Annotated in this window: 52 protein-coding genes and 1 riboswitch (2 of these 53 cut by a window edge); of the genes, 31 read left to right on the top strand and 21 right to left on the bottom strand. The window is 73.2% G+C overall.

Annotated features, from left to right (window positions below; all coding sequences use genetic code 11):
- Positions 1 to 314 carry the 5' portion of a nuclear transport factor 2 family protein gene (locus IEY98_RS23165; RefSeq protein WP_189212724.1) on the bottom strand. The gene continues 61 nt to the left of window position 1, outside the view, so only the first 314 of its 375 coding nucleotides appear in the window; it begins with the start codon at positions 312 to 314; its stop codon lies off the left edge, out of view.
- Positions 315 to 556: 242 nt separating this feature from the next.
- On the opposite strand from IEY98_RS23165, the gene IEY98_RS23170 reads away from it, so the two are divergent.
- Entirely contained in the window at positions 557 to 1246 is a 690-nt protein-coding gene (locus IEY98_RS23170) for a hypothetical protein (RefSeq protein WP_189212725.1), read from the top strand.
- Positions 1247 to 1262: 16 nt separating this feature from the next.
- Positions 1263 to 2513: a hypothetical protein gene (locus tag IEY98_RS23175; protein ID WP_189212726.1), complete on the top strand. Its 1251-nt coding sequence runs from the start codon at positions 1263 to 1265 to the stop codon at positions 2511 to 2513.
- A 3-nt stretch (positions 2514 to 2516) separates the two neighbouring features.
- Here the strand turns inward: IEY98_RS23175 and IEY98_RS23180 are convergent, their stop codons facing one another.
- From IEY98_RS23180 to IEY98_RS23195, 4 genes are all read right to left on the bottom strand, one after another.
- Positions 2517 to 3518, bottom strand: a complete 1002-nt coding sequence (locus tag IEY98_RS23180; RefSeq protein WP_189212727.1) for a GNAT family N-acetyltransferase — start codon at positions 3516 to 3518, stop codon at positions 2517 to 2519.
- A complete protein-coding gene (locus IEY98_RS23185; protein WP_189212728.1) occupies positions 3515 to 4564 on the bottom strand; it encodes a GNAT family N-acetyltransferase in 1050 nt (349 codons plus the stop codon). The genes IEY98_RS23180 and IEY98_RS23185 overlap by 4 nt, the downstream gene beginning before the upstream one ends.
- Entirely contained in the window at positions 4561 to 5343 is a 783-nt protein-coding gene (locus IEY98_RS23190) for a hypothetical protein (protein WP_308425920.1), read from the bottom strand. Before IEY98_RS23190 ends, IEY98_RS23185 begins: the two co-directional genes overlap by 4 nt.
- Before the next feature lie 151 nt (positions 5344 to 5494).
- Positions 5495 to 6634 (bottom strand): hypothetical protein, encoded by a 1140-nt coding sequence (locus IEY98_RS23195; RefSeq protein ID WP_189212729.1) that lies wholly within the window; start codon positions 6632 to 6634, stop codon positions 5495 to 5497.
- Between the two features lie 116 nt (positions 6635 to 6750).
- Between IEY98_RS23195 and IEY98_RS23200 the strand changes: the two genes are divergently transcribed.
- The 4 genes from IEY98_RS23200 (at position 6751) to IEY98_RS23215 (ending at position 11528) form a co-directional block, all read left to right on the top strand.
- Positions 6751 to 9522 carry an AfsR/SARP family transcriptional regulator gene (locus IEY98_RS23200; RefSeq protein WP_189212730.1) on the top strand — a complete coding sequence of 924 codons (2772 nt, stop codon included), beginning with the start codon at positions 6751 to 6753 and terminating at the stop codon, positions 9520 to 9522.
- 88 nt (positions 9523 to 9610) lie between these two features.
- On the top strand, positions 9611 to 10045 hold the full coding sequence (locus IEY98_RS23205) for a hypothetical protein (protein WP_189212731.1): 435 nt from the start codon (positions 9611 to 9613) through the stop codon (positions 10043 to 10045).
- The gene (locus IEY98_RS23210) at positions 10045 to 11100 is read left to right on the top strand and encodes an NlpC/P60 family protein (protein WP_189212732.1); all 1056 of its coding nucleotides are present in this window, start codon (positions 10045 to 10047) and stop codon (positions 11098 to 11100) included. The genes IEY98_RS23205 and IEY98_RS23210 overlap by 1 nt, the downstream gene beginning before the upstream one ends.
- Positions 11101 to 11120: 20 nt before the next feature.
- On the top strand, positions 11121 to 11528 hold the full coding sequence (locus tag IEY98_RS23215) for a hypothetical protein (RefSeq protein ID WP_189212733.1): 408 nt from the start codon (positions 11121 to 11123) through the stop codon (positions 11526 to 11528).
- On the opposite strand, the gene IEY98_RS23220 is transcribed toward IEY98_RS23215, so the two are convergent.
- Together IEY98_RS23220 and IEY98_RS23225 are read right to left on the bottom strand one after the other, a co-directional pair.
- Positions 11529 to 12050, bottom strand: a complete 522-nt coding sequence (locus IEY98_RS23220) for a hypothetical protein (protein WP_189212734.1) — start codon at positions 12048 to 12050, stop codon at positions 11529 to 11531.
- Between the two features lie 42 nt (positions 12051 to 12092).
- Positions 12093 to 13064 (bottom strand): DMT family transporter, encoded by a 972-nt coding sequence (locus IEY98_RS23225; protein WP_189212735.1) that lies wholly within the window; start codon positions 13062 to 13064, stop codon positions 12093 to 12095.
- A gap of 101 nt (positions 13065 to 13165) precedes the next feature.
- On the opposite strand from IEY98_RS23225, the gene IEY98_RS23230 reads away from it, so the two are divergent.
- The 5 genes from IEY98_RS23230 (at position 13166) to IEY98_RS23250 (ending at position 19133) form a co-directional block, all read left to right on the top strand.
- Positions 13166 to 13624: an Lrp/AsnC family transcriptional regulator gene (locus IEY98_RS23230; RefSeq protein WP_189212736.1), complete on the top strand. Its 459-nt coding sequence runs from the start codon at positions 13166 to 13168 to the stop codon at positions 13622 to 13624.
- A gap of 164 nt (positions 13625 to 13788) precedes the next feature.
- Positions 13789 to 14274: a GNAT family N-acetyltransferase gene (locus IEY98_RS23235; RefSeq protein WP_229787259.1), complete on the top strand. Its 486-nt coding sequence runs from the start codon at positions 13789 to 13791 to the stop codon at positions 14272 to 14274.
- A gap of 130 nt (positions 14275 to 14404) precedes the next feature.
- Positions 14405 to 15352, top strand: coding sequence for a hypothetical protein (locus IEY98_RS23240; protein ID WP_189212737.1), 948 nt, complete (start codon positions 14405 to 14407; stop codon positions 15350 to 15352).
- A gap of 177 nt (positions 15353 to 15529) precedes the next feature.
- The gene (locus IEY98_RS23245; RefSeq protein WP_189212738.1) at positions 15530 to 18136 is read left to right on the top strand and encodes an ATP-binding protein; all 2607 of its coding nucleotides are present in this window, start codon (positions 15530 to 15532) and stop codon (positions 18134 to 18136) included.
- Between the two features lie 79 nt (positions 18137 to 18215).
- Positions 18216 to 19133, top strand: a complete 918-nt coding sequence (locus IEY98_RS23250; protein WP_229787261.1) for an RNA polymerase sigma-70 factor — start codon at positions 18216 to 18218, stop codon at positions 19131 to 19133.
- A 3-nt stretch (positions 19134 to 19136) separates the two neighbouring features.
- Here the strand turns inward: IEY98_RS23250 and IEY98_RS23255 are convergent, their stop codons facing one another.
- On the bottom strand, positions 19137 to 19574 hold the full coding sequence (locus tag IEY98_RS23255; protein WP_229787263.1) for a MarR family winged helix-turn-helix transcriptional regulator: 438 nt from the start codon (positions 19572 to 19574) through the stop codon (positions 19137 to 19139).
- Between the two features lie 71 nt (positions 19575 to 19645).
- Here IEY98_RS23255 and IEY98_RS23260 point away from each other — a divergent pair, with 71 nt between their 5' ends.
- From IEY98_RS23260 to IEY98_RS23285, 6 genes are all read left to right on the top strand, one after another.
- The gene (locus IEY98_RS23260) at positions 19646 to 19969 is read left to right on the top strand and encodes a hypothetical protein (protein ID WP_229787265.1); all 324 of its coding nucleotides are present in this window, start codon (positions 19646 to 19648) and stop codon (positions 19967 to 19969) included.
- A gap of 115 nt (positions 19970 to 20084) precedes the next feature.
- Positions 20085 to 20165, top strand: a riboswitch (ZMP/ZTP riboswitch).
- Between the two features lie 24 nt (positions 20166 to 20189).
- Entirely contained in the window at positions 20190 to 21029 is an 840-nt protein-coding gene (locus IEY98_RS23265) for a bifunctional 5,10-methylenetetrahydrofolate dehydrogenase/5,10-methenyltetrahydrofolate cyclohydrolase (protein ID WP_189212739.1), read from the top strand.
- Positions 21030 to 21238: 209 nt separating this feature from the next.
- Positions 21239 to 21814, top strand: coding sequence for a toll/interleukin-1 receptor domain-containing protein (locus IEY98_RS23270; RefSeq protein WP_268244607.1), 576 nt, complete (start codon positions 21239 to 21241; stop codon positions 21812 to 21814).
- Positions 21811 to 23436 carry a KGGVGR-motif variant AAA ATPase gene (locus IEY98_RS23275; protein ID WP_189212741.1) on the top strand — a complete coding sequence of 542 codons (1626 nt, stop codon included), beginning with the start codon at positions 21811 to 21813 and terminating at the stop codon, positions 23434 to 23436. The genes IEY98_RS23270 and IEY98_RS23275 overlap by 4 nt, the downstream gene beginning before the upstream one ends.
- A gap of 10 nt (positions 23437 to 23446) precedes the next feature.
- Complete coding sequence (locus tag IEY98_RS23280; RefSeq protein ID WP_189212742.1) at positions 23447 to 24052, top strand: hypothetical protein; 606 nt, start codon at positions 23447 to 23449, stop codon at positions 24050 to 24052.
- On the top strand, positions 24049 to 27120 hold the full coding sequence (locus IEY98_RS23285; protein ID WP_189212743.1) for an ATP-binding protein: 3072 nt from the start codon (positions 24049 to 24051) through the stop codon (positions 27118 to 27120). Before IEY98_RS23280 ends, IEY98_RS23285 begins: the two co-directional genes overlap by 4 nt.
- A gap of 53 nt (positions 27121 to 27173) precedes the next feature.
- Here IEY98_RS23285 and IEY98_RS23290 read toward each other — a convergent pair whose 3' ends face one another.
- Positions 27174 to 28061 carry a TIR domain-containing protein gene (locus IEY98_RS23290; RefSeq protein WP_189212744.1) on the bottom strand — a complete coding sequence of 296 codons (888 nt, stop codon included), beginning with the start codon at positions 28059 to 28061 and terminating at the stop codon, positions 27174 to 27176.
- 239 nt (positions 28062 to 28300) lie between these two features.
- Between IEY98_RS23290 and IEY98_RS23295 the strand changes: the two genes are divergently transcribed.
- Positions 28301 to 28471, top strand: coding sequence for a hypothetical protein (locus IEY98_RS23295; RefSeq protein WP_189212745.1), 171 nt, complete (start codon positions 28301 to 28303; stop codon positions 28469 to 28471).
- A gap of 113 nt (positions 28472 to 28584) precedes the next feature.
- The gene (locus IEY98_RS23300) at positions 28585 to 29784 is read left to right on the top strand and encodes a helix-turn-helix domain-containing protein (protein WP_189212746.1); all 1200 of its coding nucleotides are present in this window, start codon (positions 28585 to 28587) and stop codon (positions 29782 to 29784) included.
- A gap of 125 nt (positions 29785 to 29909) precedes the next feature.
- Here the strand turns inward: IEY98_RS23300 and IEY98_RS23305 are convergent, their stop codons facing one another.
- A complete protein-coding gene (locus tag IEY98_RS23305; protein ID WP_229787269.1) occupies positions 29910 to 32840 on the bottom strand; it encodes an AfsR/SARP family transcriptional regulator in 2931 nt (976 codons plus the stop codon).
- 152 nt (positions 32841 to 32992) lie between these two features.
- On the opposite strand from IEY98_RS23305, the gene IEY98_RS23310 reads away from it, so the two are divergent.
- From IEY98_RS23310 to IEY98_RS23325, 4 genes are all read left to right on the top strand, one after another.
- A complete protein-coding gene (locus IEY98_RS23310) occupies positions 32993 to 33574 on the top strand; it encodes a vWA domain-containing protein (RefSeq protein WP_189212747.1) in 582 nt (193 codons plus the stop codon).
- A gap of 87 nt (positions 33575 to 33661) precedes the next feature.
- Positions 33662 to 34591: a hypothetical protein gene (locus tag IEY98_RS23315; RefSeq protein ID WP_229787271.1), complete on the top strand. Its 930-nt coding sequence runs from the start codon at positions 33662 to 33664 to the stop codon at positions 34589 to 34591.
- A gap of 39 nt (positions 34592 to 34630) precedes the next feature.
- Entirely contained in the window at positions 34631 to 35260 is a 630-nt protein-coding gene (locus tag IEY98_RS23320) for a GntR family transcriptional regulator (RefSeq protein WP_189212748.1), read from the top strand.
- 19 nt (positions 35261 to 35279) lie between these two features.
- Positions 35280 to 36458, top strand: a complete 1179-nt coding sequence (locus IEY98_RS23325) for an amidohydrolase (protein WP_189212749.1) — start codon at positions 35280 to 35282, stop codon at positions 36456 to 36458.
- Here IEY98_RS23325 and IEY98_RS23330 read toward each other — a convergent pair.
- Entirely contained in the window at positions 36455 to 37138 is a 684-nt protein-coding gene (locus IEY98_RS23330; protein WP_189212750.1) for a substrate-binding domain-containing protein, read from the bottom strand. The genes IEY98_RS23325 and IEY98_RS23330 overlap by 4 nt on opposite strands.
- Before the next feature lie 47 nt (positions 37139 to 37185).
- Between IEY98_RS23330 and IEY98_RS23335 the strand changes: the two genes are divergently transcribed.
- On the top strand, positions 37186 to 37569 hold the full coding sequence (locus IEY98_RS23335) for a DUF5997 family protein (RefSeq protein WP_189212751.1): 384 nt from the start codon (positions 37186 to 37188) through the stop codon (positions 37567 to 37569).
- A complete protein-coding gene (locus tag IEY98_RS23340) occupies positions 37569 to 38345 on the top strand; it encodes a class I SAM-dependent methyltransferase (protein ID WP_189212752.1) in 777 nt (258 codons plus the stop codon). The genes IEY98_RS23335 and IEY98_RS23340 overlap by 1 nt, the downstream gene beginning before the upstream one ends.
- A gap of 15 nt (positions 38346 to 38360) precedes the next feature.
- On the opposite strand, the gene IEY98_RS23345 is transcribed toward IEY98_RS23340, so the two are convergent.
- Genes IEY98_RS23345 through IEY98_RS23355 form a run of 3 tightly spaced genes read right to left on the bottom strand, consistent with a single transcriptional unit; the run spans position 38361 to position 41232 of the window.
- Positions 38361 to 39011: a response regulator gene (locus tag IEY98_RS23345; protein WP_189212753.1), complete on the bottom strand. Its 651-nt coding sequence runs from the start codon at positions 39009 to 39011 to the stop codon at positions 38361 to 38363.
- Positions 38999 to 40123, bottom strand: coding sequence for a hypothetical protein (locus IEY98_RS23350; protein WP_189212754.1), 1125 nt, complete (start codon positions 40121 to 40123; stop codon positions 38999 to 39001). Before IEY98_RS23350 ends, IEY98_RS23345 begins: the two co-directional genes overlap by 13 nt.
- On the bottom strand, positions 40120 to 41232 hold the full coding sequence (locus IEY98_RS23355; protein WP_189212755.1) for a sensor histidine kinase: 1113 nt from the start codon (positions 41230 to 41232) through the stop codon (positions 40120 to 40122). Before IEY98_RS23355 ends, IEY98_RS23350 begins: the two co-directional genes overlap by 4 nt.
- 138 nt (positions 41233 to 41370) lie before the next feature.
- On the opposite strand from IEY98_RS23355, the gene IEY98_RS23360 reads away from it, so the two are divergent.
- The 3 genes from IEY98_RS23360 to IEY98_RS23370 all read left to right on the top strand — a co-directional run bounded on the left by IEY98_RS23360 (position 41371) and on the right by IEY98_RS23370 (position 44488).
- Positions 41371 to 41937: a YbaB/EbfC family nucleoid-associated protein gene (locus IEY98_RS23360; RefSeq protein ID WP_189212756.1), complete on the top strand. Its 567-nt coding sequence runs from the start codon at positions 41371 to 41373 to the stop codon at positions 41935 to 41937.
- Between the two features lie 26 nt (positions 41938 to 41963).
- Positions 41964 to 43097, top strand: a complete 1134-nt coding sequence (locus IEY98_RS23365) for a type VII secretion target (RefSeq protein WP_189212757.1) — start codon at positions 41964 to 41966, stop codon at positions 43095 to 43097.
- Positions 43098 to 43600: 503 nt separating this feature from the next.
- Positions 43601 to 44488: an AfsR/SARP family transcriptional regulator gene (locus tag IEY98_RS23370; RefSeq protein WP_189212758.1), complete on the top strand. Its 888-nt coding sequence runs from the start codon at positions 43601 to 43603 to the stop codon at positions 44486 to 44488.
- Here IEY98_RS23370 and IEY98_RS23375 read toward each other — a convergent pair.
- From IEY98_RS23375 to IEY98_RS23390, 4 genes are all read right to left on the bottom strand, one after another.
- Positions 44485 to 44985 (bottom strand): flavin reductase family protein, encoded by a 501-nt coding sequence (locus tag IEY98_RS23375; RefSeq protein WP_189212759.1) that lies wholly within the window; start codon positions 44983 to 44985, stop codon positions 44485 to 44487. The two genes, IEY98_RS23370 and IEY98_RS23375, sit on opposite strands and share 4 nt — an antisense overlap.
- A complete protein-coding gene (locus tag IEY98_RS23380; protein ID WP_189212760.1) occupies positions 44982 to 47075 on the bottom strand; it encodes a tetratricopeptide repeat protein in 2094 nt (697 codons plus the stop codon). Before IEY98_RS23380 ends, IEY98_RS23375 begins: the two co-directional genes overlap by 4 nt.
- 10 nt (positions 47076 to 47085) lie before the next feature.
- Positions 47086 to 48309 (bottom strand): hypothetical protein, encoded by a 1224-nt coding sequence (locus IEY98_RS23385; RefSeq protein ID WP_189212761.1) that lies wholly within the window; start codon positions 48307 to 48309, stop codon positions 47086 to 47088.
- 315 nt (positions 48310 to 48624) lie between these two features.
- Entirely contained in the window at positions 48625 to 49092 is a 468-nt protein-coding gene (locus IEY98_RS23390; RefSeq protein WP_189212762.1) for a DUF4440 domain-containing protein, read from the bottom strand.
- A gap of 114 nt (positions 49093 to 49206) precedes the next feature.
- On the opposite strand from IEY98_RS23390, the gene IEY98_RS23395 reads away from it, so the two are divergent.
- From IEY98_RS23395 to IEY98_RS23405, 3 genes are all read left to right on the top strand, one after another.
- Positions 49207 to 51822, top strand: coding sequence for an AfsR/SARP family transcriptional regulator (locus IEY98_RS23395; RefSeq protein WP_189212763.1), 2616 nt, complete (start codon positions 49207 to 49209; stop codon positions 51820 to 51822).
- Between the two features lie 51 nt (positions 51823 to 51873).
- Positions 51874 to 52683 (top strand): hypothetical protein, encoded by an 810-nt coding sequence (locus tag IEY98_RS23400; RefSeq protein ID WP_189212764.1) that lies wholly within the window; start codon positions 51874 to 51876, stop codon positions 52681 to 52683.
- Positions 52684 to 52760: 77 nt separating this feature from the next.
- Complete coding sequence (locus IEY98_RS23405) at positions 52761 to 53426, top strand: hypothetical protein (protein WP_189212765.1); 666 nt, start codon at positions 52761 to 52763, stop codon at positions 53424 to 53426.
- A gap of 151 nt (positions 53427 to 53577) precedes the next feature.
- On the opposite strand, the gene IEY98_RS23410 is transcribed toward IEY98_RS23405, so the two are convergent.
- The 3 genes from IEY98_RS23410 to IEY98_RS23420 all read right to left on the bottom strand — a co-directional run.
- The gene (locus tag IEY98_RS23410) at positions 53578 to 53850 is read right to left on the bottom strand and encodes a WGxxGxxG family protein (RefSeq protein ID WP_189212766.1); all 273 of its coding nucleotides are present in this window, start codon (positions 53848 to 53850) and stop codon (positions 53578 to 53580) included.
- Between the two features lie 98 nt (positions 53851 to 53948).
- Positions 53949 to 54743, bottom strand: coding sequence for an AfsR/SARP family transcriptional regulator (locus tag IEY98_RS23415; protein WP_229787273.1), 795 nt, complete (start codon positions 54741 to 54743; stop codon positions 53949 to 53951).
- A gap of 176 nt (positions 54744 to 54919) precedes the next feature.
- Positions 54920 to 56518 carry the 3' portion of a class I adenylate-forming enzyme family protein gene (locus IEY98_RS23420; protein ID WP_189212768.1) on the bottom strand. Its footprint extends 6 nt past the window's final position, so only the last 1599 of its 1605 coding nucleotides appear in the window; its start codon lies off the right edge, out of view; the stop codon is at positions 54920 to 54922.

A 56518-nucleotide genomic window follows, 5' to 3' on the forward strand; every position in this document is an offset into this window, starting at 1 on the left:
GTGAACGTCAGGCCCATGACGAACCGGGACGGCTCCGCGCCCGGGTGGTCGACGTAGGTCACCTCGACCACGCGCACCGCGGAGACCGCCGTGGTGACGCTGTGCCTGGTGACCGTCCGGTAGGTCCACGCGGTCTCGGCGAACCACTCCGCGTGGAAGGCCGCGACCTCGGCGGCCCCGGTCATGACCCGCCCGCTGGGGACGACCACCGTGACGTCCGGGTGCAGGGTCGCCGAGTACGCGGCGAGATCGCGCTCGACGATCGCGGTCAGATGCGCCTCGATGGCCGCCTGCGGGTCGGATTCGGCGCCCACCGCCACGTCCCTTCGATTTTTCGACGAATTCGCGCCCGGGGTCGGGCGTGCGGACGCTACCCGCCATTTCGCTCGTTATCAACGCGTCGATCGGGCCAGTTTTCGCCGGATTTCGCCGCGACCGCTGGGAACCGCCGCCGAACGGACGTGGCCATTAGGCCGGTTCGCCGAACCCCCTTCCCATCCCGACGCCGGTGGCTACGATGCCCCGACACGGATGGGCAGAGGATTCTGGAGCGTTCATGACCGTCGAGCAGTCCGGCTTGCGGACACATCGGACCTTCGTCGTCCTGACGGTGGCGGCGTTCGCCGCCGCGGCGGCGGTCTACTTCGGCTTCCCCCACGAGAAGGAGATCCCCAACGTCTGGGTGCTCCTGGTCAAGCTCCTCCCGTTCGTGCTCGCCGTCGAGGCGATCGCCGCGATGAACCTGAGCGCGGCCGTGCGCAGGGGCATCGCGCTGGCCGCGGTCCCGGTGTGCTTCCTGGTGTACTTCACCTACTTCGTGCCGAAGATCTTCTTCGGCGAGGGCGTCTACTACCTGGTCCTCATGCTGACGCCGTTCCTGATCCTGGCCTTCGTGCTGGCCTTCCGCCTCGGCGGCGGCTCGGGCGGGACGGCGCGGCGGCTCGGCTACGCCTGCATCCTGCTGCAGCTGTCCGGCCTGGAGGACCTGGCGTACCTGACGATCAACCCGCACACCGACCCGAAGTGGACGCCGATCCCGGAGGTGTGGTCGTGGGCCGACCACATGACCGTCCGGGTCGGACACGAGCTGACCAAGAACGAGGCGTTCGTCTTCATCGGCGTGCACGTCGTCCTGGCGGTCCTGGTGCTGACGCTGCCGGACCGGTTCTGGCGCAGGCTGGTCGGGCGGCGCGCCCCGGCCGCGCCCGAGCGCGCCGAGCCGGAGCCGGTCAAGGCGGGCGGCTGACCCCCGCCGTGCGGCCGTGACCGCGCGCTCGACCCTCGGCGGCGCCCTGCGGGTCATCGCGGGGCGCGGGACCGCGCGGGCGTGCATCTCGCTGTCCGCGGTCGTGCTGCTCCCGGCGTGGGGCGCCGAGCGGTTCGGCCAGTACGTCGCCGCCACCGGGACCTTCGTGTTCCTGGTGTTCCTGGTGATGGGCGCGGAGAAGACGCTGCTCACCTCGGTCCCGAGGACGACGCGGCTGGCGCACCAGTCGACCCGCGCGCTGCTGGCGCGCGCCGCCGCTCCCGTCGCGGTGTGCGTCGTGGTCGCCGCCGCCCTGGCCCCGGTCGGCGGTCAGCCTGCCCTCTACGGGCTGGGCGCGGTCTACCTGTCCGGCCAGGGTCTGCTGTCCGCGCTGGCCTCGACGCACCGCCTGCTCGGGTACCCGGCCCGCGACGGCTTGGCGTTCACCGTTCTGGCAGGCCATGTCCTCCTCGCCACGGCCTTGGCGGTCGCGGGGTATCTGGAGCCGTACGCCTATCTGCTCGTGCTGGTGGCCGGGGTGCTCGCGGTGTGCGGGGTGCTCGCCGCGCTGGTGCCCGCCGTCCGGGTCCGCCCGGCGCGGCCGAGGGCCGGTCTGGGCCGGTTGCTCACCCGCAGGGCCCTGCTCGCCTCGGTGACCGACGTGGCCGACTCCGCGTCCATCTCGGTGACCTATGTGGCGCTCGCCGCGCTGGTCGCCCCGGCCGAGGTGGCGATGGTCTACCTGGCGCTGCTGGCCTCCGCGACGCTCGGCGGGCTCGCGCTGCTGGTGCTGCGGATCGCGCAGCCCGCCACGTCCCTGCGCCTGCGCGGCACGGCGGGCCGCACCGGCCGGGCCCGGGCCCGCAGGATCAGCGGGGCGGCCGTCGCGGTCACGGCGGTCGCGCTCGGCGTCGTCCTGGGCGTCGCGGCGCTGGCGTGGGCGGACGGTGGTGTCGCCGCGGTGCGCGCGCTCGGCGCGGACCCGTTCGTCCTGGCCGGGGTGACGCTGGTGGAGATGACGGTGTTCTGCGCCGTGGTCTACGCGGTGTACCTGCTGGAGAACACGACGGGGGCGGCGTTGCGGACCACCGGGTCGGCCGCGGTCGCCGGGCTCGCCGCGACGGCGGTGACGGCGGTGGCCTTGGTGCCCGTGCTCGGCGCGGTCGGGGCGATGACGGCGCTGGTGGTCGGCTTGGCGACCAAGGCGGCGTGGCTGCGCGCCCGGCTGCGCGGCCCGGCGCCCGTGGCCGCGCCGGTGCCGGTCTGAGGCTCAGGCCAGCAGGGCGGCGTACTGCTCGGTCGCGGTGGCCCCCACGGACGACTTCAACCGGCCCTTCCCCTTGCCCAGCACCAGCGTGGCGCGGCGGTTGGCGGTCACCCACTCGATGAGCCGGGTGATGTGCAGGAAATACAGGTCCCGCACGCCGCCGTCGTCGACCGGGACCATCGCCCAGGTCCGCCACACCGGGGTTTTGGGGTGGTCCAGCGCGATCCCCACGCCGACGAGCCTGCCGGTGTCCGGGTCGGTGTACCGGAACGTCACGGTGTCCGGCTGCGCCGTCAGCTCCTCGATGTAGCCGGTGAGCTGCGGCACCGGGTTGTGCATCGGGCCCTTGTACTTGGCGTTGTTGCCGCGCAGCAGCTCGGTCACCTCCGCCGCCTGGCTGACGGCCTCGCCGGAGGTGATGGTGACCGTGACGCGGTCGGCGAGCTTGCGACCGATCACCCGGAGGTTGCTGCGGCGCTTCTTGTCCAACCGGCGCAGCCAGTCGTCCACACCGGACATCCCGGCGGTGTCGACCGACCAGATCGGCTCGGTCAGCCGGGACAGCAGGACCCGCCCGCCGAGCGCGGACAGCTCGGCGGGGACGGCCTGGCGCAGCACCGTGGCCAGGCAGCCGGGGCCGAGCCGGGCGCGCATCGCCCGCTGGTACCCGATCAGCGCCCGGGTCCCGCCCGCCATCCACCAGCCGGGTACGGCGCTGCTGCCCGGGCCGCGCACGTGCAGCGCGCCGAACCGCGGCCGCGCGCCGACCGGGAGGAAGCTCGTCCAGCGGCCGGGCAGCCCGACCCAGCCCGCGTTCACGACCCCGACCGGCCCGTCGGCGTCGTGCATGACGGTCACCAGGTGCGGGCACCGGCCGCTCCACGCCTGCGCCCGCAGCACCGGCCACGCCCAGTCCGCGCGCAGTCCGGCGCGGGCCCGCAGCGCGGCCCAGTAGGACGGCTCGGGGTCGGTGCGCGGGTCCAGCACCTCGGCTGTGGGGGTCATCGGCGGCCTACCGAGGGACGGGGAACGGCGACGGTGTGCAGCTCGCGGGCGCGGAACCCCAGGGACGCCTTGACGTCCATGAGCCCTCGGCCGGAGGTCAGCTCGGCGCGTCCGGCCGAGACCAGGTGCCGGACGCAGCGCAGGTAGCAGTCGAAGTACAGGTTGTGCCTGCCGCCCTCGGCTGGCGGGCGGGCGGCCCAGTGCTGCAGCACGGTGCTGGTCGGGTGGTCCAGCAGCGTGTTCACCGCGAGCAGCGTGCCGTCGGCGTCGCGGTAGGTCAGCAGGCGCACGTCCGGCCTGCGCAGGAACTCGGCCAGGAACACCCCGGCCACCTCGGTCCTCGGGTCCGTGCGCGGGCGGCCGAGGCGGGCGCGGTGGCTGTTGATCAGCGCGGCGACCTCGTACGGGTCGGTGTCCGTGCGGCCCCAGCCCTCCCGGACCTCCAGGGTGGGGTCGCGGTCGATCTTGCGGGCGTAGCGCCGGATGCTGGTGCGCCGCTCCTTGCTCAGCCCGGCGAGCCAGCCGTCCTCATTCGGCCACTCGTTCGGCAGGACCGAGGTGGGGTCGTTCCGCCAGGTTCGGCGCAGCGGACCGGTCATCGAGGACACCATGTCGCGGTAGACGGCCCGGTACGCGATCCCCAGCAGGCCGGGGCCGACGTGGCGCAGCACGGCCCGCTCGAACTCCCGGACGGCCGCCCTTCTGCCCTCGCCGGTCAGGTCGGGGTCGAACACCACGGCCGGGTAGCCGGAGAGCCAGGGCGTGTAGACCTCCGCCCACCGGGGACGCAGGCGGGCCTTCCGCCGGGTGGGGGCGTCGGCGTACCGCGCCCGGCGCGGGCGGCAGATGAGGACGGTGGCCGCGGCGGCGATGCGGTCGCCGTCGCGGACGACGCCGAGCACGGCCGGGTTGCGCGACATCCACGCCTCCAGGCGCATCAGCCCGTAGTCCCAGACCGCGTGCAGCTTGCACCGGGCGGTGAAGTCGGCCCAGCCATCGGGCTCGGGGTCCGCGCGCGGGTCGTGGATGGCGGCGGTGAGGGTCATGGCTCGACCACCGGGGTGCCGTGCCTCGGGCACCAGCCCGGACGGCCGTGCCCGGCGAGGACGTCCACCAGGCGCGGCGACCGCTGGCGCAGCAGGGTGTACGCCGGGCCCGCCGGGGTGGCGCGCAGGTAGACCCGGGGGTGGTCGATGTGCCAGCGCCCGCACCCGCCCAGCCCGCCGAGCACGCCGAGCAGCGGGTGGGCGATCAGCGCGTGCGGCCCGACTGGCGCGGCCAGGTCGTCGGGGTCCCGGACGGGCACGCGGGTGACCAGGTGCGCCAGCGTCTCCGGCAGCGCGGCGGCGAGCTGGTCGAGGTCCTTGTCCCCGCCGACGGCGACGACCCGCGCGCCGCGCCGCAGGTGGTCGGTCACGTCGTCCAGCACGCCCGCGTAGGGACCGGCCAGTCCGGACGGGTCGAGGACGCACGACCGGACCCCGGCCGGGAGGTCCACCGGCGGCCTGGGCGTGCCCGGGTCGACCACGGCGACCAGCGTCCCGGCCGTGACGGCCAGGTGCTCGGCGAGGACGGGCCCGAGCCCTCGCAGCGGGTCGATCTCGGTGGGGCCGCCCGCGAGCGGAACCAGGTCGCCCACCCGCCCGGCGAGCGCCGCCGCCCGGACCGCGCCGCCGTCCACCCCGGTCCGCCCCGGAACCACCTCCGGCTCGGTGCGCCCGCTCAGCGCCCACAGCTCGCGGTAGAAGGGGACAGTGGCGAACGACGACCGCACCACCCGCAGGTAGCCGCGCCGCCACCGCATCGCCATGACCCGATTCCACACGCGGCGGAGTGTGCCACCCGCGTCCGCCGGAGGTCACTGCCTCCGCTGCCGAAAGGGCCACTCGGCGTAACGTGCTGCGCCCGGCGGGGGATCAGCCTCCTCGCCTGCGGGGTGGCCCGCCCAGGCCACCCCGCAGGGTCCTAGGAGGACATCACCACCAGGTGGCCGTGCATCCGCCCTTCGCGGACGCGTTGCCCTCGCAGAGCTTGAAGTCGATCGACGTGCTCGCGTCCACGGTCACGTACGCGGCCGTGCCGCGCGGGACCCCGGCGGGCGGGATGTAGCGGACGCCCGCCGGGGTGCGGGCGGCCAGCACCGACGAGTAGAACGGGCTGCCGGAGTTGGTCACGATCTTGGCCTTGGCGGTCCACCGCCCGTCCGGGAGCTGGTACTTGGTGACGTACGCCGTCGCCCCGCTGCGCGCGGTCCTGACCTCCCTGGTGCCCGTGTAGACCGGTGCCCCTGGTCCGCTCGCGGTGAGGAACTGGCTGTTGGCGACGTTCCAGTGGCCCGCGAGGTAGGTGCCCGCGGCGGGCGCGGTGCTGAAGTAGTCGTCGTTGTTGCAGTCGATGATGTCCCCGAACGCCTTCGGGCACTCCTCCTTCAGCCCGCCCGGCGGGAGGCCGCCGTCGTCGTAGCACATGATGTCCTGGTCGTCCCAGCAGTGCCCGCCGGTCGTGGCGTGCGGGGCGCTGCCCTGGACCGCGCCCAGGCTGTGCAGCAGCTCGTGGGCGGCGACGTTCCACGCCCAGCAGCCCTCGTCGACGGTGGCCCAGCCGGGACCGGAGTTCAGCGGGTTGTCCGAGCCGGGGCGGTCGTCGCCGCCTGGCTCGTTCCAGCCGAGGCCGCAGGCGTGCGTCCCCTGGTAGAACACCAGGTACTTGCGGTCGGTGCGGTTGTGCCCCAGCCGTTTGAGCGCCTCGGCCACCTTCACCCCGTCGTTGATCTCCGACGCCGGGACGGTCGCGTTGACCACCGTCGGACGGCAGTTCGCGTGGTGGACGAAGCGGACGTGGCGCACGCCGCCGGTGCGCTGCGCGGCCTCCAGCACCGCGCCGTCGATCTGGTCGGCCCACGCCTGGATCCTCGGCTGCATCTCGGCGAACCGGTCGGTGTCGCCTGCCGCCCTGGCGTAGACCAATTGCACCCGCTTGCCGCTGACCCCGTCCCCCGAGCAGATCGCGGTGTTCGCCGCGATGCCGTCGGGCGCCTGCGCCGCCGCGGCGGCGGGCACGAGGGTGGACAGGCCGAGCACCAGGCAGAACGCCGTGCTCGCGCTTCGGAATCTCACACGTCTCCCCTTCCATGCTGCGATCGTGGTGATCCTGCCGATGGCGCGCACAGATGCCGCACAGGTCGTTGGACAGGCCTGTGCGGCCGTGCCACGATCGAGGGGGAGGCGTTCGATTGGCTGGGGACGGCGGGGTGCGGTTCCGGGTGTTGGGGCCGGTCGAGATCCAGCACGGCGAGCAGGTCGTGACGGTGGCCGGTCCCCGGCAGCGGGCCGTGCTCGCCGCGCTGGTCGTCCACGCCGGAGCGGCGGTCACCGTGGCGCGGCTGGTCGACGCGGTCTGGGACGTCCCGCCGTCGGCGCCGGAGTCCAACGTCCGGACCTACGTCGCCGGGCTGCGCAGGCGGCTGCTGGCCATCGGCGTCGACCGGCTGGACAGCGGCCCCGGCGGGTACCGGCTGCGGATCTCGCAGGCGGAGTCCGATGTCGGCGAGTTCGCCGCGCTCGGCCAAGCGGCGGCAACGGCGCTGCGCGAAGGGGAGTACACCGACGCGCTCGCGTTGGCGCTGCGCGCATCGGCGCTGTGGCGGGGCGATCCGCTCAACGGCGGCGTCGTGGGACAGTCGCTGCAGGCCGAGATCGGCCGGTGGCAGGACATGCGGCTGGCGGTCGCCGAGACCGCCGCGCACGCGCGGATCCGGCTGGGGGACGCCGAGACCGCGGTCGCCGACCTGCGCGGGCTCGTCGCGGAGTTCCCGCTGCGCGAGGAGCTGTGGCTGTGGCTCATCCGGGCGCTGCACCGGTCCGGGCGGCAGGCCGACGCCCTGGCCGCCTACGCCGACGTGCGCCGCCTGCTGGACGAGGAGCTCGGCGTCGAGCCCGGGCCCGCGCTGCGCCAGGTCCACCGCGACGTGCTCGCGGCGGTGGAACCGCAGGGCGCGGCCGACTGCGAGGCGGGCGCGTGGCGGCAGCTGCCCATGGACATCGCGGAATTCACCGGCCGCGAGGCGCAGTTGCGCGCGCTTGCCGACGCGGTCGACGCCGAAAGGCGGCGGACGCCGGTCATCGCGGTCATCGAGGGAATGGGCGGGGTCGGGAAGACCCGCCTGGCCGTGCATTTCGCGCACCTTGTCAGCGACCGGTTCGACGAGGTGCAGCTGTGGTCGGACCTGCACGGGTTCGGCGGCGACCAGCCGCCTGCCGATCCCGCCGCCGTGCTGGAGAACTTCCTGCGGCTGCTGGGCGTCCCCGGCGATCAGGTGCCGCACGACCTGCAGTCCCGTGCCGTGCTCTACCGCGATCGGCTGGCGGGCAGGCGCGCGGTGGTCCTGCTGGACAACGCCGCGACCGAGGAGCAGGTCCGCCCGCTGCTGCCGGGCACGCCCGAATCGCTCGTGCTGGTCACCACGCGGCGCAGCTTCACCAAACTCGACGGTGCCCGCAGCGTCCACTTGGATGTGTTGACCGCCGAGGAATCGCGGACCGTGCTGTCGCTGGTGGTCGACGACGGCCGGATCGACAGCGACCCGGACGCCGCGGCCCGCATCGCCGCGCTCTGCGGGCACCTGCCGCTCGCCGTCACGCTCGTGGCCCGGCGGCTGCGGCGCAGGCCCCGGTGGTCGGCGGGCACGCTGGTCGACCGGCTCGAACGCAGCCGCGCCCGCCTGGACGACCTCTTCGGCGACCCGCCGCCGCTGCGCACCGCCTTCGACCTGTCCTACCGGACGCTGTCGCCCGCACAGCAGGGGATGTTCCGGATGGCGGGCCTGCACCCCGGCGAGGAGTTCACCGCGCAGAGCGCGGCCGCGCTGTGCGGCGTCACCGTCCGCGAGGCCGAGGAACTGCTCGAAGGCCTGCTCGACGAGCACCTGCTCCAGCAGACGACCGCCGAGCGCTACCGCTTCCACGACCTGATCGGTGACTACGCCCGCGCCCGGGGCGAGGCCGATGAGCAGGCCGCCGACCGGGAAGCGGCTCGGCGGCGGGTGCTGGTCTGGTACCTCCACGCCGCGGAGGCCGCGCGGACCGTCCTCGACCCCCACCGCATACGCCTCATGGAGCTGCCCGCACTGCCCGGCGACTGCGCCGTCCCGTGGTTCGCCGACCACGCGCAGGCACTGCGGTGGTTCGAGGCCGAGCGGGCGACGCTGCTCGCCGCGGTCCGGGCCGCGCACGACCACGGGCCGCCCGAGGTGGCCTGGCAGCTGCCGTGGGTGCTGCTCAGCTTCTACTACCGCCGCAGCCATTGGGACGACTGGGTCGCCGCCTACCGGCTCGGCCTGGCGGCGGCCCGGGCGGCGGGCGCGCGCCGCGAGGAGGGGATCATGTTCCGGGGGCTGGGCGTGGCCTACAGCGACCTGCGCCGGTTCGCGGCCTCGGTGGACTGCCATCAGCGCGCCCAGGAGGCCCTGGTCGAGGTGGGCGACCTGCACGGCCAGGCGTGGAACCTCAACAGCCTCGGCGTGGTGCACGTCGACCTCGGCAGGCTGCCCGAGGCGGCCGACTGCTTCCGGCGGGCGCTCCCGCTGTTCCGGCGGACCGGGGACCCCCAGGGCGAGGGCTTCTGCCTGAACAACCTGGGCGACACCTGGCGGCGGCTGGGGGAGCACGCCCGCGCCGTCGCCTGCCTCGAGGAGGCGCTGGCCCTGCAGCGCGGCGCCGACGACCGGATCGGCCTGCAGTTCACCCTCGCCACCCTCGGGGACATCCACCGCGACCGGGGCGACTACGCCATGGCCGTGCCGCACTACCGGGAAGCCCTGGCCATCAGCCGCGCGCTCGGCGACCAGCGGAGCCTCGCGCGGACCCTGGCGGGCCTCGCCGACACCCTGACCCGCGCGGGCGAGCCCGCGGCCGCGCTGCCGCACTGGCGCGAGGCGCACGCCATCTTCACCGCGCTCGGCGACCCCCAGGCCCGGGCGATCCACCGCAGGCTCCCGGGCGACTGACGCCTGTGCGCGATCTGTGCGCGGCCGCTGCGAGGGTGGCCAGCGCTCACATCGCCGACCCGGGCAGGCCTGTCCGGAGGGGGAAACCATGAGACGTGTCAGAACAGCGGTCCTGACGGCCGCGATCACCGTGGGATCCGTGGTGACCGGCACGGGCACGGCGACGGCCGCCCATCCCGTGGAGAAGACCTACCGCGCCGACGGCTGGACCGCGGGGCCCGCGAGCCGCGTCTACGGCCGCGGCTTCTACCAGGGCATCGTCAACATGCCCGGCAACACGATGGAGATCGACGCCTGCGACCTGGCCGCCGACGGCATGCGGGTGGTCGTCTGGGTCTACAACTCCTCGCGCAGCTACAAGGTCCAGGACGTCAACGGGGCGGGCAACGCCTGCGAGCGGCTCGACGACGTGCCGCACCTGATCGTCGGCACCATCAAGGTCTGCCGCCAGGACGGCAGCGCGGGCACGCCCCGGGACTGCGGGTACTCGTCGTTCGACTACAGCGCTTACTGGGAGGCGTGATGACAGGCATCGGGTCAGCACGGGACGGACGGCGCTCCGGGCGGTGGTTCGCGCTCGTGGCCGTGTTCGTCGCCTTGGTGGTGGGCGCGTCGATGGTGGTCGCCGCGCCGCCCGCGAGCGCCGCGGAGCCCAGGGGCAACCGGATCAGCCGCGCGGAGATCATCTCCCGGGCGCAGGACTGGTGGCAGCGGCAGATCCCGTACAGCATGACCGGCGCCGCGACGGATGTGCAGGGCGTCAGCTACCGCACGGACTGCTCCGGGTTCATCTCCATGGCCTGGCGCCTGCCGACGAGCCGCACCACCGACACGCTGGACGACGTCTCGACCAAGCTCGGCAGCGTCCGGGACCTGCAGCCCGGCGACATCCTGATGTGGGACGGCCCGGGCAACGAGGGGCACGTCGTGCTGTTCCAGAAGTGGGAGGACAAGGCCGCCGGGAAGTTCTGGCTGTACGAGCAGTCGGGGACCGCCGACGACATGCGCCACCGCGTCGCCGACCTCGACGACTATCCGCAGCCGAAGTGGTCGGCGTACAAGTACGGCGACGGCGACGGCGATTTCGACGCGCGTTATGAGTCGTTCACCGAGGTGGACGGCACCGAGTTCACCGACTTCAGCACCTCGTCGACGTACTGCAACACCAGCGATCTGCCGCTGTTCCGGCTCACCGGCTTCCGCAACGTCGAGGCGCGGATCTACTCCTGTGCGCGCTACGAGTCCTCGGACAACACGATCCGGGGGTGGATGGCGGTGAAATGGTGGCCGTACGCCGGAACGGACGACGACAGCACCGACACGGTGGGCACCAAGTTCGACGGCTTCGGCCTGCATCCCCAGCTGCAGGTCGGCACGGTCACCCGGCGCGAGGCCGTCTGCTGGATGGGCGGGGACATCAACGCCGCCGCGTCCGGCCTGCGCGGCTGCTACTTCGCCATGCCCGCCACCAGCGGCGACTGGTCCCTCGACGGCTGGGTGAACTGGGACGAGAACAACGACGGCGAGCCGCCGTTCGGTCCGCGTTACACCTACGGCAGCCCGATCATCAACCGATGACCGAGCGGAGGGGGAGCGCCATGTCGTTCACGCGTCGGCTTGTCCTGCTCGTCGCCGTCCTGCTCACGATGGGCACGACGAGCGCGACCGCTTCCGTCGAGTGGGAGGTGAACTACGCCCTGCCGGGCACTCCGCCGGACTCCGTGTCGTGCACCAGCGACAGCTTCTACGCCGGTGTCGTGTGCTGGGAGGCGCACGGGGACATCGTCTGGGTGTACTCCGGTTACACGCACGTCACTGCCTGGTGGTGGAACTACTATCCGTCCGACAGTGTCCTGCACCGCCAGGGGAAGTGCGTCTCCAACAGGTCCGGTTGGGCGTACTGCAACAAGAACATGCACGAACGGAGCCTGATCGCCCTGCGGGCCTGTGACTCGCCCGACCAGGACGACCGGCTGTGCTCGTCGATCATCCGGCCGCGGGCCTGATCAGGTCGTCGGGAGGATGGTCAGTGTCGTCGGCCTGGTGAGGGTGGTGATGCCCGAGCCCGCGCACTGGACGACGTCCGGTGTCGCCAGCGTGGTGAGCTGCACCGCGCTGCCGGGGGCGAACCGCCCGCTCGTGATCAGCCCGGTGTTGGTGATCACGGCCTGTCCACCGGCGACGCTGACCGTCCAGTTGTAGGTGAAGGTGCTGGGCGCGGCCGCCGGGTTGCCCCAGTGGTAGGTGCGGGACGCGGCCCCTGCGGTGAGCAGGGTCGTGCAGGAGACCGTGTCGGTGAACGACTGGGTGTAGTGCCCGTTGAACGCCACCAGGTCGGTGCAGAGCGGGAAGACCCCGGTGAGGGTCGCGGACACCAGTTGGGGGGTGTTGGTGATGGGCGGGTCGTAGGTGACCGCCCAGGTGCCGACGCATTCCTGCCCGACCACGGCCTGGGCGGGACCCGCGCCCGCCACGCTGCCGCTGGCGGCCAGCACGACGGCCAGGCACCCGGCCAACGATCGCTTCATGTCGAACCACCCTTCGCGTGACGTCTGCCTGCGACATCGCGCTCACGCGGGGCCTGTTTCCGGACCCGGGACGGAGACACCCGATCGGCCGAGCCGACCACTCGCGCGGGCGACGGCCGTCTGGGCCAGCACGATCCCGGCCAGCATCGCCGCCGAGCCCAGCCACTGCGCGACGGTCAGCCGCTCGCCCAGCACCATGGCGGCCAGCGCCGCGCCGACGATGATCTCCAAGGCGGCGATGAGGCTGGCCGAGGTGGCGGGGATGGCGCGCTGGGCGAGCACGCCGAGCAGGATCGCGCCCGCCATGCCGATCAGTCCGGTGTGGAGCGCGAGCAGCCAGACCGGGCCGCCGTGCGTGGTTCCCAGGGCGTGCCAGGGGAAGGGGGCGAACGCGCCCGCGGCGACCAGGGCGACCGCCGCCGAACAGGCGCCCCAGGCCGCCATCACCAGCGGGTCGTGGGTGCGCAGCCCGCGCTCGGCGAGCAGGAACCGGGCGGCGAGGGTCAGCGCGGCCATCAGCCCGAAGAGCACGCCCACGATGTCCAGCGCCGCGGCCGTCCACACCTGGGTCACGACCGCGAGACCGGCCAGCAGCACGGCGATGCCTATCCACAGTAGACGGCTGAGGCGCCGCCGCTGCACGAACCGCACCCACAGGGCGACGAGCACGGGGGACAGGTATTCCAACAGCAGCGCCACCCCGACCGGGAGCCGCGTGATGGCGACGGTGTAGACGATCTGGTTGACGGCGATGGTGAGCACCCCGTACACGGCGACGAGCCACCAGTCCGCCCGCCGGACGGCCATCCGGCCGCGCCGCAGGAGCAGGGCGGCGGCCAGGAGCGCGACCGCGCCGATGACGATCCGCGCCTGGATGACGTTGACGGGCGACAACTCGGTCGCCGCGAGCAGCTTGAGCGCGGGCGCGGCGCTGCCCATCGCGACCGCGCCGAGGGCGCCGAGCGCGAGTCCGCGCAGGTAGTGGGGAGGCGCGCTGGTTCGCGACGAGATCATGCGGGTGGCTTTCGGTGAAGGAATCGAACTCTGGATTCACCGTATCCCGCACGGCGCGGGGCGCGATTGAGAGTTCGGCGGCGTGCGCGCAATAATCTTGCGTGCCCAAGACGCTGGACGACATCGACCACCGCCTGCTCGCCCTGCTCCAGCAGGACAGCGGCCGCACGCTCGCCGCCTTGGGCGACCTCGTGGGCCTGTCGCCGAGCGCCGTGCAGCGGCGCATCGACCGCTACCGCGAGACCGGGTTGCTGCGGCGGGAGATCGCGGTGGTCGACCCGTCGTCCGCGCTGCTGGCCGTGTGCCTGGTCACCCTGGACCGCGAATCCCCGGAGTCGCACCGGAGCTTCCGCGAGTGGGTCCAAGCCGCGCCCGAGGTCCAGCAGTTCTACAACGTTTCCGGCGATCACGATTACGTCGTCATCCTGGCGACCTCGGGTATGGCGCACCACCGGGAAACCGCGGAGCGGGTCATCAAGAACGCCCCCAACCTCCGCCGCTACTCCACGATGTTCGTCCTGGACCCCATCCGCACGACACTCACCGTGCCGACGCGGTAAAGACTGTGGTCGGGCCTGCCGCGGTCTTGGTAGCGTTGGCCCGGCTCGGTCGCGCATGGACATGGGGGTTTGATGACTATGGCTGTCACCAGCCGACTTCGTCATGCCCTCAACCGGTCCGACTGATCGCGGGCTGGATCGTTCATCCGACCAGGAGTAGTTCAGTGTCTTCTGTCAGAGATCTGTTTACCGAGCGGCTGGTGCTGCGCGCGTGGACCCTAGATGAGGCCGCCGCCGTCGTGGGCGGGGCGCGGTCGCCCGACTGGGCCGAGGACTTCCCCGCCGAGGGCGACCGGGTCATCGCGGGCCTGCTCGCCGACCGTCCGGAGTGGTTGGGGGAGCACGGCCACCGGCTGATCGTCGAGCGGGACGGCGGCCTGGTGGTCGGCTCGCTGGGCCTGTTCTGGCCGCCCGCCGACGGCGTTGTCGAGATCGGGTACGGCGTCGTCCCATCCCGTCGCGGCCGGGGCTATGCCGCCGAGGCCACCCGCGCTCTCACCGAGTTCGCCTTGACAGCACCGGGCGTCCACACGGTGCGCGCCGACGTGGAGCCGTCGAACCCGGCTTCGGTGCGGGTGCTGGAGAAGGCGGGCTTCGAGCTGGACCACGCCGAGCCGGGAATCCTCCGGTACCGCACGGCCCGCCCCTGACGCGACCGGGACCGGCGGCCCCGTCACCTGAGTGATCTCTCAGGACCTCAGCGATGTCTCAGGATCAGTGGGGGAGGCTGGTGCGTGACGGGCCGCGAGCACGGCGGCCACCGGACCGGGGGACCCGCAGATGAACACCGTTGGCGAAGCAGCGCTCGCAGACTCCCGCGCGCCCAGCCGACTGCGCGTGGCGGTGTGCTGGGCGACGATCGTGTCCTGTGTGCCCTATCTCTCGCTGAAGCTGTTGTGGCTGGCCGGATTCTCCTCCGGCGCCGCCACCGCCGCAGGCGCCGCGGAGCTGGGGGACGTGCGGCACACGATCGGCAACGTGGTGACGGTCGGCATGGAGTTGGCCGCCGTGGCGCTGGTCCTGGCCCTGACCTACCCGTGGGGCCACCGCGTCCCCGCCGCCCTGCTGGCCGCCCCGATCTGGGTGGCGGGCGGCCTGCTGGCCCCGATCGTCATCGGCCTGCCATTGGGCCTGCTGGCCCAGGCATTCACGGGCGGCTCGGCGGCCCCCGCGGGCAACGGCCTGGAGAGCTGGGTCTACGTGCTCGTCTACGGCGGCTTCATCATGCAGGCCGTGGGCCTGGTGACGGCCTTCGTGGCCCACGCCCGCGCCCGCTGGCCGAACGTGTTCCGGATGCCTGCGGCCGAGCTGCCCGAGCCCACGCCCGCCCACCGCCGCCTCTCCGTGCTCAGCGCCGGGGCCGCCACCGGTTATGCCGTTATCCTGGCCGTGTGGTCGGTGGCGGCACCTGCCTGGGGCGCACCGGCGGGCCTCGTCACCGTCACCCAGCGCAGCGCCCTGCTCGCCACCGGCCTGCTCGTCCTGGCGGGTGCCGTCGCCGTCCTGTCCCTCTTACACCGGCGAGGACAGCGGCGCGTCATCTGGCCGCTGGTCCTCGCCTGGATCGGGAGCGCGGTCACCGTCACGGCAGGGCCCACCCATCTCGTGCTCAGCAACAACGGCAACGTCAGCACGCCCCAGGTCGTGGTCTCCCTCGCCGCAACCCTCGCAGGCCTGGCCCTCACCGCGTCCGCGTGGCGTGCGTTCCCACGGCGGGCTGCTGTGTAAGCCCGCTTGCAGGAGCTTGCTCGGGGCATCGATCCCGTGGTGCGACGTGGGCGAGGTCGCGTGACGAAGCCGTTGTGGGACGCGGGTCGTCTTTGCTCGGGGATGGTGATGGGCGATGATCGCCGGGTGCGTCTGGGCTCCGGTGATCCTGACCGCGCGACCGTGAACAGTGTGCGGGTGGCCGGTGTGGTCAGCGGTGTGCTGGCGCAGGGCGAGCGGGTGTCGGTGACGATCGGCGACGTCGGTGGTGGGACAGCGGAGTCGGCGGGCAGGCCGGTGGCGGCCCAAGTGCGGGTGTTGGGGCCGCAGGCCGCGGAGGCCGCCGAGTTGTTCAGCGGCCGGAGTGCCGAGGTCGGCCGGTTGCTGGGGTGGCTCGACCCTGCCGGGGCGAGCGGGTCGGTCGTCGTGTCGGCGGTCGCCGGGATGGGCGGGGTCGGCAAGACGGCGCTCGCGCGGCACTGCGCGGTGTCCGCCGCGCGGGCCGGGTGGTTTCCCGGCGGCGTGTTCCTGGCGGACATGCGGGGGTACGACGCCGCACCGGTGGCCGCCGCCGCGGTGTTCTCGCCGCTGTTGCGGCACCTGGGGGTGCCCGCCGACCAGATCCCCGCCGACCCGGGCGAGGCGCGCGTGGTCTACGACCAGACGCTGGGCGGGTTGGCGGCGCGGGGGATGCGGGTGCTGCTCGTCGTGGACAACGCGTGCGACGGCGATCAGGTCGCGCCGCTCGTGCCTGCCCGCGGTGGGCACGTGGTGGTGGTGACCACCCGCGACACCCTTGACCTGGTGGGCGCGCGGCACTTAGCCGTCGACGTGCTCGCCGAAGGGCCCGCCACCGCCCTGCTCACCGACGCGCTGTCGGTCCTCGACCCCGACGACCGGCGGTTGACCGCCGACGCCTCGGGCACGCGGGCGCTGGCGGCGGCGTGCGGTGGTTTGCCGCTGGCCCTGCGCGTCGCCGCGGGCCTGCTCGCCGACGAACCGGAGTTGACCGCCGGAGACCTCGTCGCGCAATTGCCGGAAGCGCCCGGGGCGGAGGGGTTCACCCGAGGGGAGATGGCGGTGACCGCGGCCCTCGACCGGTCCTGGCAGCGATTGGCGCGACTGCGCCCGGCCCAGGCGCGCATGCTGCGGCTGCTCTGTTTGGCGCCCGGACCGGATGTGTCCACGGACGCCGCGGCCGCGTTGGCCGATGTATCCGTCGGGGCCGTCCGCGCGCTGCTGCGCGGCCTGCGCCAAGCCCACCTCGTCGTCGCCGCGGGCCGCGACCGGTGGAGCCTGCACGATCTGGTGCGCGCCCATACCGCGACCCGCGAAGTGCTCGGGGTCGACCGCGCTGAGCAGCGGGCCGCGCTGCACCGCCTGCTGAACCACTACACGAACACCACCGATCGCGCCGCCCAGCACCTACGCGCCCTTCCGGGGCAGCCCGTTCCCGACCGGTTCACCGGGCGGCAGGAGGCGCTGCGGTGGCTCGACGAGGAACGGCCCGCGCTCGTCGCGGCGGTCGCCCTGGCCACGGCTGAGGGCAACCACGCCCATGCGGCCTGGTTGGCGATCGCATTGTCCCGATACCTGCAGTGGCGCCGCTATACCGCCGACTGGCTGACCACGGCCGAGCACGCCCGGGCCAGTGCGGCCCACCTGCCACCGCACCACCAGGCCGCCACCGCCGCGCTGCACGGCAACGCCCTGCACCAGTTAGGGCGGTACGGCGAGGCCGTGTCCGCCCATCGGCAGGCGTTGCGCCGCTACCGCGACGTGGGCGACCGTTACGGCGAGGCGACGGTGCTGGCCAACCTCGGCTTGTCGCTGTCGGCGGAGGGGCGCCTCGACGACGCGATCGACGCCCACCACCAGGCCCTCGCTCTGTACCGCGCCATGGGGAACTGGCACGGCGAGGCGATGGTGTGGACGAACCTCGGCACGACGCTGCAGCGGATCGGGCGGGCGGAGGAGGCCATCCTCGCCCACCGCAGGTCCGGGGACCTGCACCGCGAGCGCGGCGACAGCCTGGGCGAGGCCATCGTCTGGACCAACCTGGGCGCCGCGCTGCAGGTGATCCGGCGCTACGACGACGCGGTCGCCGCCCACGGGCGGGCTGCCGAACGGTTCGGCGAGGTGGATGACCAGCACGGGGAAGCGATGGCCCTGACCAACCTCGGCCTGGCGCTGGCGGGCGCGGGCCGCGTCGACGAGGCGCTGGCCGCCTACCGCCGGGCCTTGGACCTCCACCGCGATCTGGACGACCGCCATGGCCACGCGATGGCGCTGACCAACCTCGGAATCGCCCTGCATCGGGCTGACCGCCCCGACGGGGCCGTCGCCGCGCACCACGCCGCCCGGCGCCGCTTTCGGGAACTGGGGGACCGGCAGGGCGAGGCGATGGCGTGGAACAACCTCGGCGCGACCCTGCGCGCGGACCGCCGCTTCGACGAGGCCGCCGTCGCCTACCAGCACGCCCTGGCCCGGCATCGGGACCTGGCAAACCCCGAAGGCCAGGCGAAGGCGCTCAACAACGTCGGCACCGCCCTCCGGCGCGACGGACGATTCGACCCGGCGATCACGGCCTTCGGGCAGGCTGCCGAGCTGTACCGCGGGACCGGGGACACCAACCGCGAATGCAAGGCGCTGACCAACCTGGGCGCCGCACTGCACCGCACCCAGCGCTATTCGCAGGCCCGTGACTGTTGGACAAGGGCGTATGACGGCTACCGCGCCATCGGTGACACCACGTCCGCGAACCGGATCGCCGGGCTGCTGAAGGCGCTGCCCGCCGACACGTGAGCGGGGTCACGGCCGTGGGTGTCACAGGACGGCACGAGCGGGCGTCCTGTGGCGTGAGGACGAGGAGCGGGAGCATGCGATGCGGAAGGCCGTGGAGGGTATGAGCGAGGACCGGCGTCCGGACCCGGCGACGGAGGCGTTCGTCGTCCATCGCAGTCTGTTGTTCACAGTCGCCTACGAGATGCTCGGGTCGGCGGCGGATGCGGAGGACGTGTTGCAGGAGACGTGGATGCGCTGGGTGGGCGTCGACCTCGACACCGTGCGGGAGCCGCGGGCGTACCTGGTGCGGATCACCACCCGGCAGGCGCTCACGCGGTTGCGCACGCTCGGCAGGCGCAAGGAGTCCTACGTCGGCCCGTGGCTGCCCGAGCCGCTGCTGACCGCGCCGGACGTCGCCGAGGACGTCGAGTTGGCCGACAGCCTCTCGATGGCGATGATGCTGGTGCTGGAGATGCTGGCGCCCACCGAGCGGGCGGTGTTCGTGCTGCGCGAGGTGTTCGACCTCGGGTACGACGAGATCGCCGAGGCCGTCGACAAGACGCCCGCCGCCGTCCGCCAGATCGCGCACCGGGCGCGGGCCCATGTCGCCGCGCGCAGGCCGAGGGACGTCGTGTCCCCGGCCGAGAGCCGGGCAGCGCTCGCGGCATTCCAGCGGGCGATCGAGACCGGCGACCTGCAGGGCCTGCTCGACATCCTCGCCCCGGACGTCGTCGTCATGAGCGACGGCGGCGGGGTCAGGCAGGCCGTGCCCCGGCCGATCGTCGGGGTCGACAAGGTGGCGCGCCTGCTGCGCGCGGGCCTGGAGAAGGTGGGCGACGCGGTCACGTTCGAGCCGGTGCAGGTCAACGGCTACCCGGGGCTGATCATGCGGCTCGACGGCGAGGTCGACGGCGTCCTGGCCGTCCGGGTCGAGGGCGGTCTCGTCAGCGGTCTCTACTACGTGCGCAACCCGGAGAAGCTGTCGCGGGTGGCGCGGGAGACCGCGGTGGCCCGCTGACAGTCACTCCCGCAGCGCGCCGATGAGCTTGCGGAGCACCGCGCGGGCGGCCAGCAGCTCGTCGGCGGTCACGCCCGCCCGGCCCAGCACCTCGGCCCGGGCCTCCGCGGACCGCGCGAAGAGTTCGTCGACCGTGTCGCGGCCGAGGTCGGTCAGCCGCATGAGCGGGGACTGTGCGTGGTCGGGGTTGTCCACCGCCTCCAGGTGACCGCTGGCGAGCAGGTCGTTCACCACCCGCTGAACGCTCTGCGCCGCCAGTCCCAACCGCCGCGCGGTGGCGGGCACGGTGTGCGGGCCGCCGGACAGCACGCTCATCACGTGCCACCGCGCCGTCGTCTGGCCCAGCGGCCGGGCCAGGTTCTCGCTGGTCCGCCGGGACAGCCCGGCCACCTCGTACACGTCGGCGACCAGCAGCCGGTACGCCTCCACCGCATCGCTCATTCCAACAGTGTACTGTTGAACCAACAGCATGCTGTCAGAGGAGCGCGGATGATCATTCGAGCCTGGAACGGGTGGGCCGACACCAGGAGGCCGCGGCGGCCTACGCCGAACTCCTGAACGGCACGATCGCGCCCGGCATCCTCGACCGCGGCATCCCCGGCCTGCGCGAGCTGGCGGTGCTGCGCCGCAGGCCCGAGGAGCACCCGGGCCACTTCGCGACCCTGATGACCTTCGACGACTGGGCCGCGGTCGAGGAGTTCGCGGGCCCCGGCGGCACCGGGTCGGTCGTGCCGCCCGCCGCCCGCGCGCTGCTGTCCCGGTTCGACGAGCACTCGGCGCACTTCGAGCTCCTCGGCAGCCACGTTCGGCGTTCCGATCGCACCGCGGCGCCGTGACGGTGCGGGCAGGCACGACGCGCCTGGGGGCCGCGTCGTCGAAGGTGACCGTGCCGCCGCACCCGCGCGGCGGCACGGTCACCGGGATGGACCGCCGATCGCCCGGTCGCCTAGCATTGCCGTGCACGACTGGCGTCGGGTGGGCGACCACCGGGGAGTGCGCGTAGAGAAGGCATCGTCCGCCTGGGTGCCCCTCATTCGACTCGAGTGAGGAGCACGGATGCCCGCGCGGATCATGGACGGCACCTCGGTCGCCGCGTCGCTGCTGGCCGAGACGGCCCAGCGGGTCAAGGACTTCGTCGCCAGGACGGGCCGCACCCCGCTGCTGGCCACGGCCCTGGTCGGCGACGACCCGGCTTCCCACACGTACGTGCGGATGAAGAGCGCCCGCTGCGCCCGCGTCGGCATCGCCTCCCGCCGCGTCGCACTGCCCGCCGAGACCACGACGGACGACCTGGTCGCCCGCATCGCCGAACTGTCCGCCGACCCGGCGGTGGACGGCATCCTCCTGCAGCACCCCGTGCCCGCCCACATCGACGAGCGCGCCGCCTTCGAGGCCATCGCCCCGGACAAGGATGTCGACGGCGTGACGATGCACAGCTTCGCCGCGATGGCGTTCGGCGAGCCCGGCTTCCACTCCTGCACACCCGGCGGCATCCTCCGCCTGCTCGACGCCTACGACGTCCCCCTCACCGGTCGACGCGCGGTGGTCATCGGCCGCAGCCCGATCCTGGGAAAGCCGGTCGGCATGCTCCTGCTCGCCCGCGACGCCACAGTCACCTACTGCCACTCCAAGACGACGGACCTGGCGGCCACCGTCGCCGAGGCCGACATCGTGATCGCCGCCGTAGGCCGCCCGGAACTGGTCCGCGGCGCCTGGCTCAAACCAGGCGCGGTCGTCGTCGACGCTGGCTACAACCCGGGCAACATCGGCGACGTCGAGTACGCCGCCGCGGAACACCGGGCCAGCCTCATCACCCCGGTCCCCGGCGGCGTGGGACCGATGACCATCGCCGTCCTCTTGGCACAGACCGTCCAGGCCGCGGAGACCCGCGGGTAGCCCCACTCGACACCGGGCGACCGGACGGGCCGCGTGCCCACGGCCCGCGGATAATAGGTTTCGTCAGCGGGTCAGGGCGTGATGCCCGCGCGGGTGCCCGCTCTTTGTCCACTTTCCCGTCCAGTCGGCGGGAATCGTCCATTATCTTGTCTTTTATCGGGCCGAGATCGTTCTCTATCATCGGTCGCGTGTCCGGCTACAAGTACGATGTGTTCATCAGCTACTGCCGCCATGGAAGTGTGCAGAAATGGCTGATGAACCATTTCCATCCGAAGCTCCGCGACTGTCTCGCCGACCAGGTCGCGCCCGCTCCCAAGGTGTACGTCGACCGGACGATGCGGCGCGGCGTGCACTGGCCCTCCGACCTGCGCCATGCCGTGCGGCACAGCAAGATCATGGTCCAGCTGCTCACCCCCGGCTACTTCCAGTCGCCGTGGTGCATGGCCGAGTGGCGCAGCATGCAGGAGCGGCAGAAGGTGCTGGGCCTGGCCAACCTGGACTTTCCGCAGGGGTTGGTGTACCCGATTCTCTACTCCGACTCCGACAACTTCCCCGATGAGGGCAGGCAGCTCTCGTGGTGGGATTTCAAGGAGTTCGGCTATCCGGAGCTGGTGTACCAGGAGAGCCGCGATTTCATCCATTTCCACCGGAAGGTGGCCGAGCTGGCCGCGGACCTCGCCGCGCTGCTGCGGCAGGTGCCCGAGTGGCAGCCCGACTGGCCGATCGTGGAGGCGCCCGACCCGGTGATCATCCCGCCGCCGCCGATGCCGAGGTTCGACCCATGACCGGGACCGTCATCACGTTCTACTCCTACAAGGGCGGTGTCGGGCGCAGCTTCACCCTGGCCAACATCGCCGTGCTGCTGGCTCGGTGGGGGTACCGCGTCCTCGCTATCGACTGGGACCTGGAAGCGCCGGGCCTGCACCACTACTTCGGGCCCGTGCTGTCCGGCGCCCCCGAGGGCGGCGTGATCGACCTCGCCTACGACTTCCTCGCCGGCGCCAAGTCGCCCCGACCGCACGCCGTCCGGCTCGACGTCGAGGGCAACACCCTCGCCCTGCTGGCCGCGGGCAGGCGCGACGACGACTCCTACACCCGCCGCATGCAGGCCATCGACTGGGAGGACCTGTATCTGCGCGGATTCGCCACCTTCCTGGAGCAGTGCCGGGAGGAGTGGACGGCCGAGTACGACTTCGTGCTGATCGACAGCCGGACCGGCATCTCCGACATCGCGGGCATCTGCACCGCCCACCTCCCTGACCGCCTGGCCGTCGTGTTCACCGCGAACGACCAGAACCTCGTCGACGCCATGGGCGTCGTGCGGCTCGCCGACACGGCTCGCGACCGCCTGCCCTACGACCGGCCCCGGCACATGGTGCTGCCGATCCTGTCCCGGTTGGACAACCGGGTGGAGTACGAGCGGGCCGAGACCTGGCAGCGCCGGTGCGCCGAGGTCGTCGCGCCGCTGTTCCGCGCCTGGCTGGCCAAGAGCGTGCCCGAGGACCTGATGCTGCGGCACCTGACCCTGCCCTACGTCTCCTACTGGAGCTTCGGCGAGCAGTTGCCGGTGCAGGAGGAGCGGACCCCGTCGGCGGACCAGATCTCGTTCGCGCTGGAGACCGTGGCCGCGGTGATCGCCCAGGAGTTCGACCGCACCGACCTGCTGGCCGACAACCGGGACGCCTACGTGGCCGCCGCCCGTGCACGCCATCGCACGTTCGACCTGGACCTGCTGGTGTCCAGCCCGCGTTCGGCGCTGGCCACCGCGACCGCGCTGATCGACGAGCTGCGCGCGCTCGGCCTGCGCGTCGACCGGTCGCTGTCCGGGGACGCGGAGATCCTCGACCAGAGCCGCGAGCCCGCCAAGCACCTGTGCCTGGTGGTGGACGGCGACGTGAGCCGGTGGCAGATCACCGAGGCGGAGCGGTTCCTGCGGCACGCGCTCGACCCCGACGGCGACCAGCGCCAGCTGTTCTGCGTGCTGACCCGGGGCACAGACCGCGAGCGGCTGCCCGGCTTCCTGCGCAATCTGCGGCACCTGGAGTTCGCCCCGGACACCCGGCCCGTGCGGGTCGCGCAGGAACTGCACGGGTACATCTCCGGCGCTGCCCCGGGCGGGGCCGACCCCGACCACGACGCCCTGCGGGACGCGGCCGCCGCGCTGCGCGGAGTCAGCGAGGTCCCCTATGCCGCGCGGTTGGCGCTCGTGGCGCAGACCGTGCGGACGATGGGCCAGGCACTGGACGACGGGGACCTCGCGCTGCTGCGGGACCTCTCCGTCGACCTTGACCTGCTGGGCCGGTCCCACGGGAACGGCGAGCGGCTCGCCCCGCCCGATGACCTGCGCACCGAGGTCGGCGCCCTGCTCGACCGCATCGATCGTCGAATCCACTCAGCCACCAACTGAAAGGCGTGCTATGCCGGAGAAGTTCGGGTCCCACGAGAAAGCGGCGATGTTCCTCCTGCTGCGCGAGAACCGGGCGGTCCCCAACACCGAGCTGACCAGGATCGGGATCGACCTGCGGCCCGCCGGGCGCGACCGGCTGAACAGGGCCGGTCTGCTCAAGACGACGAAGGACACCAGGCCGTACATCCACCAGATCACCGATGACGGCATCGCCTGGTGCGAACAGGAGATGACCGCGGTCGAGCCGCCGGTGCGATCGGGCCCGCTGGTGGTCCTCGGCTTCGAGATGCTGCGCTGCGTCGCCGCGCACCTGCGCCGGGGCGGGGTGAGCCTCGCCGAGGTGATCTCGCCCCGCGACCTGGAGACGCTCATCCGCACGGCCTACCTGGAGCTGTCGGTCAAGCCGCAGGACTGGGTCCGGCTGGCCAAGCTCCGCCCCAAGCTGGGCGCGGCCGAGAAGGGCGACGTGGACGAGGTGCTGCTGCGCATGTACCGGGCCCGCGAGGCCAACCTGGTCCCGGACTCCAACCGCAAGGTGCTGACCGACGCCGACCACGCCGCCGCGATCCGCATCGGCGGCGAGGACAAGCACCTCATGGCGATCGAGGAATCATGAGCGAGCATCTACGCAAGGCCCTCGCCGCGGTCCGCTTCAACTCCGCCGAGACGCCGGATGACGTGTGGCACACCTCCCCGTCGCATGTGGACGGCCTGCACTTCGCGGTGGAGCAGCGGATCCAGGCGGGCATCGCCGACGCGAAGGCGAGCACCGGCGCCAGTCCGGTCGGGCTGGTGCTGCAGGGGCAGAAGGGCGTCGGCAAGACCCACCTGCTGGGTTCGGCGCGGCGCGCGGTGCAACGCGAGGGCGGGTACTTCTTCCTGGTCGAGCTCACGGCGGGCAAGGTGTTCTGGGACGATGTCGCCGACGCCATGCGCAGCGAGCTGCGCAGGCCCGACGACAACGGCCGACTTCAGCTCACCGTGCTGCTCAGGCAGCTGTGCGCCACGGCGGACGTGCCGGAGCCCGTGGCCAGGGCGGTGCTGGACGAGGCGCCGCTGACCCCGGACGACCTGCGCGCCTTCGTGAACCACCTGCGCAAGATCGACAGCCGGATCGCCGTCGAGTGCGCCGACGCGATCCGGGCGCTGGTGCTCTACGGCTCCGAGCACGCCGACATCGCCATGGCGTACCTGCAGGGCCTCCCTGACGCGGGGGACGATCTGCGGCGGTGGGGCATCCAGGCCCCGTCGAAGTCATCCCGGTTCCTGGTGCGCGACCTCTCGCGCGTCCTCGCGCTGACCGGTCCGTGCGTCATCGCCATCGACCAGCTCGACACCCTGGTCAACCGGGGCCAGGACGCCGTCGACGAGGGCGTGACGAACGCCGAGCTGGCCCAGGAGATCGCGCTCATCGCCGATGGTCTGATGCAGCTGCGCGAGACGACCCGGCGGACGCTGTCCATCGTGGCGTGCCTCCCGAACACCTGGAAGCAGCTGCACTCGATCGCCAGCGACACCGTGTTCGACCGGTTCACCGAGACCCCGGTCCTGTGGGCCATCGTGGATCCCCAGGTCGCCAGGACGCTGGTCGAGCGGTGGCTCGGGGTGATCTACCGGCGCGACGGGTTCGACCCGCCGCACCCGACCTGGCCCGTGGCGCCCTCCGCGTTCGGCGAACCGTGGAACCCGCGCACGCCGAGGGAACTGCTCAAACGCATCCACGCGCACGCCGAATCGTGTCTGCACGGCGAGGTCCGCGAGCTGACCTCCTTCGACGAACAGCGCGTCGAGGCCACCCCCGTGCCCAGCGGGCCGGAACCGGACTACTTCACCGAGTTCGACGCCCGGTTCGCGCAGTTGCGCGACAAGGCGGACATCTCGGCCGCCGAGCTCAAGCAGCACAACGAGGACGCGGTGATGCCCGGGCTGCTGCTGGCCGGGCTGAAGTCGTGGATCAACGAGGTCGGCAACGACGACATGACCTGGGCGGCCGAGCCCGCCGACGGCGGCAGCGGCTCGCTGCACGCTGGCCTGAAGCGGACCCTGAACGAGGAGCTGGACACCGTCGAGAGCTGGGCCTTCCGGCTCATCGCCAGCAGCCACGGCAACCGCGTGTTGAGCAGGCTGCGCAGCGCCCGCACGGCGGCGGGGATCAGGGCGGGCGGGCGCGGCAGGCACCTGGTCCTGATCCGCAACGGCAGCCAGGGCTGGACCGGCCGCACGACCAAGGCCGAGGTCGCCGAGCTGGAGCAGGCGGGCGGCGCGTGGGTGAAGATCTCCGACGACGACCTGCGGACGTTCAGCGCGCTCAAGGAGATGCTGCCCATGCAGAACCACCAGCTGCTGGCGTGGCTGGTGGCGCGCAAACCCGCCAGCCGCACGACGTTCCTGCGGGAGATCCTGCCCGACCCGGGACGGGCAGCGGGAAGCCACCAGGAGACCCGGCCACCGCCGTCGCCTGCGGAGATCGCGCTCGGGATGGACGGCGAGATCCGCGTCGAGCTGGAGTCGCTGCGCAAGCACGTGATGATCTTCGCCGGTTCCGGGAGCGGGAAGACCGTGCTGCTGCGGCGCATCGTCGAGGAGTGCGCGCTGCGCGGGGTCTCGGCGATCGTGTTCGACCCGAACAACGACCTAGCCCGGCTCGGCGACCCGTGGCCGGAGCCGCCTGCCGACTGGCGCGCGGGCGACGCCGACAGCGCCGCCGAGTACATCGCCAACACGGAGGTGGTGGTGTGGACACCGGCCAGGGCCGGTGGCAGGCCGCTCAGCTTCCACCCGCTGCCGGACTTCGCCCGCGTCCGCGAGGACGCCGACGAGTTCGCCGCGTCGGTCGAGGCAGCGGTCGCGCGCCTGGTCCCGCACGCCGGGGTGACCGGCGGCGCGAAGGGCGCGGTCCGCGGCCGGGCCGTGCTGCGGGAGGCGCTGGCGCACTACGCGCGCACCGGGAAACGCGACCTCGCGGGCTTCGTCGACGTGCTCGCCGAACTGCCCGACGGGGTGAGCAAGCTGAGCACCGCGCCCACCATGGCCGCCGACCTGGCGGAGACGCTGCGGGCGGCGATGGTGAACGACCCGCTGCTCGGCGGTCCGGGAGAGCCGACCGATCCGGCGATGCTGCTCACCCCGACCCCGGGCAAGCGGGCGCGGATCTCGGTGATCAGCTTCGTCGGGCTGCCGAACGACGAGCAGCGGCAGGGCTTCGTCAGCCAGCTCCAGCTGGAGGTGTTCGCCTGGATCAAGCGCCATCCCGCGGTCGACCGGCCGCTCGGCGGGCTGCTGGTGATGGACGAGGCGCAGACGATCGCGCCGTCCGTCGGCTGGACGGCGAGCACCCAGAGCACCATCCTGCTCGCCTCGCAGGCGCGCAAGTACGGCCTGGGGCTCGTGCTCGCCACCCAGGCGCCGAAGGGCGTGCACAACCAGGTCATCGGCAACGCCACGACGCAGTTCTTCGGCAGGCTCAACAGCCCGGCGCACATCGCCGCCGCGACCGAGATGGCCAGGGCGAAGGGCAGCGCGATCGCCGACATCTCGAAGCTGGACCGCGGGCAGTTCTACGTCACCGGCGAGACCTTCGGGTTCCGCAGGATGCGCGCCCCGCTGTGCCTGAGCCACCACCCGCCCAGCCCGCTGCGGCTGGAGGAGGTCCTCGACCGGGCCCGTGACGGCCGCCCGGACTGACGACGGGAAGCGCCCCTCACCCGGCCTGGTGAGGGGCGCTTCCCGTCGCGGGCTCAGCGGAGGGTCGACGCGAGCACCGCGGTGATCCGCTCCCAGAGCGCGGTGAACAGCTCTTCCCTGCTGTAGGTGCGCGGTTCGGCGGCGCGCCCGAGCAGCGACAGGTCGTGCAGCTCGAACCCGGTGGCGCCGGTGGCGGTGTCGTGGACGGGCCGGGCCCAGCCGTTGCTGCAGGCGCTGCCCGGGTCGTGCCTGCCGACGACGAAGTTGACCGTCTCGTCGCCGCCGATGCCGCCGCGCTGGATGTCCAGCGCGTACACCGTGTCCCCGGCCCGCTCGACCCGCACGGCGATCCGCGAGTCCCCGATGTGGGCGGTGCCGACGAGCCCCCGCCCGGCCAGTCCGGGCAGCGCCGCGGCGAACTGCTCGCCCAGGTAGCGCAGGGCCGCGTCCTGCTCGGCGTAGCGGCTGAAGGTGGCGGGAACGGAGGGCGCCGGAGCCGCCGCCCGCGCGGTCGTCACCACCTCGGCGACCGGCGCCCGGTCCCGCCCGGCCGCCTCCGCCGCCTCGACCCGGCCGCTCACCGCGTCGGTGAGGCGGTCGGGGGTGCTGGCACGCAGGTAGTCCACGTGCGGGTGCAGCAACTCCTCCGGCACGGCGACAGGGCCCACCAGCACCGGCAGCACGTGCTGGTCCCCGGCCTTCACCGCGCGCAGCATCGCCGCGGTGAACTCGTCCACAGCGGACACGAACGGCAGGAAGAACCGCACCCGGGCGACGGGCAGGTCGCCGCGGTCCTTGCGCGCCCACCAGTCGTGGATCTGGTCGGGGCCGTGCAGCACCGTCAGCCCGCGCTGCCGGAACGCCTCGACCACCTCGTCGACGGCCTCGCGCTGCTCCTCGGCGAACGACACGGCGACGTCGTACGTCGCGACCTCGGTCACAATAGAACCTCCCTGTTCTCGCCGGACCGCGCCGGCTGCTCGTGTGTGCCCGCACAGCATCGGGACCGGGTGTCGATCGGGAGTGGATAGCGGGTGGATGCCCTGGTGTCCCGGTGACCACGGTCCCGGGAAACAGTCACCTCCTTGTTGGCGGGGACGGCGTGACGAATCCTCGTTGGTGGGCGGCGGAAATCACCGGTTCCGCCCCACTTCAGCACAATTCCCGTGGAGGATTCGCCATGTCCAAAACCCTTTCCGCTTTCCTGGCGGCGTTCGCGTCGTCGCTGGTCGCGCTCTGCGTCGTCGGCGCTGGCACCGGCTCGGCGACATCGTCGGACGACGGCGACCCGGCCGCCCCGCCGACCACCACGACGACGGCCACCACCGAGGGCAATCCCTGGCACGGCTGATTCCCGGGAATGCGCGCCTGGCCGCCCTGGGGGTTTCCAGGGCGGCCAAGGCAATTGCGCGCCCACGGTGGAACTGGTGTACTCGATCTTCGGAAAGACAACGGGAGGCGTCGGTGGCCGAGTCATTTGGTGCGCTACTGCGGGAACTCCGCGCCACGGCGGGAATGTCGATGGGCGAGCTGGCCAGGCGCGTGAACTACAGCAAGAGCTATCTGAGCAAGGTCGAGAACGACGTCAAGCCGCCGCAGGAGACCATGGCCCGACTCTGCGACGGCGCGCTGAACGCGGGCGGCAGGCTCATCGACGCCGCCCGGCTGGCGCGCGACCGCGGCGCGGCCGAGCCCACGCTGGACCGCCGCCAGGTGCTGGCGGCGGGGACGGTCCTCGGCATCGCCCTCGCGGGCGGGCCCCGGCCGGTGCCCGATGACCGGGTGATCGCGGGCATGCGGACGTCGTTCGAGCACCTGCGGGTCCTCGGCGCGCAGACGAGCCCGGCGGTCGTCATCGATCCGCTGATCGCCCAGGTGCGCACCGCGCACGGCCTGGCGGGGGAGAACCCCGAGCCGGTCCGCTCGCGACTGCTGCAGCTCGCCGCGCGGATCGCCGAGTACACCGGCTGGATGAACCAGGAGGCAGGCGACGAGCGGGCCGCGCTGTGGTGGACCCGGCACGCCGCCGAACTGGGCAGGGCGGGCGGCGACCGGGAGATCGCGGGCTACGCCTTCGTCCGGGAGGCCGGGCTCGCCCTCTACCGGCAGGACCCGATCACCACGATCGACCTCGCGCGGCGGGCTCAACGCGCCGAGCGGGCCAGCGCGCGGACCGTCGCCCTGGCGGCGCGCCGGGAGGCGCAGGGACACGCCCTCGCCGGGGACCGGGACGCGTGCGAACGGGCGCTCGACCGGGCGACCGAACTGCTGCATACGTCCGATGCGGACGCCCGGCCGTATCCCGTGCTCGGCTCGACCGCGCTGGAGCCGATCGAGCTGGCCAGGGGCTGGGCGCTCTGCGATCTCGGCCGCGTGCGCGAGGCGGCGGACGTCCTGGACCGCGAGGTGCCCCGGCTGACCGCCACCTCCCGCCGCACGCGCGCCCGGTTCGGCGCCCGCCGAGCCCTGGCCCACGCCCTGTCGGGCGAGATCGACCAGAGCTGCGTGACGCTGACCGAGGTCCTCGACGACGCCGCCCACGTCGACTCGGCGACCATCCGGCTGGACCTGCGCGAACTGGCCAGGACCCTCAGCCGCCGCCGCGACCACGCCCCGGTCCGGGCGGTCTACCCGGAGCTGACCCGAGTGCTCCGGCAGTACTGACCCGCCAGGGGCGACTCACGACGCGCCCCGGGGGCGCGGTTACCCGATGTGCCGCACCGTGATGCCGTGGACGGCCGAGCCGTCCACGGCATCACTGCTGTTCGCCCTAGTGCCTGCCGAGCGGGTTATCGGCAGGCGCAGGTCATCGCCGCGCGTTCGGCGCGGATCTCCTCGGCCTCCGGCTGGCCGAGTTCGGCGAACCCCGTCTCCGCCGCCTGCCAGTGCGCAACGGCATCGGGATGGTTGCCCAGCGCGTGGAGCGTGTGGGCGATGCCGCGGTTGGCGTAGGCCTGGTGGGTGCGGTTGCCGGTGCTGGACGCCAGGTCCAGTGCTGCGTGATAGGCGCGGAAGGCGTCGGCGTGATCGCCCCCGGCCGCCGCGGTCGCGCCCCGGTCGCGGTAGAGCTGGGTGCGCAGGTCGGCGTCGGACAGCTCGGCCGCCGCCTCCCTGGCCCGGTCGTGGTGCAGCTTCGCGTCGGTCAACCTCCCCAGCTGGCGGTAGACGTTGCCGATGTAGTTCAACGCGTACGCCGCCACACAGTCGTCGCCGACCTCGCGGGCGCGCTCGTAGGCCTCGGTGTGGCTGGCGAGCGCTTCGGTGTGGAGCCCGAGACGCTGCTGGACGGACCCGAGGTTGTTCAGCGCGTGCGCCAGGCCCTGGACGTGGTCGACCTCGCGGAGCATCGGCACGGCCGACTCGTGCTGGCGCAGCGCGACGGCGAGGTTGCCGCGCAGTTCGTTGAGGTTGCCGAGCATGCTGAGCGCGTGCGCCTGTCCGCGCAGGTCGCCGATCTGCTCGTACTTCGCCAGCGCCGCGGCGAAGTGGCCGATGGCGTCATCGTGGTCGCCGAGTTCCATCATGGGGACGCCCAGCGCGCACAGCGTCGCGGCCTCGCCCACCACGTCGCCGATCCGCGTCCACCGGGGCAGGGCCTGCTCGGCCAGCCCCCGCGCCTCGGCGAGCCGCCCGAGCCGGTTGTGCGCGGTGGCCAGCCGCAGCAGCACGTGCGCCTGGCCGCAGTCGTCGCCGGGGTCCGAGGACACGATGTCCCGGGCGAGTTCCATCGTCGTGGTCCAGTCCTCCAACTGGCTGGTGGTGTTGAAGTGACGCCAGACCAGCACCGCCAGCCGCCACGCGTGCTGCGGCAGGCCGTGCGCGGCGGCGTGGTGGATGGCGGCCACCAGGTTGTCCCGCTCGGCGGCGATCCACGCCAGCGCGCCGTCCGCGCTCTCGAACACCGGGGCCACCGGGCAGGACCGACCCGACACGGGCTGGAGCGCGCGGTCGAACGGGTAGCCCGTGCCGACCGCCCGCTCCAGCGTCACGAGGTAGTAGTCGGACAGGCGGCGCAGCGCGTCCGCGCGCTCGGTCGGGGACGCGGGCAGCGGCTGCGCGGCGGCGAACTCCTTGAGCGGATCCAGCATCTGGTACCGGTCCGTCGCGATCTCCTCCAGCAGGCACACCTCGTGCAGATCGTCCAGGACCGCGCGCGCCCACGCGACGTCGCGGCCCGCGAGCGCCGCCGCGCCCGCCACGTCGACATCGCGGCCCGGCAGGTGCCCGAACAGCCGGAACAGCTCCCGCTGCGGGTCCGCGAGCTGCTGGTAGGACACCCGCACCGCGGCAGCGCCGTCCTCGTCGCCGCCCGCGCGCCACGGCCCGCTCTCCTCCAGCAGCCGGAGCAGGTGGTCCACCGACCACCGGATGTGCCTGCGGAACAGTGCCGCCGCCACCTTGATCGGCATCGGCAGATACCCGCACCGCTTGACCACGCCCGCAACCTCGTCGCCCCGGCCACGGACGCGGTGGGGCTCGTTCAACCCGGTGAACAGGGCGATCGCGTCGTCCGGCGGCAGCGGGGAGAGGCGCAGGTGCTCGCCGGTGTCCGGGTCGCCCATCCGCCTGCTGGTGACGATCGCGAGGCAGCCAGCCGTCTCGGGCAGCAGCGGTCGGACCTGGTCGGGAGAGCGGGCGTTGTCCAGCACCACGAGCGTCCTGGTGCCGAACAACGTCGACTGGTACAGCGCGGCTTTGCGGCCGTCCGTCGCCGGGATCTGCTCGGGCGGCACGCCCAACTCGGTCAGGAGCTGGGTGAGCGCGTCCGCGACCGTCGTCGCGGGCACGTTCGGGGTGTACCCGTTGAGCCGCACGAGGAACTGCCCGTCCGGGAACCGGGCGCGCAGCCGGTGTGCCGCCTCGATCGCCAGCCCCGTCTTCCCGACGCCCGGCGCCCCGCTCACCCACACCGCGCGGCGCTCGCCCGCGGCCGCCGCGTCGATCACCGCGAACTCCGCGTCCCGGCCGGTGAACCCGCCGGGCCGGGACGGCAGCCTGCTCGCCGGTTCGCCGCGCTCGGCCAGGGCCGCGAGCTTGCGCAGCTGCGGCCCGGGCTCGACGCCCCATTCGGCGAGCGCGGCCGCGGCGCTCTGGAAGACCCGGATCGCCCCCACCTGGTCGCCGCAGGCGAGCAGCGCGCGCATGAGCAGCGTGGCGTGCCGCTGCTTGTCGGGATGCGCCGACACCACGCGCCGCAGTCGGTCGCGCGCGGACCGGTGGTCGCCCGCGGTCAGCTCCAGTTCGGCCAGGTCCCCGACCGCGTCGAGGTAGGTCTCGCGGGGTGAGTACACCTCGGTGCCGCCCACCCGGTCGGTGTCGATGTCCTCCAGGAAGCCCCCGCGCCACAGGTCGACCGCCTCGCGCAACAGCGCGATCGCCCGGCGCGGGTCGTCCGCCTCCGCCGCCTCCGCGCGCAGGCGGTCGAACCGGTGGATGTCCAGGAGATCCTCGTCGACGCACAGCGTGTAACCCGAGGGCGTCGTCTCGATCGAGACGTCCGCCGCCTCGCGCAGGGCCTTTCGCAGCCGGTTGATGTAGCTGCGGACGAGGCCGCGCCGGTCAGGATCGCCCCAGACGATCTCGGTCAGCCGTTCGGTGGACACCGGCCGGTTGGCGTGCAGCAGGAGCACCACCAGTACCAACCGCTGCTGCGGGTCCCCCAAGTGCACTTGACCGCCCTGGTGCCACGCCTCCAGCGGGCCCAGCATCCGAAACTCCACTCCGCCTCCCCGGATCGCGAGCTTGGTGTCTGTGTCGAACGTCGCGCAAGGGGCCATTGGTGTGTCGAAAAAAATCAGCGATCCGTCCACGTTCGGTCGACATGGGCCCGCAACCCTGCGCTCCGCATCGACCGAAACGAAGGAGCAGTCGCATGAATCCCAGCGTGTTGCCGTGCTACGTGGCCGTGGACGAGTCGTTCTCGATGAGCGACCATCTGGACGAGGTGAACGCGGGGCTGCGCGAGTTCCGCGGCGCCGTGCACGCCGATCCCGCGGTCGCCGCGCTGGTCCGGGTGTGCGTGGTCGGGTTCGCCGACGAGCCGAGGGTGCTGCGGCCGCTGGGTCCGGCCGCCGACCTCGCCGACCTGTCCGCGGCGAGCCCGCGCGCGGGCACCAACTTCGGGCCGCTGTTCGCCTTCCTGCACGCGGCCATCGACCGCGACGTGCGCGGGTTGAAGGCGCGCCGGTTACCGGTCAGGCGGCCGATCGTGTTCCTCACCTCCGACGGCCGGGCGACCGACCGGCACGACTGGCCCGCGGTGTTCGCCGCCTTCACCGACCCGGACCGGCCGGTGTGCCCGAACGTGGTCGTCTTCGGCGTCGGGGCGACCGACCAGCACACCCTCGGCCGGATCGGCACCTTCCGCGTCTACAACGGCCGCGACGGTGTCCGCATGGGCACGGCGCTGACCGCCTCGGTCGCGGCGGCGGCGTCCCGGTCGGACCAGGTCTAGGCCATCCACGATGTGTCCACTTCCGGTCCACTCCGCCGTCCCATCCTGTCCGCGGGAAGGACCGCGCTCGGCAGGGGAGGCGAGCCGATGAGTCGGCATCTGGAACTGGTCCGCGAGCTGAAGGCGCTCCGCAAGGGACGGGGGCTCTTCGCGGGCCGCATCTACGACCGGGTCGGGCCCGCGTTGCGCGCGACGTGCGAGATCACCGACTGCGACGGGCCCGCGGTGATCCGCCGCAAGCTCGCCGACCGGCTCGGCGAGCTGATCGCGCGCCTGCCTGCGGACCTCGGCCAGGTCAGCCTCGCGGCGTTCGCCATCGAGTCCGACGCCCGGTTCCCGCTCTACCAGGACCGGGTGCACTGGGCGGCGGTCCGGCTGGACCGGGACCCGCGCACGGTGCGCCGCCGGGTCGACGAGGCGATCAACCAGCTGGCCGAGCTGGCCGCCGACGCGCCCGTGCGGCGCGCGTGCGGCTGGCGCACGACGGAACTGCGGGTCGCCGTGGCGCTGGACCGGGAGCAGCCCGAGGTGCTCGTGCAGCGGCGGGTCGTCGCCGACGAGGACGGCGTGCGCGAGCTGGGGATCACCGCCCCGATCCAGGTGACCGGGCCCAGGCCGGACATCCGGGTGTTCTACGGCGGCACGCTCGTCCGCCAGGATCTGGCTGCGGACGGGTGCGCCTTCGCGCTCGCCCTGCCCACGTCGCTGGCCAAGGGCGCGTCGCACGACATCGCGGTCAGGTTCCGGTTGCCGGACGAGCGCGCGTTGCGGCCGCACCTGGTGTGTGTGCCTCCGCACCCGTGTGAGCTGTTCGACCTGCGGGTCCGGTTCGGGAGTGATCGGGTGCCGCCGCGGGTGTGGCCGTTGTCCGGGGCCTATGGCGTCGATGGGGGTGAGCAGGGCTGTCAGGACAGGCAGCTTCCGGTGGACCGGGCGGGGGAGGTGCACCTGCGTTTCCGGCAGCTCGTCCCCGGCCTGGCGTACGGGGCGCGGTGGGAGAGTGGGGCGGGGAGCTAATCGTGGTATACCAACTCCGTCGAGTGGAGATGGGGTGCCATGGCGGGCTTCGAGGCGGAGTCGGAGCGGGTCGTTCGGTTGTTGCGGGACCAGATCATCGACGGGGTGCGGGTGCCGGGGAGTCGGTTGGTCGAGCGGGACGTGGCGGCTGAGTTGGGGGTCAGTCGGGTGCCCGTGCGGGACGCGCTTCGGGTGTTGGTCGCGGAGGGGTTGGTGGTGGCTCGGCCGCGGACCTGGGCCGTGGTCCGGGAGTTCAGCGCCTCCGATGTCTCCGATCTGCACGAGGTGCGGGCGGCGATCGAGCCGCTGGTGTTCCGGTTGGCGGCGCAGCGCAGGACCCGGGATGGGCTGGTGCGGCTCAAGGCGGCGGTGGACGCGGAGTCGGCGGCGGCCCGGGCGGGCGACGCGGTGGCGGCCCGGCGGGCGGCGGCGGACTTCCACGAGGTGGTGACCGACCTGGCCGCCAACGAGCTGCTCAACGAGCTGCAGCGCCCGCTGCGCAGCCGGATGCGGTGGCTGCTGGGCCAGCACGACGACCTGGTCGCCGTCGCCCGCCAGCACGAGGGCCTCTACGCCGCGATCGCCGACCGGGACGTGGCGCGGGTCGAGCGGCTGGTGGCCGAGCACCTCGACACCGGGCGCGGGATGGCCGAGGAGCGGGCCCGCTGATTTGGTATACCATCGCCGCATGCTGACCTTGACCAACGTGCGCCCGTGGGGCGGCGACCCGGTGGACGTGGTGATCTCCGACGGCCTCATCGCCGAGGTCGTGCCCGCGGGCTCGGCAGCGCCGGGGGAGCGGGTCGACGGGCGCGGCCTGCTCGCGCTGCCCGGCCTCATCAACGCGCACGCGCACGTGGACAAGAGCTGGTGGGGCCAGCCGTGGGTGTCCGCGGGCGGCGAGGGCACCACGCAGGGGCGGATCGCGCACGAGCGCGCCGAGCGCGACAAGTACGGCATCCCGAACGTCGACAGCACGGTCGCGGTGCTGCGCGAGTTCCTGCGCCACGGGACCACGGCGACCCGCACGCACGTCGACGTCGACCTCGGGGTCGGCCTGCGCGGCATCGAGACGGTCCGGGCGGCCGCGGCCGCGCTCGGCGGCGCGGTGGAGGTCGAGATCGTGGCGTTCCCGCAGGACGGCGTGGTCCGCAGGCCCGGCGTGCTCAAGCTGCTCGACGACGCCGCGGCAGCGGGCGCGACCCACGTCGGCGGCATCGACCCGGCGTCCATCGACCGCGACCCGGTCGCCCAGCTCGACGGGCTGTTCGAGATCGCCGAGCGGCGCGGGGTCGGCCTGGACATCCACCTGCACGACGGCGGCGAGCTGGGCGCGTTCCAGTACGAGCTGATCATCGACCGCACGCGCCGGACCGGCCTCCACGGCAAGGTGACCGTCTCCCACGGCTTCGCCCTGGGCGAGGTGACCGGCTCCCGCCAGGCCGACCTGCTGGACCAGCTGCGCGAGCTGGGCATCACCTGGGCGACGGTCGCGCCCGTCCGCTACGCCCCGCTGCCCTGGCGCGGCATGCGCGAGCGCGGCATCGGGATCGGCCTGGGCACCGACGGCATCCGCGACCTGTGGTCCCCCTACGGCGACGGCGACGTCCTCCGCATCGCCCTGGGTTTCGCCCGCCTGCACGGCCTGCGCGACGACGAGGACCTCATCTGGGCCGTCGAGCTGGCGACCACGTCCGCCGCCGGCTTCGTGCACCGCGACACGCACGGCATCGTCGCGGGCGCGCGGGCGGACATCGTCCTGGTCGACGCCGAGAACGTGCCGGACGCGCTCGTCCGCGCCCCCCGGCGGCTGCTGGTCGTCGCGGGCGGCCGCGTGGTGGTGCGCGACGGCGAACTGGTGATTTAACGGCGCTTGCGGGGCTTCCCGCGCTGCGGGGGCTTCGGCTGCGGGGGCTTCGCGCGGCGCGGGGCGGCGGCGGGTTCGGGCTGCCGCCCCCGCGTGCTGTTGGGCGTGCGGCCGCGCACGATCCCGATGAACCGCTCGATCGGGTCCGTGGTCTCGTCCTCCAACCAGGACAGGGCCACCCGGGACTGCGGCGCGTCGGGGATGGGGCGCGACGTGAGGTCCTTGCGGAAGTGCAGCCGGAACAGCGACTGCGGGACGACCAGCAGGCCGAGGCCCGCGGCCACCAGCTTCATGGCGTCCGCGGTGGACTCGGGCCGGTCGTCGGACACCCGGCCCGGCGCGTCCGTCCACTCGATCACGTCGTCGAGGGGGCGCAGCAGCACCTCGTCGGCGAGGTCGGCGGCGGACAGCTCGTCGGACGCGGTCACCAGGTGGTCCTTCGGGGCGACCACCACCGTCGTCTCGGTGTAGAGGGGGATGGCGTGCAGGCCGGTCCGGTCGCCGCCGAGGCGCAGGAGCGCGGCGTCCACCGCGCGGTCGCGGACCATGCCCGCGGCGTCGGCGGCCGCGGCCTGGACGAGCACGAGGGGCAGGTCCGGGCTCCGCTCGTCCCAGACCCGCACCCACTTGTCGGGGGTCACCCCGGGCACGTGCGCGAGCCGGAAGGACGGGGAGGTCACGCGGGCAGATTACCGCCCGTGACCGGCGCCCCGTTACCCTGGACGCCATGACCTCGCGCAAGACACCCCAGACGATGAAGCCCGCGACCGCGGCCAAGAAGCTGGGCGTGTACCTCGACGCCACCCCCGAGGACTTCCGCGAGGGCGTCGTCTCCCGCGACGAGCTGAACGAGTTGCAGGCCAACCCGCCGGAGTGGCTGCGCGACCTGCGCCGCAACGGCCCGCACCCGCGCTCTGTCATCGCCGCGAAGCTGCGGATCTCCATCGGCGGCCTGGCCCGCGCCGGGATCACCGAGGCGCTCACCACCGCGCAGATCGAGGAGCTGAAGGCGGACAACCCCGAGTGGCTGCAGCGCGAGCGCGCCACCCAGGTCGAGGTCCGCAAGGAAGCCGAGCGCCTCGCGGCGAAGAAGACGACCGCGCGCGGCTAGTGGACGCGGTCGAGGAGGGCTGGCGGACCCGGTTCACCGAGGCGTTCGCGCGTCCCGCGTCCTCGGTGCAGGCCCGGGTGTGGGCCGAGGTGTACGGCGCGGAGTACCCGGCCGAGGTGGCCCCCTTCAGCTACATCTCCGTGAGCGAGTTGACCCGGTTCGTCGCCGAGGTCGGCCTGCGCCCGGGGGACACGCTCGCCGACGTCGGCTGCGGCCAGGGCGGCCCCGGCCTCTGGGTCGCCGCCCGCGCCGACACCCGGTTGGTGGGAGTGGACATCGCCCCCACGGCGGTCGCCGCCGCCCGGTCCCGAGCCGACGCCCTCGGCCTGGCCGACCGGACGGCCTTCCAGGTGGGGACCTTCGCCGAGACCGGCCTGCCCGCGTCGAGCGTCCAGGCGGTCATGAGCGTCGACGCGCTCCTGTTCGCCCCGGACAAGGCGGCCGCCTTCACCGAGTTCGCCCGCGTCCTCACCCCCGGCGGCCGCCTGGTCCTGACGACGTGGGACTACCACACCCAACCCGTCGGCCGCCCCCCACAACTCCCCGACCACCGCCCAGCCCTGGCTGACGCGGGCTTCACCGTGCACGCCTACGAGGAGACCGACCACTGGCGCTCCCGCGTGACCCGCGTGAACGACCTTCTGCTGGCCGCGGTCGACGACCTGGCGGCCGAAACCGGCGCCGACCCGGGCGACCTCAAAGCCTCCCTGCGAGAAATGCAGGCCACAGTGGACTGCATGACCCGCCGCGTCCTGATCGTCGCCGAACGCCCCTGACCGTCCTAAGCGGACTCAGAGGTCTTCGAGGCGCACCAGGCCGTCCTGGATCGCCCGGGCGACGAGCGCGGCCTTCGTCGGCGCCGGGCGGCCCGCGTTCGCGTACCTGATCCGCACCCGGTCGATGTAGCTGTTGACCGTCCGGACGGACAGGTTCAGCTTGCGGGCGACCATCTCCTTGGACTCGCAGGCGAACCAGTTGACCAGGACGTCGACCTCGCGCGGGGTCGGGCGGGGCCGCTCGGGCCGGGTGTCGGCGCAGATCGCCCGCGCCATGGCGGGCGCGGTGTAGGGCTGGTGCCCGTGCGCGGCGCGGATGGCGGCGACGAGGTGGGCGGGCCCCTCGGTCTTGGCCAGGTGGGCGAACGCGCCGATGTCCAGGCAGGTGAGGATCGTGTCCCGGTCCTCGCGCATGGTGTAGACGACGACCTGGCGGCCCGCGTCGACCAGGCGGCGCAGGTCGCCGTAGGCGGGGGTGGGGCCGGACAGCATGAGGTCGAACACCACCACGTCCGCGCCGAGCCCCGCGCCGGTCCACGCCACCGCGGGCGTCGAACCGGAGTCCGCGATCCGCACGGCCGGGTCGGCCGCGGCGCACCACGACTCGACGCCCGCGATGATCGCGGGGTGGTCGTCGACGATCACGGCCGTGGTCACCTCCGCCATGCGGCCTCCACCCACACCCTCGTCCCGTCCACCATCCGCGTCACGGCGACCGGGGCCTCCGCCTGCGGCGCGAGGTCGGCGGGCGCGTCCGCGACGACGCTGACCGTGACGCCCTCGGCGGAGCCGATCACCGTCACCCTGGCCGCCGTCGCGGCCGATGCCGCCCACACCACCGGCTCGATCAGCGCCCGCCGCACGGCCAGCGGCGGCGTCACCCACTCACCGCAGGTGCCGAGGTACACCGCGATCCCCCTGCGCTGGGCCAGGTCCACGCACGCCTCCAGTTCGTGGAGCAGCGGGTCGGGCACGTCGTCGTTCTCGGCGAACAGCCTGCGCAGCTTCGCGGCCTCGGCGGTGTAGTCCGCGCGGACCCGGGCGTCGGACAGGTCGGCCGAGCCGTCGGTCAGCCGTTCCAGCAGCGGGACGGTGGTGCCCGCGAGGTCGGCGTACCGGGCGAGCCTGCTCTCGTGCAGGCGCTCCGCCACCGCCTCGGCGGTGCGCACCTCCTCCCGCGCGCGCCGGGCGGCGGCCACGTCGTCGGCGATCCGGCGCAGCGCCAGGGCCCCGGCGAGCACAGGCGACTGGCAGCCGAGCACGATCGCGGCCACCACGACCATCCCGACCACGTCCTGTCCCAGCAGCGCCGCCTGGGCGAAGCTGACGACCGTGTGCGCGACCAGGAACGCCGCCGCCGCGCGGCCGCGGTCCAGCAGCAGGACCATGGCGAACCAGCCGATGACGCCGTAGGACCACTCCGCCTCGGCCGTCAGGTGGTCGGCGCGGATGCCGGTGGTGGCCAGCCCGGACGCCGCCGCCACCGCGGCCAGCAGCACCCACCTCGCCCACCCCGCCAGCCGGTCGACGGCGATCAGGCACCCGGCGACGAGGGCGACCGCGGTCAGCAGGCAGAACGCCCACACCTGCCGGGGGAGGCTGGTGTAGACGGCGGTGTTGGCCATCAACAGGGGGAGGGCCAGCCCGTAGAGCGTGCCCATCGCGATCAGCAGACTGGCGAAGCGCAGCCACCGCAGCAGTTTCGCGGCGACGATCAGCGGAGGGCCCGCCGCGCCGGCCTCACGGTCGCTCGGCGCCACGGTCGCGAGCGCGGTCACGGCGACCACTCCAGCCGCACCCGCGTGCCCGCGCCCGGCGCGGTCTCCACCGCCGCCCGGCCGCCCACGTGGTCTATCCGCCGCACGATGGACGAGGCCACGCCGCGGCGGTGGGGTGAGACCAGGTCCGGCCGGAAGCCGCGGCCCGCGTCGGCGATCTCGACCGCGACCCGACCGTCCGCGTGGTCCACCGTCAGCACCGCGGTGTCGACCCCGGCGTGTCGGGCGACGTTGGCCAGCGCCTCCCGCACCGCGCCGCGGATCGCGGTCGCCACCTCAGCGGGGAGGGGAACGCTCGCGGGCGCCCGCGTCTCGACGTCGACCGGGCTCTGCCGCACGACCGGGGCGAGGAGTTCGACCAGGTCGGCCACCGCGGCCACGGGGGCGGGCCGGTCCCGCAGGACCGCGAGGTCCTGCCCGGCCCGTTCCCGCAGCCACGGCGCGTCGGCCGCGCCCATCCCGACCGCCAGCAGCGTCGAGGCCGCGGTGTCGTGCAGCAGGGCAAGGTGCTCGCGCTCGTCGGCCCGCCGCGCAGCGGCGACGGCGGCGTCGCGGCGGGCCCGCTCGCTGACCGCCAACTCCTGGTCGGCGGCCTGCGCGCCCGCGCGCAGCAGCAGGAACAGCCCGCGCGACAGCCCGGCCTCGCCCAGCGTCCACAGGGCCAGCGGCGCCGAGACAGGCAGGACGGCCGGATCGGCCAGGAAGTTGCCCGCGAGATAGGCCGCGAGCACCACGCCGGTCACCGCGGCGCCCGCCGCCGTGCCGGTGTACCACTGGTGGGCGACCGCGGTGATCGAGACGACCGCCAACACCCAGTTCGTGCTGTCGCTCAGCGCCTCCGGCGGCACCGTCCACCGCTGCGCCAGACACAGCGCCACGACGACCCCGGTGTCCACCGCGACCACCCAGGCCCGCGGCCCGATGACCAGGAACACCGCGCTCCACCCGATCAGCGCGACGGCCACGCCGACCACCAGGGGGACGGGCGTCTGGTAGACCGCCACCGCCGCGGCGCAGGCCAGGACGACGGTCCGCACGGTCACCGCGTAGCGGCGCCCCCGGCGGCGCACCTCGACCTCGGTGGCGTCACCCGCGTCGGCGTGTCCCATCACGGTCAGTGTCTCAGCTTGATCGGCTCCGGGGGAGGCCCGGGGCCCTCGATTGTGGGTCGAACGACCGTCACGCCGCGCCCGCGTCGGCCCTAGCGTCGGTCCCGGACCCAGACAACTCCGGGGGAGAACGCCGACATGAACCAGTACTCGGGGGCGCGGGCCGTCGCGGTGGACGGGGCGGCGGCCGACGAGGCGATCCGGCACCTCGACGACGTCGTCGAGGTGGCGTTCCGCCGCCACGAGGTGTTCGCCGAGGCCCACCGGCGCATCGACGCGATCACCGTCACCCACCGCTCGCCGGACGGCGCCGTGGAGGTCACCGTCGGCTCCAGCGGCAACCTGCTGGACGTCCGCTGCGCGGAACCGCTCCGCGCGTTGCCGCCGCAGCGCGTCGCGGCCACCGTGCTGGCCTGCGTGCAGGCCGCGCAGGCGGGGGTCGCGGCCCGGGTCGAGGAGATCCTGCGCGGCGCGGCGCCGGGCGACCCGCTCACCGACGAGCTGGTCGCGAACGCGCGCAAGTCCTTTCCCGCGCCGACGGCAGCCATGCCGGTGTCCGGACCGGGGGGTTCGGGACCACGGCACCTGGCGATCGGCGGCATCGAGGACGACCGGCGGCCCGCGCCGCGCACCCCGCCGCGGCGCAGGCCGATCCGACCGGACGACGACCAGGATGACTGGGCCGGGCGTTCCATCCTCTCCTGATCGACGAGACCACCGGGAAGACCGCCATGGCGCCACCAAAAGGCTATACGATCAACCCCGACGAGCTGTTCTCGCACGCGCGGGCCGTCGCGCAGATGCAGCAGCCGTTGGACCGCGTCGTCGGGGCCGCGAAAGAGGCCTGCCCCGACGGCATCAACGTCGCCTACGGGCTGTACTGCCAGTTCTTCGCGATGACGCTCTCGCCGGTCCAGGAGTACGCCGAGGACGGCATCGGCAAGATCGCCCGAGCGGTGGACTCCGCCGCGAACCAGCTGATCAAGGCCGTCGAGGCCTATGTGGACTCCGACGAGAACAACGCGGGCCAACTGCGCACGATCGGCGCGAACCTGCCGGAGAACGCGGGCAACGGGCTGATCGCCAAGGGAACCGGGTGGGACTGGAAGAACTACAACCCGGTCGACGGCGGCCCGCTGACCAACATGGACGCCCAGAACGGCGGGAAGGGCGCGGGCCTGGTCGGCAACACCTGGGACCTCGTCGTCGAGGCCAGCGACTCGGGCAAGCGGAACTACGGCGTGATGGCGGGCCACATCGCCTCGATGGGCGCCGACGGGGCCGCGCTCGCGGGCGACCCGCTGGGCACCGCCGTCAGCTGGGCCGCGGGCTGGGTCATGGAGCACGTCAAGCCGTTCCGGCTGATCCTCGACGGCCTCGCAGGCAACCCGGAGATGATCAAGGGCGCCAGCCTCACCTGGAAGAACATGAGCGCGGAACTGACGCGCCTTGCGAACCACTACGCCTCGGTCAAGGACAAGACGGGCGGCTGGCAGGGCGAGGCCGGGGAGTCCTACCGGGACAACGTGGCCGCCACGATCATCAACGCGATGAAGGCCGCGGCCAACCTGGCGACCGTCATGAGCATCGTCGTCGGGGTGACCGGCGACCTCGTCAACCTCGTGCGGTCCGCGGTGCGCGACATCACCGCCCAGGCGCTCGGCCAACTCGTCAGCGCCGCGGCGAAGCGGTTCTACAAGCCGCCGTTCGAGGAGCTGTCGAACGTGGCGTTCCACCTGAAGAACGCCAAGGCCCTGGTCACCTTCCTGATCGTCTTCGTCAACCACTTCGCCCGGCAGATCCCCCTCATCCTGGAAGCCTGCAAGACCCTCGCCAACATCGTCCCCAAGCTGGACGGCGTCTGACCGCGCAGCGCGTCGACAACCGCTCCGCTGTGCGCCGCCATCGGCGATCGTGAGACTTCTTCGATCGGTGACGTGCGGCGGTGGGTGAGCAGCGGTCCGATCGCCATGGGGCCGCCATTATGGCCAGCCGGCTCCGCCGACGACCACCCGTCGCCGACAAGATTCCGGCGCGTTCGGGCGGACGGGTCGCCGACCGTCCCACCCGGACACTCCCGGCCGACGACGCGGTCACGCACCGGAACCGGCAGGCAGCGGCAACTTCCTACTCCGCATGCCGCTCTCGGGCGCGCGGATGGCCGGTCGTCCGCCGGGAAGCGGCGCCGCGCCGGTCGGTCCCGGCGGGGCGATTGGCCATTCAGGCGCATCGTCGGCAACGCCGTTCAGCGTAGAGTGGCCCGATCACTCGATCGGCCCCTACCTGGTGCGGATCGCCCGTCCGTACGTTTCTGCGACGGGCGGGACCGGTCGACGCCGGACCGCGTGTCCGAGTCGAGGGAGACAGGGTGACACTGGCCGATCGATTACGCGGCGGTATCGACCACGGCGCCAGCGCGGGCGGGCTGCGCTTCAACGTATTGGGATTCCTGGAAATCCTGCGCGACGGCAGGCCGTGCCCGCCGATGCCGCCGAAACAGCGCGCGCTGGTGGCGATCCTGCTGCTGCACGCCAACCAGGTGCTGACCACCGACGTCATCATCGATCTGCTGTGGTCGACCCGGCCGCCGCGGTCGGCGGCCGCGGCGCTGCAGATGCACGTCAGCGGCGCGCGGCGGGCGCTGACCGGCGCGTCCGCCGACCCGCGCAGGCATCCGGTGCTGCGCACCGAGTCCCACGGCTACGCCATCCGCCTCGGCCGGGGGCAGCTCGACCTCAGCGAGTTCCGGTCGCTGGCGCGCGCGGGGAACGAGCGGCTGGCCGAGGGCCGGTGCGCGGAGGCGGGCGCGGCGTTCGACAGCGCGCTCGGCCTCTGGCGCGGCCGGGCCGTGGCTGACATCGCAGGCGTGCTGGACAGCTACACCGTCCACCTGGACGAGCAGCGGCTCACCGTGCTCCAGCAGCGCGTCAGCGTCGGCCTGTGCCAGGGCCGGGTCCTCTCGATCCTCGACGAACTGGTCGAACTGTGCGCGCGGCATCCCCTGCGCGAAGACCTCCACCAGCAGCTCATGGTCGCCTTCGCCCGGCTCGGCCGGACCGCGGACGCGCTGCGCGCCTACACCCGCCTGCGCCGGACCATGATCGCCGAGGCCGGGCTCGAACCCGGCCCGGCCGTCCGCGCCGCCCATGACGCGGTCCTGCGCGGCGCGCACCCCGCCGACCCCGTGCACACCTGCGTGGCGCGCGGGTTCGACGCGGCGCGGCGGGACACCCCGATCGGCGGGGCGCGCCGCTAGGCCGGTCCCCGCAGCCGCCAGTCGTAGCGCCTGCCGAAGTAGACCAGCGGGTCCCCCCGGCCCACCCGCGCCGCGGCGACCTCCCCGATGACCACGGCGTGGTCCCCGTGCGCGAACACCATGGCCAGCGCGCACCGCAGGTACACCGGGACCCCGCGCAGCCGGGGGACCCCGTCGTCCCACTCCCACGCCAGGCCCGCGAACTTGTCCGCGCCCCGGCGGGCGAACCGGTCCGCGACCGCGGCCTGCGTGTCGGCCAGCAGGTGCACGCCGAACTCCGCGCCCTCGGTGAGCGGCCGGTACGACCGCGACCCCCGGTCGATCGTGAGCAGCACCGAGGGCGGGGCGACGCTGTAGGAGCACAGGGACGACACCAGCAGGCCCCTCGGCGCCTCCGCGTCGCGGGTGGTGACCACGGCCAGACCGGCGGCGAGCCGGGCCATGGCGTCGGGGAACACCGACGCCACGGCCTGCTCGGCGAGCACCCGCGCGGTCATCGGGCCGCGGTCTCGGCGATGACCCGCCTGCAGCTGTCCAGCCGGGCGCGCGCGTCCTCGTCGTCGGTCACCGCGAGGACCGCCTCGTAGTCGCTGATCGCCTGGCCGAGCACCCCGGCGTGCTCGTAGGCGACGGCCCGGTTGAACCGGATCTGCGGGGAGTCGGCCAGCTCGGCGGCCCGGTCGAGGTGCGCGATGGCGGCGGCGACGTCGCCCGCGTCGAAGTCCAGCGAGCCGAGCAGCGCCCAGGCCGCGGCCAGCCCCGGGTCGGCGGCGAGCGCGGCCCCCAGCGCGGTCCGCGCCCCCTCCGCGTCGCCGAGTTCGGCCAGCACGCGCCCGCGCACGCACAGCAGGTGCGGGTGCTCCGGCGCCAGGGCCAGGCCCGCGGTGACCTCGCCCATGGCCTCGTCGAGCCGGTCGAGGTCGCACAGCGCGCCCGCCAGGTTCGCCCGCGCGTCGGCGTGGTCGGGGTCGAGCTCCAGGACCCTGCGGTAGTCGGCGACCGCGCCGTCGACGTCGCCGAGGTCCATCCGCGCGTCCGCGCAGTTGTAGTAGACCTCGGGGAACGGCGGCGACAGGCGGATGACGGCCTCGTAGTCGGCCACGGCCTCGGCGGTGCGCCCGAGCCTGACCAGGATCGCCGCGCGGTTGAAGTGGTGGTCGGCGAACCCCTCGTCGATCTCCATCACCGCGGTGTACTCGGCCAGCGCCTCGTGGAGGTTGCCCAGCATCGAGTGGATGCGGGCGCGGTTGTAGCGCAGGCCCGCCCGGTGCATGGCCCGCTCGCCCGGGTCGAGCTCGCGGTCCATTCGGGCCATGCCGTCGTTGAGCAGCCGCATCGCCTCGTCCGGCCTGCCCTGGCGGATGGCGACGAGGGCGAGGCCGTTGCCGTTGAACACGGTGAAGTAGGTGCGGTCCTTGGGGTCCTCCAGCCCGGCGGCCAGCGCGATCGCCAGGTTCAGCCAGGCCCGCGCCACCTGGTAGTCGTGGCGCTCGGTGGGGTGATGGCGGGCGTAGAGCATCGCCAGGCCGTAGGCGACCTTCATGTGCGTCGCGGGGTCCGTCGAACTGGCCCGCACCTCGTGGTAGACGGTCTCGGCTTCGTCGGAGCGGCCCGCGGAGGACAGCGCGGTCGTCATGCCGCCGGTGAACTCCCACCACAGGTCCGGCTGCTCGGCGCGGTCCACCACGGCCCTACCTCGGGCGCCGAGGTCGGCCGCCGCGTGGTACATGCCGAGGTTGCGGCAGTGGACCTGGGCGCGGCGCAGAGCCGCCGCGCCCGTGTGGGTCGGGTCGCCGCCGTGCTCTGCGTGGTAGGGGATCGCGCCCAGGGACAGCGAGAACTCGCCGCTGGCCGTCAGCTCGGCGGCGCGGGCGTCGTGCAGGCGTGCGCGCTCCTCGGGCGGCAAGGCCGCGTAGGCGGCGAGCACCCGCGGATCGTCCGAGGTGCCGTCGCTGTCCACATACGCCTGTCCGTCCACAAAGGACTCGTCGGATGCGAGCGCGGGCGCGGTGTGGATCTCGGTGTAGGCGTCAAGCGCTTGCGGGAGGGACGCGGCGACCGGGCCGGGCGGGTCAGCGACCGGGCCGGTGCCCGTGCAGACCACGACCCGCAGCAGGGCCGGGTCGGCGCGGCGCAGCGCGACGGCGAGGAACTCCTGGTCGGTCGGGTCGGCCTCGTGGGCGTTCTCCACCACCAGGGTGCGCGGCCCGCCGCCGAGCGCGGTCAGGTACTCGTGCAGCAGGTCCACGACGCCGTGCGAGATGCGCAGCGTGTGCAGCCGCGCCTGGAACCGGGTGCGCTCGCCTGCCTTGGACATCAGCTGCAGCGGGGTCTCCATCGCGGGCACCCGACCGGCGAACTCCGGCGCGCAGGTCAGGATCGCGATGTTGTGCCGCTCGCCCAGGCCGGGACAGCGGCGCAGGGCGTCGTCGCCGATCGCGCGCAGGATCGCGCCGACCGCGGTGTACGGGCCGCGCAGGCGCCGGTGCGCGTCGACGACGGCGAGCGCCGGGGGCGCCGACCAGGTCCGCCGGTGGGCGTCGCGGTCGCGGCGGCGCTCGGCCTGGAGCCGGATGTGCTCGGGCATGGCTGTCCCTTCATGCGATGACGTGGCGGTACCGGGTGCGCGCCCGCCTGCGGCGCTCGCGCACCGCGAGCCAGCCCGCGACCGCGAGCGGCCCCAGGGTGACCACGAGGAAGACGACGGAGTCGAGCAGCTCGCGCGCCGGGACCGCGCCGGTGGCGAAGAACCGGCCGATGGCGCCGGAGAACAGGTGGTACGCCGCTGGCCCGATGGCGACGGCGAAGGTGGTGAGGCTGACGGTGTACCCGCCCACCATCAGCCACGAGTACCACCGGGCGACCCGCCGGTCGACCGGGTGCCACTCGGACTCGTCGAGCAGCCGGTCGGCGCGGCCGAGGAGGCGGTTGACGCGGTTGCGCATCGTCCGCTTGGCGGTCTCGTGCAGGTCGACGCACCGCAGGACGGTGCTGATCAGCACGTAGAGGTCGGTGCGCAGGTAGAGGAAGAACTGCCAGACCAGGCGCAGGGTCGTGGCGTAGGCGACGCACAGGCAGATGCGGCCGACCTGCGATAGCCCGCCGTCCGCGCCCCTGGTCAGGTCCGCGGCGATGATGAGCCCGGCCAGGACCAGCACGTCGGCCAGCATCCCGGCCAGGATCGGCAGGTACCGCTTTCCGCGCGGCACCGCGACCAGGCCGTCGAGCGAGGTCTCCACCACCAGGAAGTACAGCCTGCGCCCGAACCTCAGCCGGGACCGCAGCCCGAGCCTGCGCCCGGCGAGCGCGTGGAACCCCTCGTGCAGGACCAGTTGCGGGACCGCCGCGACGATCAGCACTATCTCGATGACCGTGAAGTAGTCGGTGAAGAACAGGTTGCGGTAGCTGGGCGCGAGCGCCGGGTCCACCACCGCGAGGACGACCGCCCAGCACACGACCGCCGCGTACAGCGCGAACGCCACGGGGGAGAACAACGCGGCGCCCAATCGCCGCCACCGCACGGGCGCGACCGGGCCCGCGGACTCCTCGGGGGCGCGGAGGAAGCCGAGTTCGTCCAGCGCGCCGATCAGGTGGTCCATGTCGGTGCTCTCGCCGTATTCGGCCTCGTACCAGCGCTGCGCCTGCTCGGGCGTCTCCCCGGCGGCGAGCCTGCGCACGATGGCGGCGCCGTCGACCGGGAACACCGCGTAGGAGTCGGTGTCCGGCCTGCCGATGGTCACCTCGTCGCCGTCCTCCAGGTAGACCAGCTCGTGGAGGGCGAGCGGCCGGTCGTGCCGCGCGGGCACGTCGACGTCGGTCACGGGTCCCCTCTCGATCGCGGAGGAGCCGTGCGTGGGCGCGGACCGCGCCCACGCACGAGTCCGCCATCAGACCTCGACGTGGTAGCACTCGCAGGCGGCGGAGGTCAGCCGCACGGTGCCCGCCTTGCGCACCTGGATCTTCTTCATCGATGCGGGCTTGGTGGTCTTGGTCTTCACAGCCACTCCTTATGTCGTGAAGGACATTGCCCCCTCACCATGTCCGGCGCCGCCAAAGAACCCCCAACCGCACGACAAAGGCGGCGGGGTGGCGGACGCCGTGTCCACCACCCCGCCGCACCCCCGGTTCGACCCCGCTCAGGGGACGTCGGTGACGGTGTCCTTGATGACCTGCCAGCGCCCGCGCTCGCGCACCAGGGTCAGGCTCACCGTGAGGCGCCGGTCGACGTTCTGCGACGGCACGATGTGGCGCGCGTCGAGGATCGCGAAGCCGGAACTGCAGCCGTGCACCACCGTGTGCGTGACGGTCCAGGGCATCGACCACTCGTAGGGCAGCTTGAACGACTCCAGCACGGGCTGGATGTTGGCGTCGTAGCCGATGTAGACCTGTCCCTTGCGGCCCACGGTCACCATGTCGCGGTGGATGATCGCCCGGTAGCGGGCCTCGTCGCGCCGGTTGAAGCTGTCCATGTCCTCCCAGACGGCCTGGTGGAACTCCCGCTCGCACGTGCGGTGGTCGGGCTGCCCGCCCGCCGCCGCGGCCGGGGCGAGCCCCACCGCCGCCCCCGCGGCCACCAGCGCCGCCACCGCCATCCGCTTGCCCATCGTGGTCCTCCTGTGCCTCGTGCCTTGCCGGTGACCAGGGTCTTCGGCGCGTGCATCACAGGTGCATCACGGCCGCATCGCTGGTCCGAGCGCGGTGGTTTAGTGGGACGGGTCATGGAGTTTCGCGTGCTGGGGCCGGTGGGGGCGCACGCCGGGGAGCGCAGGATCGCGCCGGTCGGGGCGCGGCAGGAACGGATACTCGCCGCGCTCCTGCTCGACGCCGGTCGGGTCGTGCCGGTGTCCCGGCTCGTTGACGTCGTCTGGGCCGCCGACCCGCCCGCGACGGCCGTCCGCCAGGTGCGCAACGTGACGACCGCGCTCCGCCGGACCCTGGTCGACGCCGGGCTCCCGCCGGACGCGTTGGCCGCCGTCGGACCGGGTTTCGTGCTCCACCCGCCCGAACTCGACCTGCGCGCGTTCGACGCGCACGTCGGGCGCGGCGAGCACGCGGCGGCGCTGGCCTGCTGGCGGGGCAGGGCGCTCGCGGGAGTCGACAGCCCGGCGCTGGCGGGCGCCGCGGCGGCACTGGAGGAACGGCGGCTGTCGGTGCTGCACCTGCACCTGGCCGAGCGGGTGGCCGCCGGGGACGACGTCGTGGCCGAATTGACCGATCTGGTCGGCGAGCACCCGCTGTCCGAGGGGTTCGCCGGGCTGCTGATGCGGGCGCTGCGGCAGCGGGGCAGACAGGCCGACGCCCTGGCCGTCTACCGGCGGACGCGGCGGCGGCTGGTGGACGAACTCGGCGTCGAGCCGGGCGCTGAGCTGCGGGACGCGCACGACCAGGTGCTGCGGGAGGACCCGGCGGGCCCGTGCTGCCTGCCCGGCGAGCCGCCCGACTTCGTCGGCCGCGACGCCGAACTGGCGGCGGTCCTGGCGTCCCTGCACGTGCCGGTGCTGATCGACGGCATGGCGGGCGTGGGCAAGACCGCTGTGGCGGTGCGCGCCGCGCATCGCGTGGCCGACCGGTTCCCCGACGGGCAGCTGTTCGTCGACCTGCACAGTTACACGCCCGGCCGGGAGCGGCTGGGGCCGAGCGAGGCGCTGGCGGCGTTGCTGTGGCAGCTGGGCGTCCCGGCGAATCGGCAGCCCGCGGGCCTGGACGAGCGGGCCGCCCTGTGGCGGGCGCGCACGGCGGGCCGCAAGCTGCTGGTCCTCCTCGACAACGCCGCCGACGCTGCCCAGGTCGTCCCCCTGCTGCCCGCGACCCCGACCGTCGCGGTGATCATCACGAGCAGGCGCAGGCTGACGGAGATCGACGGCGCCGTCCCCGTCCCGGTGGACCCGCTGCCCTCGGCGGACGCGGCGGCCCTGTTCGCCGCCGTGTCCGGTCGCGCGGACGCGGGTGTCGCGCGGTTGTGCGGGAACCTCCCGCTGGCCGTGCGGATCGCGGCGAGCCGGTTGCGGCAGCGTCCCCACTGGACGATCGAGGCGTTCCTGGGCAGGCTCGGCCGGGAGCGCAACCGCCTGGCCGAACTGCGCGCGGGCGGACGCGACGTGGCGGCCACGTTCCACCTGTCCTATCAGGAGCTCGACGCCGACCACCAGCGGATGTTCCGGCTGCTCGGCGCCCACCCCGGCGGCGTGATCACCGTGTCGGCAGCGGCCGCGCTGGCCGAACTACCCGAGGAGGAGGCCGAGCGGCAGTTGGACGGCCTGCTCGACGCCCACCTGCTCGAACCCGGCTACCGCCTGCACGACCTGCTCGCCGAGCACGCCCGCCACCTCGCGGACGCCGACGACAGCGCGTTCACCCGCCTGCTCGCCTACTACCGCGCGGGCGGCGACCACCACTGGTACGCCGCCGAGCGCGCGAGCCTGCGCGCCGTCGTCCACCAGGCGCTGGACCGCGCCGAGGACGAGTCGGCCTGGAAGATCGCCGATCGAGCCGCTCCCCACCTGCGCGACCACCACGACGACTTCCGCGCGGTGGCCGAGGCCGCCACCCACGCCGCCCAGCGCCTAGGCGACCCCGCGGCCCTCCACCGCGCCCTCGGCCACCTCGCCGACGCCCACTGGGGCGCGGGCGAGCTGACCGCCGCCCTCGCCTGCACCCGCCACCGCCTCACCCTGCCGACCACCGACCCCACCGCGAAAGCCATGGCCCTGAGCCGACTCGGCGCCCTCCACGGAATGTCCGGCGACTACCGGACATCGGCGGACTGCTACCACCACGCCCTGACCCTGACCACCACCCCGGACGTCGTCGCCCTCCTGCTGGGCAACCTCAGCCACGCCCAGGAGATGCTGAACGACCTCCCCGCGGCGTTGTCGTCGGCCCAGCGCTCCCGCTCCCTGGCCACCACCCCACACCGCTTCGCCCTCAGCACGGCCCAGGAAGCCCTGGTCCTGGCGAAGCTGGGCAGCCATACCCGAGCCGAACGCCAGGCCCACGAGGCCGTCCGCACCGCCCAGGCGTCGGACCACCCCTTCGGAACCGCCTTCACCCACGTCGACTACGCCGAAGTCCTACTCCTCCTCGGCGATCCCGCCCAGGCCCGCACCCGAGCCCACCAGGCGTGCGAAATCCTCACCCACCTCCACCACCCCTTGCTCAGCACGATGGCCGCCAACACCCTCGGCACCGCCTGCCTGCGCATCCAGGATCCCCACGCCGCCCTCACCCACCACCGCCGAGCCCACGCCACCGCCCGCCGAATCGGCTACCGCGCCCAAATGCACCGCGCCACCACCGGCGCCGCCCAAGCGAAATCCGCCCTGGACGCGCTGTAGCGCTTGACCGACCCGACGCGATGCACGGGTAACGCCGACAGGGTGAGGCAGGTGCCGATGCGCAGAATCAACGACTGGTACGACGACTACGCCTTCCGGCACGAGCTGACACCGGGATACAGCCCCGACGACGACGTTCCCGACCCGTACGTGCCCGGCGAGGTCCCCGCCCGGGAGTGGGTGGTGCCGCGGAGTGCGGTGAAGTCTTCGCCGGTCAGGCCGGTGCGTGCCCGCCGCACGGCTGACCGGGGCGGCTCTTGGGAGGCGGCGGCCAGGAAGTGGCTCAGGTCGTTCCCCACGGGGTCGAACCGGGAATGCCTGCGCGCGCTTGCCGAGGCGGGGCATTCGGGAGCGACGACCCAATCCATCGGCCGGTTGCGGGCGAATCTCCCCGGAGTGTCACCCGAACCGGTGACGGCCAAGGCGGCCAGAAAGACGCAGACCAGGGGGCGGCCAGCCCGCGCGAAGTCGAACACGGCAACCAAGGCGGGCGCGCCAGCGAAGCCGAATACGGCGAAGTCGAGCACGACAACCAAGGCGAGCGCGCCTGCCAAGGGACAGAGGACGCGGAAGGATTCCGGGCGTCGAAGCATCGTCCAGGACCAGCGGCCTTGGCACGTCTTCGTGGCCAACTGGTTCCGGCAGCATCCGAAAGGGAGCATCAAGGACTGTCTGGCGGCGGTCCACCGGGCGGGGTACGTCACCACCACGGCAGCTGATGTCTCCGTGCTGCATCCGGCGAACATGCGGCGCAAGCCCGCGCGGCGGCCCGGCCTGAACCCGCCGACGCCGCTTCCCGTAGCCAACTACTGCCCCGCCTGCGGTATCGCGGTCGGGCTGGACGGCAACTGCCGTTGCTGACGCACCGCGCCGTAACAGTCGGTGGGTCCTCTCGATACTCTCGCTCAGAGGAGTGACCCCTGGGGGAGGAGAACGTCGTGACCGCACCGCAGCGTGTTTCGGCGCGGAGTCGGATTGCCGGGATCTGGTACTTCTGGGTCGCGCTCGGCACCGTCGGGATGTTCGCCGTGGTGCCGTTCGCGCATGCCGCGCAGCGGCTTCGGCGGCGGTCCGCGTGGGTGTGGGTGGGTGTCTACGGCGTCGTCGACATCGCGCTGTTCGCTATGACGAGCCTGTTCAAGGACCTTGAGGACAAGGCGCCGCTCGGGTTCATCATGATCACCGTGGCGGTGACGGCCTGCTTCCAGCTGCGGACCCTGCGGCGGGAGGTGTACGGGCTGCCGCCGGGGCCCGGGGAGCCGGCTCCCGCGCCGATCGACCCCGCCGTCGCGCAGGTGCTCGCCGCGCGTAGGCGGCGGGAGGAGGCTCGCGCGCTCGCCGACCAGGACCCGCTCATGGCGCGCGAGTTGGGCATCGGCCGCCCGGACCTGGGGCTGGCCTATGACGACGGCGGGCTGGTGGACCTGGGCAGCGCCCCGGCGGACACCATCGCGCGCGTCCTGGGGTTGACCGGGCCGGAGGCCGACCGCGTCGTGGCGGCTCAGGGGCGGTTCGCCGGGGTCGACGAGATGCTCGTCCTGGTCGACCTGCCGATCGGCGCCTGGGACCGCATTCGCGACCGGGGCGTCGTCGTCCGCGCCTAGCGTCCGGTCAGAGCAGGACGTTCAGCAGGACGGTCAGCAGGATCGACAAGGCGATCGAGACCAGCAGCATCGTCAGGCAGCCCGCGCGGCCGCCCAGGAACTCCACCCTGGTGTTGCCGAAGCGCATGGCCGGCCTCCCGGGCCGATCCGGTCAGCGTCCCATGCCGCGGTCGTCGACGTGGTGGACCGTGCCGCGCTTGCGGCCACCGAGACCGGCGAGGCCCAGCAGGCCGAGCAGGCCCAGCAGACCCCAGTAGTTGTTCCCGCCGTCGTCGTTGTTGTCGTCCGTCGGGTTGACGTCCTGGGCGGTGACCACGGCGTCGGCACGCGGCGCGGCCTCGTCGGCGACCGCCGTTGCCGTCGGCACGCCGACCATGGCCGTGGCCAGGGCGATCGCCGACACGAGACGCTTCGTGGTGTCCATGAGATTCCTCCAGTCGATCGGTGGTTGAGGCGCTACGGGTACCGCCGCAGCTGCGGGCTATGTGACCCAGCGGTGAGGACCGCCCGTTCGAGTGAGGGCTACCGCACGGGAGAGGGCGCTGGTCTGCGGCGGTCCTGGGTGGGAATCGTCGGGGCGGGCGGACCGTCGCCGGAGAGGAGCTGTTGGTGCAGGCGGCGCATCGCCACCGAGGGCTCCAGGCCGAGTTCGTCGTGCAGGATGCGGCGCAGCGCCTGGTAGGCCTGCAGCGCCTCGCCCCGGCGGCCGGTGGCGGTGAGCGCCTTGATGAGCTCGCCGTGGAACCACTCGTTGAGCGGGTGGCTGCTGACCAGCGAGCGCAGTTCGGGGAGCAGCTCAGCGGCCCGGCCGAGCTGGCGGTCGGCGCGGATGCGCAGGCCCAGCGCCTTGATGCGCAGTTCGTCGAAGTGGGTGACGTGGGCCTCCAGCAGCCTGCCCGCCGGGATGTCCGCCAGCGCAGGGCCGCTCCACAGCTCGAGCGCGGCGCGCAGCGTCCGGGACGCGTCCTCGGGGTTGCCCGCGTCGAGCAGGTCGCGGCCCTGGTTCAGCAGGCGCTCGAAGACCCTGGCGTCCACCACGTCGTCGTCGAGCTGCAGCGTGTAGCCGGGGGAGCGGGTGAGGATGCGGGGGACCGAGCGGTCGTCGCGGGCGGCGACCTGGCTGAAGATCTTGCGCAGTTGGTAGATGTAGGTCTGCATCGTCGTCAGCGCGCTGCGCGGCGGGTGGTCGCCCCAGAGCTCGTCGATCAGGGACGCGGTGTCCACGATCCGGTTGGCGCGCAGCAGCAGGAATGCCAGGGTCCACCGCACCTTCGTCGCCGTGGGCGTGCACACCAGGCCCGCGTGCGTGACTTCCATCGGCCCGAGGATCTTGAATCTCATGTGGATCCGTTCTCAGGTCACCCCGCGGGGGAGCGGGTCCGGACAAGGTGCGAACAGCAAATCCTCGTCCCAGCATCGAGTTCGCTTTGAACTGACGCAAGTCTGACGGCGTTCGTCGCGTGTGGATTCACCCGGACGACAACGGTTCTTGTTCACGCAATGGGAATACCGCCCCGCCGGTCCGCCGCCTCCACCACGGTCCTGCGCAGGTCGCGGCGCGACACCTTGCCCGTGGGGGAGCGCGGAATCGCCGTCACCACATCGACGTGCTCGACCCGCTCGAAGTAAGGCACCTGGCCGTTGACGAACTCCGCGACCGCGGCCGGGTCGAGCGAGCCGCCCACGGGCACCACGAGCGCGTGCGCGACCGCGCCGCAGAACTCGTCCGGGTGGTCGAAGACGACGCACTCGGCGACGTCGGGGTGGCGCAGCAGGACGGCCTCGATCCGCCCGGGCGCCACCAACCAGTTGTCCCGCTTGAAAACGTCCTTGATCCGGTCCACGACGAACAGATATCCGTCCTCGTCGAGGAATGCGATATCGCCGGTGGCGAACCACCCGCCGGGTTCGAGGTCGGCGTCGAGATCGCGGCCCAGATAGCCCGCCATAAGCTGAGGGCCCTTCACGTGGAGTTCGCCGGTTTCCCCGATCGGGACGACCGCGCCGGTATCGATGTCGACGATGCGGCATTCGGCGCCCGGCACCAGCACGCCGGACGAGCCCGCCTTCGGCCGGTCGAGGACGCCGAGGTGGGTGCACGGCGAGGTCTCGGCGAGGCCGAACCCCTGCACGACCGGGACGCCGAAGTGCCGGGCCAGCGTCTCGGCGTGGTCGGGCCGCAGCGCCGAACCGCCGGACATGATCGCCCGCAGGGTCGGCACCCGCTCGCGGACCAGGCGGGGATCGGCGGCCATGCGGGCCAGCCGCACCGGCAGGCTGTAGAGGTGGGTGGCGTGGAAGCGGCGGGCAGCGGTGGCCGCCGCCGGGGTGTCCTCCTCGGGGAACAGCACGTGCGACGCCATCGCGGCGACCCCGATGCTCAGGTGCATCAGGTGGAAGGTCGGCAGGTAGTTGAACAGCACCGACTCGTCGGTGAGCTGGTGGCCGTGGATGGTCTGCGCGGCGTTCACGGTCAGGTTGCGGTGGGTGAGCCGCACCGCCTTGGGCGCGCCCGTCGTGCCGCTGGTGAACTGCAGGCACGCCACCGCGTCGGAATCGGCGTCGAGGGACACCGGGGGCAGGCGCTCGCCGTGGCGCTCCAGCGACTCCAGGCTGCGCACGCCGGGGTGGGCGTCGTCCGGCGCGGTGAGGATGAGGTCGCGCAGCTCCGGCAGGCGGTCGCGGACGGCGCACAGCCGGTCGTACACCTCCGGCGGCACGATCGCGGCCCGCGCCCCGCTGGTGGCGAGCACGTGGACCAGGCCGTCGGGCCGCAGCAGCGGGTTCACCAGCGCGCTGACGTGGCCGGAGCGCGCGATGCCGTAGAAGGCCAGGGCGAACGCCGGGTCGAGCACCATGGCCATGGCGACGACGCCCGGCTCGCCGAGCAGCGCGGCGAGGGCGGCCCCGACGCGGGTCGCGCGCGCGTCGAGGTCGCCGAAGGTGAGGTCGCGGGCGGTCGTGCGCAGCGCGGGCCGGTCCGGGACGCGCTCGGCGGCGCGGCGCAGCGGGTCGTCGATGCGCGGCCCCGGGCAGAGCCCGGCCACGGTGGCCAGCGGCGGCCCGCTCGCGATGCTCGGCGCGTTCGTCGT

The organism is Actinokineospora fastidiosa, assembly GCF_014648415.1.
In the GTDB taxonomy this organism is placed as follows: domain Bacteria; phylum Actinomycetota; class Actinomycetes; order Mycobacteriales; family Pseudonocardiaceae; genus Actinokineospora; species Actinokineospora fastidiosa.

What these genes read in the sequence shown, in the direction of transcription:
- IEY98_RS23320 (WP_189212748.1), top strand. Translation starts at nt 34,631, where the DNA reads ATGGCGGGCTTCGAGGCGGAGTCGGAGCGGGTCGTTCGGTTGTTGCGG.
- IEY98_RS23390 (WP_189212762.1), bottom strand. Translation starts at nt 49,092, where the DNA reads ATGGGCAAGCGGATGGCGGTGGCGGCGCTGGTGGCCGCGGGGGCGGCG.
- IEY98_RS23315 (WP_229787271.1), top strand. Translation starts at nt 33,662, where the DNA reads ATGAGTCGGCATCTGGAACTGGTCCGCGAGCTGAAGGCGCTCCGCAAG.
- IEY98_RS23375 (WP_189212759.1), bottom strand. Translation starts at nt 44,985, where the DNA reads ATGACCGCGCGGGTGCTCGCCGAGCAGGCCGTGGCGTCGGTGTTCCCC.
- IEY98_RS23360 (WP_189212756.1), top strand. Translation starts at nt 41,371, where the DNA reads ATGAACCAGTACTCGGGGGCGCGGGCCGTCGCGGTGGACGGGGCGGCG.
- IEY98_RS23220 (WP_189212734.1), bottom strand. Translation starts at nt 12,050, where the DNA reads ATGAAGCGATCGTTGGCCGGGTGCCTGGCCGTCGTGCTGGCCGCCAGC.
- IEY98_RS23285 (WP_189212743.1), top strand. Translation starts at nt 24,049, where the DNA reads ATGAGCGAGCATCTACGCAAGGCCCTCGCCGCGGTCCGCTTCAACTCC.
- IEY98_RS23410 (WP_189212766.1), bottom strand. Translation starts at nt 53,850, where the DNA reads ATGGACACCACGAAGCGTCTCGTGTCGGCGATCGCCCTGGCCACGGCC.
- IEY98_RS23180 (WP_189212727.1), bottom strand. Translation starts at nt 3,518, where the DNA reads ATGACCCCCACAGCCGAGGTGCTGGACCCGCGCACCGACCCCGAGCCG.
- IEY98_RS23335 (WP_189212751.1), top strand. Translation starts at nt 37,186, where the DNA reads ATGACCTCGCGCAAGACACCCCAGACGATGAAGCCCGCGACCGCGGCC.
- IEY98_RS23205 (WP_189212731.1), top strand. Translation starts at nt 9,611, where the DNA reads ATGAGACGTGTCAGAACAGCGGTCCTGACGGCCGCGATCACCGTGGGA.
- IEY98_RS23240 (WP_189212737.1), top strand. Translation starts at nt 14,405, where the DNA reads ATGAACACCGTTGGCGAAGCAGCGCTCGCAGACTCCCGCGCGCCCAGC.
- IEY98_RS23280 (WP_189212742.1), top strand. Translation starts at nt 23,447, where the DNA reads ATGCCGGAGAAGTTCGGGTCCCACGAGAAAGCGGCGATGTTCCTCCTG.
- IEY98_RS23170 (WP_189212725.1), top strand. Translation starts at nt 557, where the DNA reads ATGACCGTCGAGCAGTCCGGCTTGCGGACACATCGGACCTTCGTCGTC.
- IEY98_RS23395 (WP_189212763.1), top strand. Translation starts at nt 49,207, where the DNA reads ATGGAGTTTCGCGTGCTGGGGCCGGTGGGGGCGCACGCCGGGGAGCGC.
- IEY98_RS23310 (WP_189212747.1), top strand. Translation starts at nt 32,993, where the DNA reads ATGAATCCCAGCGTGTTGCCGTGCTACGTGGCCGTGGACGAGTCGTTC.
- IEY98_RS23250 (WP_229787261.1), top strand. Translation starts at nt 18,216, where the DNA reads ATGCGGAAGGCCGTGGAGGGTATGAGCGAGGACCGGCGTCCGGACCCG.
- IEY98_RS23365 (WP_189212757.1), top strand. Translation starts at nt 41,964, where the DNA reads ATGGCGCCACCAAAAGGCTATACGATCAACCCCGACGAGCTGTTCTCG.
- IEY98_RS23345 (WP_189212753.1), bottom strand. Translation starts at nt 39,011, where the DNA reads ATGGCGGAGGTGACCACGGCCGTGATCGTCGACGACCACCCCGCGATC.
- IEY98_RS23210 (WP_189212732.1), top strand. Translation starts at nt 10,045, where the DNA reads ATGACAGGCATCGGGTCAGCACGGGACGGACGGCGCTCCGGGCGGTGG.
- IEY98_RS23265 (WP_189212739.1), top strand. Translation starts at nt 20,190, where the DNA reads ATGCCCGCGCGGATCATGGACGGCACCTCGGTCGCCGCGTCGCTGCTG.
- IEY98_RS23380 (WP_189212760.1), bottom strand. Translation starts at nt 47,075, where the DNA reads ATGCCCGAGCACATCCGGCTCCAGGCCGAGCGCCGCCGCGACCGCGAC.
- IEY98_RS23255 (WP_229787263.1), bottom strand. Translation starts at nt 19,574, where the DNA reads ATGAGCGATGCGGTGGAGGCGTACCGGCTGCTGGTCGCCGACGTGTAC.
- IEY98_RS23295 (WP_189212745.1), top strand. Translation starts at nt 28,301, where the DNA reads ATGTCCAAAACCCTTTCCGCTTTCCTGGCGGCGTTCGCGTCGTCGCTG.
- IEY98_RS23185 (WP_189212728.1), bottom strand. Translation starts at nt 4,564, where the DNA reads ATGACCCTCACCGCCGCCATCCACGACCCGCGCGCGGACCCCGAGCCC.
- IEY98_RS23355 (WP_189212755.1), bottom strand. Translation starts at nt 41,232, where the DNA reads ATGGGACACGCCGACGCGGGTGACGCCACCGAGGTCGAGGTGCGCCGC.
- IEY98_RS23325 (WP_189212749.1), top strand. Translation starts at nt 35,280, where the DNA reads ATGCTGACCTTGACCAACGTGCGCCCGTGGGGCGGCGACCCGGTGGAC.
- IEY98_RS23275 (WP_189212741.1), top strand. Translation starts at nt 21,811, where the DNA reads ATGACCGGGACCGTCATCACGTTCTACTCCTACAAGGGCGGTGTCGGG.
- IEY98_RS23215 (WP_189212733.1), top strand. Translation starts at nt 11,121, where the DNA reads ATGTCGTTCACGCGTCGGCTTGTCCTGCTCGTCGCCGTCCTGCTCACG.
- IEY98_RS23415 (WP_229787273.1), bottom strand. Translation starts at nt 54,743, where the DNA reads ATGGAAGTCACGCACGCGGGCCTGGTGTGCACGCCCACGGCGACGAAG.
- IEY98_RS23225 (WP_189212735.1), bottom strand. Translation starts at nt 13,064, where the DNA reads ATGATCTCGTCGCGAACCAGCGCGCCTCCCCACTACCTGCGCGGACTC.